The 55298-nt window shown below is 68.8% G+C and carries 56 protein-coding genes and 1 tRNA gene (1 of these 57 running past the window's edge); 39 read left to right on the top strand and 18 right to left on the bottom strand.

The features are described 5' to 3' along the window. From ACFY2X_RS43830 to ACFY2X_RS43820, 3 genes are all read right to left on the bottom strand, one after another. Window positions 1-1380, bottom strand: partial view of an FAD-binding oxidoreductase gene (locus ACFY2X_RS43830; RefSeq protein WP_389950289.1) — the 5' portion only. Its footprint begins 75 nt before the window's first position; 1380 of the gene's 1455 nt are visible here — the first part of the coding sequence; it begins with the start codon at window positions 1378-1380; the stop codon falls past the left edge of the window. Between the two features lie 129 nt (window positions 1381-1509). Next, a complete protein-coding gene (locus ACFY2X_RS43825; RefSeq protein ID WP_389950287.1) occupies window positions 1510-1767 on the bottom strand; it encodes a hypothetical protein in 258 nt (85 codons plus the stop codon). Then, the gene (locus tag ACFY2X_RS43820; protein ID WP_389950284.1) at window positions 1764-2132 is read right to left on the bottom strand and encodes a hypothetical protein; all 369 of its coding nucleotides are present in this window, start codon (window positions 2130-2132) and stop codon (window positions 1764-1766) included. The genes ACFY2X_RS43825 and ACFY2X_RS43820 overlap by 4 nt, the downstream gene beginning before the upstream one ends. Window positions 2133-2544: 412 nt before the next feature. Between ACFY2X_RS43820 and ACFY2X_RS43815 the strand changes: the two genes are divergently transcribed. From ACFY2X_RS43815 to ACFY2X_RS43805, 3 genes are all read left to right on the top strand, one after another. Then, window positions 2545-3393 (top strand): helix-turn-helix domain-containing protein, encoded by an 849-nt coding sequence (locus ACFY2X_RS43815; RefSeq protein WP_389950280.1) that lies wholly within the window; start codon window positions 2545-2547, stop codon window positions 3391-3393. 8 nt (window positions 3394-3401) lie between these two features. Then, complete coding sequence (locus tag ACFY2X_RS43810) at window positions 3402-3605, top strand: DUF397 domain-containing protein (RefSeq protein ID WP_389950277.1); 204 nt, start codon at window positions 3402-3404, stop codon at window positions 3603-3605. 117 nt (window positions 3606-3722) lie between these two features. After that, entirely contained in the window at window positions 3723-4538 is an 816-nt protein-coding gene (locus ACFY2X_RS43805; RefSeq protein WP_389950274.1) for an AMP-binding protein, read from the top strand. A 180-nt stretch (window positions 4539-4718) separates the two neighbouring features. Here ACFY2X_RS43805 and ACFY2X_RS43800 read toward each other — a convergent pair whose 3' ends face one another. The 3 genes from ACFY2X_RS43800 to ACFY2X_RS43790 form a co-directional block, all read right to left on the bottom strand. Further along, window positions 4719-6041, bottom strand: a complete 1323-nt coding sequence (locus ACFY2X_RS43800) for a TolB family protein (RefSeq protein ID WP_389950271.1) — start codon at window positions 6039-6041, stop codon at window positions 4719-4721. After that, window positions 6038-6541, bottom strand: a complete 504-nt coding sequence (locus tag ACFY2X_RS43795; protein WP_389950269.1) for a SigE family RNA polymerase sigma factor — start codon at window positions 6539-6541, stop codon at window positions 6038-6040. The genes ACFY2X_RS43800 and ACFY2X_RS43795 overlap by 4 nt, the downstream gene beginning before the upstream one ends. Window positions 6542-6617: 76 nt before the next feature. Further along, window positions 6618-7043 carry a DUF2871 domain-containing protein gene (locus ACFY2X_RS43790; protein WP_389950267.1) on the bottom strand — a complete coding sequence of 142 codons (426 nt, stop codon included), beginning with the start codon at window positions 7041-7043 and terminating at the stop codon, window positions 6618-6620. Between the two features lie 124 nt (window positions 7044-7167). On the opposite strand from ACFY2X_RS43790, the gene ACFY2X_RS43785 reads away from it, so the two are divergent. From ACFY2X_RS43785 to ACFY2X_RS43775, 3 genes are all read left to right on the top strand, one after another. Then, on the top strand, window positions 7168-7299 hold the full coding sequence (locus tag ACFY2X_RS43785; protein WP_389950265.1) for a hypothetical protein: 132 nt from the start codon (window positions 7168-7170) through the stop codon (window positions 7297-7299). Window positions 7300-7476: 177 nt separating this feature from the next. Continuing rightward, a complete protein-coding gene (locus tag ACFY2X_RS43780; RefSeq protein WP_389950262.1) occupies window positions 7477-8802 on the top strand; it encodes a glycerophosphodiester phosphodiesterase family protein in 1326 nt (441 codons plus the stop codon). 236 nt (window positions 8803-9038) lie between these two features. Further along, window positions 9039-10268, top strand: coding sequence for a PP2C family protein-serine/threonine phosphatase (locus ACFY2X_RS43775; protein ID WP_389950259.1), 1230 nt, complete (start codon window positions 9039-9041; stop codon window positions 10266-10268). Window positions 10269-10319: 51 nt separating this feature from the next. Here the strand turns inward: ACFY2X_RS43775 and ACFY2X_RS43770 are convergent, their stop codons facing one another. Next, entirely contained in the window at window positions 10320-11195 is an 876-nt protein-coding gene (locus tag ACFY2X_RS43770; protein ID WP_389950256.1) for a LysR family transcriptional regulator, read from the bottom strand. Window positions 11196-11309: 114 nt separating this feature from the next. Between ACFY2X_RS43770 and ACFY2X_RS43765 the strand changes: the two genes are divergently transcribed. Continuing rightward, a complete protein-coding gene (locus ACFY2X_RS43765; RefSeq protein WP_389950253.1) occupies window positions 11310-12332 on the top strand; it encodes an aldo/keto reductase in 1023 nt (340 codons plus the stop codon). After that, window positions 12329-13024 carry an SDR family oxidoreductase gene (locus ACFY2X_RS43760; protein WP_389950249.1) on the top strand — a complete coding sequence of 232 codons (696 nt, stop codon included), beginning with the start codon at window positions 12329-12331 and terminating at the stop codon, window positions 13022-13024. The genes ACFY2X_RS43765 and ACFY2X_RS43760 overlap by 4 nt, the downstream gene beginning before the upstream one ends. A 128-nt stretch (window positions 13025-13152) precedes the next feature. Here ACFY2X_RS43760 and ACFY2X_RS43755 read toward each other — a convergent pair whose 3' ends face one another. Continuing rightward, window positions 13153-13422 (bottom strand): DUF1876 domain-containing protein, encoded by a 270-nt coding sequence (locus ACFY2X_RS43755; RefSeq protein WP_389950246.1) that lies wholly within the window; start codon window positions 13420-13422, stop codon window positions 13153-13155. Window positions 13423-13716: 294 nt separating this feature from the next. On the opposite strand from ACFY2X_RS43755, the gene ACFY2X_RS43750 reads away from it, so the two are divergent. Next, entirely contained in the window at window positions 13717-14997 is a 1281-nt protein-coding gene (locus tag ACFY2X_RS43750) for an MFS transporter (RefSeq protein WP_389950244.1), read from the top strand. Window positions 14998-15019: 22 nt separating this feature from the next. Further along, complete coding sequence (locus ACFY2X_RS43745) at window positions 15020-15805, top strand: class I SAM-dependent methyltransferase (RefSeq protein ID WP_389950241.1); 786 nt, start codon at window positions 15020-15022, stop codon at window positions 15803-15805. A gap of 13 nt (window positions 15806-15818) precedes the next feature. Here the strand turns inward: ACFY2X_RS43745 and ACFY2X_RS43740 are convergent, their stop codons facing one another. The 4 genes from ACFY2X_RS43740 to ACFY2X_RS43725 are packed head-to-tail and all read right to left on the bottom strand — an operon-like array spanning window position 15819 to window position 19250. Continuing rightward, complete coding sequence (locus ACFY2X_RS43740; protein ID WP_389950238.1) at window positions 15819-16439, bottom strand: response regulator; 621 nt, start codon at window positions 16437-16439, stop codon at window positions 15819-15821. Further along, entirely contained in the window at window positions 16436-17626 is a 1191-nt protein-coding gene (locus tag ACFY2X_RS43735) for a sensor histidine kinase (RefSeq protein WP_389950236.1), read from the bottom strand. The genes ACFY2X_RS43740 and ACFY2X_RS43735 overlap by 4 nt, the downstream gene beginning before the upstream one ends. Further along, window positions 17623-18339, bottom strand: a complete 717-nt coding sequence (locus ACFY2X_RS43730; RefSeq protein ID WP_389950233.1) for an ABC transporter permease — start codon at window positions 18337-18339, stop codon at window positions 17623-17625. Before ACFY2X_RS43730 ends, ACFY2X_RS43735 begins: the two co-directional genes overlap by 4 nt. Further along, window positions 18336-19250, bottom strand: coding sequence for an ABC transporter ATP-binding protein (locus ACFY2X_RS43725; RefSeq protein WP_389950230.1), 915 nt, complete (start codon window positions 19248-19250; stop codon window positions 18336-18338). Before ACFY2X_RS43725 ends, ACFY2X_RS43730 begins: the two co-directional genes overlap by 4 nt. A 223-nt stretch (window positions 19251-19473) precedes the next feature. Here ACFY2X_RS43725 and ACFY2X_RS43720 point away from each other — a divergent pair, with 223 nt between their 5' ends. From ACFY2X_RS43720 to ACFY2X_RS43700, 5 genes are all read left to right on the top strand, one after another. Next, window positions 19474-20388 (top strand): hypothetical protein, encoded by a 915-nt coding sequence (locus tag ACFY2X_RS43720; protein ID WP_389950227.1) that lies wholly within the window; start codon window positions 19474-19476, stop codon window positions 20386-20388. A gap of 13 nt (window positions 20389-20401) precedes the next feature. Then, on the top strand, window positions 20402-21253 hold the full coding sequence (locus tag ACFY2X_RS43715) for a class F sortase (RefSeq protein WP_389950225.1): 852 nt from the start codon (window positions 20402-20404) through the stop codon (window positions 21251-21253). After that, window positions 21250-22716 carry a DUF2079 domain-containing protein gene (locus ACFY2X_RS43710; protein ID WP_389950222.1) on the top strand — a complete coding sequence of 489 codons (1467 nt, stop codon included), beginning with the start codon at window positions 21250-21252 and terminating at the stop codon, window positions 22714-22716. Before ACFY2X_RS43715 ends, ACFY2X_RS43710 begins: the two co-directional genes overlap by 4 nt. 192 nt (window positions 22717-22908) lie before the next feature. Next, window positions 22909-24138, top strand: coding sequence for an acyltransferase (locus tag ACFY2X_RS43705; RefSeq protein ID WP_389950219.1), 1230 nt, complete (start codon window positions 22909-22911; stop codon window positions 24136-24138). Between the two features lie 71 nt (window positions 24139-24209). Next, window positions 24210-25355 carry an acetyl-CoA C-acetyltransferase gene (locus tag ACFY2X_RS43700; RefSeq protein ID WP_389950216.1) on the top strand — a complete coding sequence of 382 codons (1146 nt, stop codon included), beginning with the start codon at window positions 24210-24212 and terminating at the stop codon, window positions 25353-25355. Between the two features lie 549 nt (window positions 25356-25904). Here the strand turns inward: ACFY2X_RS43700 and ACFY2X_RS43695 are convergent. Next, window positions 25905-26651: a carbonic anhydrase gene (locus ACFY2X_RS43695; RefSeq protein ID WP_389950213.1), complete on the bottom strand. Its 747-nt coding sequence runs from the start codon at window positions 26649-26651 to the stop codon at window positions 25905-25907. Between the two features lie 178 nt (window positions 26652-26829). Here ACFY2X_RS43695 and ACFY2X_RS43690 point away from each other — a divergent pair, with 178 nt between their 5' ends. Together ACFY2X_RS43690 and ACFY2X_RS43685 are read left to right on the top strand one after the other, a co-directional pair. Continuing rightward, complete coding sequence (locus ACFY2X_RS43690) at window positions 26830-27291, top strand: hypothetical protein (protein WP_389950209.1); 462 nt, start codon at window positions 26830-26832, stop codon at window positions 27289-27291. Window positions 27292-27309: 18 nt separating this feature from the next. Continuing rightward, window positions 27310-27831 (top strand): phosphotransferase family protein, encoded by a 522-nt coding sequence (locus tag ACFY2X_RS43685; protein ID WP_389950208.1) that lies wholly within the window; start codon window positions 27310-27312, stop codon window positions 27829-27831. A gap of 440 nt (window positions 27832-28271) precedes the next feature. Here ACFY2X_RS43685 and ACFY2X_RS43680 read toward each other — a convergent pair whose 3' ends face one another. Beyond that, on the bottom strand, window positions 28272-28757 hold the full coding sequence (locus ACFY2X_RS43680; RefSeq protein ID WP_389950206.1) for an ATP-binding protein: 486 nt from the start codon (window positions 28755-28757) through the stop codon (window positions 28272-28274). A gap of 207 nt (window positions 28758-28964) precedes the next feature. On the opposite strand from ACFY2X_RS43680, the gene ACFY2X_RS43675 reads away from it, so the two are divergent. The 3 genes from ACFY2X_RS43675 to ACFY2X_RS43665 all read left to right on the top strand — a co-directional run bounded on the left by ACFY2X_RS43675 (window position 28965) and on the right by ACFY2X_RS43665 (window position 31307). Next, window positions 28965-29798, top strand: coding sequence for a helix-turn-helix transcriptional regulator (locus tag ACFY2X_RS43675; RefSeq protein WP_389950203.1), 834 nt, complete (start codon window positions 28965-28967; stop codon window positions 29796-29798). Beyond that, on the top strand, window positions 29786-30001 hold the full coding sequence (locus tag ACFY2X_RS43670) for a DUF397 domain-containing protein (RefSeq protein ID WP_389950199.1): 216 nt from the start codon (window positions 29786-29788) through the stop codon (window positions 29999-30001). Before ACFY2X_RS43675 ends, ACFY2X_RS43670 begins: the two co-directional genes overlap by 13 nt. 442 nt (window positions 30002-30443) lie before the next feature. After that, on the top strand, window positions 30444-31307 hold the full coding sequence (locus ACFY2X_RS43665) for a slipin family protein (protein ID WP_389950196.1): 864 nt from the start codon (window positions 30444-30446) through the stop codon (window positions 31305-31307). Between the two features lie 129 nt (window positions 31308-31436). On the opposite strand, the gene ACFY2X_RS43660 is transcribed toward ACFY2X_RS43665, so the two are convergent. Beyond that, window positions 31437-33311 carry an acyl-CoA dehydrogenase family protein gene (locus tag ACFY2X_RS43660; RefSeq protein ID WP_389950193.1) on the bottom strand — a complete coding sequence of 625 codons (1875 nt, stop codon included), beginning with the start codon at window positions 33309-33311 and terminating at the stop codon, window positions 31437-31439. Between the two features lie 185 nt (window positions 33312-33496). Between ACFY2X_RS43660 and ACFY2X_RS43655 the strand changes: the two genes are divergently transcribed. Next, window positions 33497-34123, top strand: a complete 627-nt coding sequence (locus tag ACFY2X_RS43655) for a class I SAM-dependent methyltransferase (protein ID WP_389950190.1) — start codon at window positions 33497-33499, stop codon at window positions 34121-34123. A 153-nt stretch (window positions 34124-34276) separates the two neighbouring features. Here ACFY2X_RS43655 and ACFY2X_RS43650 read toward each other — a convergent pair whose 3' ends face one another. Further along, on the bottom strand, window positions 34277-35008 hold the full coding sequence (locus ACFY2X_RS43650) for a class I SAM-dependent methyltransferase (protein ID WP_389950187.1): 732 nt from the start codon (window positions 35006-35008) through the stop codon (window positions 34277-34279). Between the two features lie 133 nt (window positions 35009-35141). Here ACFY2X_RS43650 and ACFY2X_RS43645 point away from each other — a divergent pair, with 133 nt between their 5' ends. The 5 genes from ACFY2X_RS43645 (at window position 35142) to ACFY2X_RS43625 (ending at window position 42841) form a co-directional block, all read left to right on the top strand. Further along, entirely contained in the window at window positions 35142-37127 is a 1986-nt protein-coding gene (locus tag ACFY2X_RS43645; RefSeq protein WP_389950184.1) for an ATP-binding protein, read from the top strand. Between the two features lie 79 nt (window positions 37128-37206). Next, window positions 37207-39234: an ATP-binding protein gene (locus tag ACFY2X_RS43640; RefSeq protein WP_389950181.1), complete on the top strand. Its 2028-nt coding sequence runs from the start codon at window positions 37207-37209 to the stop codon at window positions 39232-39234. Window positions 39235-39360: 126 nt separating this feature from the next. After that, on the top strand, window positions 39361-41514 hold the full coding sequence (locus ACFY2X_RS43635; RefSeq protein WP_389950178.1) for an ATP-binding protein: 2154 nt from the start codon (window positions 39361-39363) through the stop codon (window positions 41512-41514). Between the two features lie 27 nt (window positions 41515-41541). Beyond that, a complete protein-coding gene (locus ACFY2X_RS43630; RefSeq protein WP_389950175.1) occupies window positions 41542-42114 on the top strand; it encodes an RNA polymerase sigma factor in 573 nt (190 codons plus the stop codon). Continuing rightward, window positions 42101-42841, top strand: coding sequence for a hypothetical protein (locus tag ACFY2X_RS43625; RefSeq protein WP_389950172.1), 741 nt, complete (start codon window positions 42101-42103; stop codon window positions 42839-42841). Before ACFY2X_RS43630 ends, ACFY2X_RS43625 begins: the two co-directional genes overlap by 14 nt. On the opposite strand, the gene ACFY2X_RS43620 is transcribed toward ACFY2X_RS43625, so the two are convergent. After that, window positions 42830-43849 carry an adenosine deaminase gene (locus tag ACFY2X_RS43620; protein ID WP_389950169.1) on the bottom strand — a complete coding sequence of 340 codons (1020 nt, stop codon included), beginning with the start codon at window positions 43847-43849 and terminating at the stop codon, window positions 42830-42832. The genes ACFY2X_RS43625 and ACFY2X_RS43620 overlap by 12 nt on opposite strands. 98 nt (window positions 43850-43947) lie before the next feature. Between ACFY2X_RS43620 and ACFY2X_RS43615 the strand changes: the two genes are divergently transcribed. Together ACFY2X_RS43615 and ACFY2X_RS43610 are read left to right on the top strand one after the other, a co-directional pair. Next, a complete protein-coding gene (locus tag ACFY2X_RS43615) occupies window positions 43948-44448 on the top strand; it encodes a SigE family RNA polymerase sigma factor (protein WP_389950166.1) in 501 nt (166 codons plus the stop codon). Then, entirely contained in the window at window positions 44445-45428 is a 984-nt protein-coding gene (locus ACFY2X_RS43610; protein ID WP_389950163.1) for a PASTA domain-containing protein, read from the top strand. The genes ACFY2X_RS43615 and ACFY2X_RS43610 overlap by 4 nt, the downstream gene beginning before the upstream one ends. A 249-nt stretch (window positions 45429-45677) precedes the next feature. On the opposite strand, the gene ACFY2X_RS43605 is transcribed toward ACFY2X_RS43610, so the two are convergent. Next, window positions 45678-46883 carry a pyridoxal phosphate-dependent aminotransferase gene (locus ACFY2X_RS43605; RefSeq protein ID WP_389950160.1) on the bottom strand — a complete coding sequence of 402 codons (1206 nt, stop codon included), beginning with the start codon at window positions 46881-46883 and terminating at the stop codon, window positions 45678-45680. A 283-nt stretch (window positions 46884-47166) separates the two neighbouring features. Here ACFY2X_RS43605 and ACFY2X_RS43600 point away from each other — a divergent pair. The 11 genes from ACFY2X_RS43600 to ACFY2X_RS43550 all read left to right on the top strand — a co-directional run bounded on the left by ACFY2X_RS43600 (window position 47167) and on the right by ACFY2X_RS43550 (window position 54773). After that, a tRNA-Trp gene (locus ACFY2X_RS43600) sits at window positions 47167-47239 on the top strand. 75 nt (window positions 47240-47314) lie between these two features. Further along, entirely contained in the window at window positions 47315-47563 is a 249-nt protein-coding gene (secE, locus tag ACFY2X_RS43595) for a preprotein translocase subunit SecE (RefSeq protein ID WP_389950158.1), read from the top strand. 66 nt (window positions 47564-47629) lie between these two features. Further along, window positions 47630-48400: a transcription termination/antitermination protein NusG gene (gene nusG, locus ACFY2X_RS43590; RefSeq protein WP_389950155.1), complete on the top strand. Its 771-nt coding sequence runs from the start codon at window positions 47630-47632 to the stop codon at window positions 48398-48400. A gap of 116 nt (window positions 48401-48516) precedes the next feature. Continuing rightward, on the top strand, window positions 48517-48948 hold the full coding sequence (rplK, locus tag ACFY2X_RS43585) for a 50S ribosomal protein L11 (RefSeq protein ID WP_389950152.1): 432 nt from the start codon (window positions 48517-48519) through the stop codon (window positions 48946-48948). A gap of 179 nt (window positions 48949-49127) precedes the next feature. Next, window positions 49128-49841 carry a 50S ribosomal protein L1 gene (gene rplA, locus ACFY2X_RS43580; protein ID WP_389950150.1) on the top strand — a complete coding sequence of 238 codons (714 nt, stop codon included), beginning with the start codon at window positions 49128-49130 and terminating at the stop codon, window positions 49839-49841. A gap of 143 nt (window positions 49842-49984) precedes the next feature. Then, a complete protein-coding gene (locus ACFY2X_RS43575; RefSeq protein WP_389950148.1) occupies window positions 49985-50815 on the top strand; it encodes a DUF1396 domain-containing protein in 831 nt (276 codons plus the stop codon). Between the two features lie 282 nt (window positions 50816-51097). Continuing rightward, window positions 51098-51622 (top strand): 50S ribosomal protein L10, encoded by a 525-nt coding sequence (gene rplJ / locus ACFY2X_RS43570; RefSeq protein WP_389950146.1) that lies wholly within the window; start codon window positions 51098-51100, stop codon window positions 51620-51622. Between the two features lie 85 nt (window positions 51623-51707). Then, entirely contained in the window at window positions 51708-52097 is a 390-nt protein-coding gene (rplL, locus tag ACFY2X_RS43565; RefSeq protein WP_389950143.1) for a 50S ribosomal protein L7/L12, read from the top strand. Between the two features lie 232 nt (window positions 52098-52329). Further along, the gene (locus tag ACFY2X_RS43560) at window positions 52330-53331 is read left to right on the top strand and encodes an ABC transporter ATP-binding protein (RefSeq protein WP_389950141.1); all 1002 of its coding nucleotides are present in this window, start codon (window positions 52330-52332) and stop codon (window positions 53329-53331) included. Between the two features lie 411 nt (window positions 53332-53742). Next, complete coding sequence (locus ACFY2X_RS43555; protein ID WP_389950138.1) at window positions 53743-54261, top strand: hypothetical protein; 519 nt, start codon at window positions 53743-53745, stop codon at window positions 54259-54261. Continuing rightward, the gene (locus ACFY2X_RS43550) at window positions 54258-54773 is read left to right on the top strand and encodes a hypothetical protein (protein WP_389950136.1); all 516 of its coding nucleotides are present in this window, start codon (window positions 54258-54260) and stop codon (window positions 54771-54773) included. Before ACFY2X_RS43555 ends, ACFY2X_RS43550 begins: the two co-directional genes overlap by 4 nt. Window positions 54774-55298: the final 525 nt, after the last annotated feature.

The following is a 55298-nucleotide window of genomic DNA, read 5'->3' as shown; positions in this document are numbered from 1 at the left end:
CTGGAGGTTCTCGCCGAAGGTCGCCGAGACGAGGTCGGGTGACTTCTCCGGCGCGTCGCTGTCGAAGTTCAGGTAACTTGCTCCGGTCGAGAGCTCTTCGGCCTCGCTGATGACATGGCGCACCCAGGCGATGTGCTCCGCCGAGTTGTGATCGACCCAGTTGCCGTCCACGCTCAGCATGCAGTGCGCGCCCCGGTCGCCGAACGCCGTGTCACCCTGTCCCACGCGGTTCACCGCTCCGCCGAGCAGCGGCACGTGGACCATGGTCTGCGGTGTGGTCCGCGCGAGCCCGTGCTTCACGATCAGGTCCGTCGCCCGGTCGCCCAGCTCGTTCATGAAGAGGGATTTCCAGTAGCTGGACAGCTCGCCCTTCACGAAGAAGAAGTCGAGGACCGACTGGAACATGCGGTACGGCATCTGGCCGCTCAGGTCGACGAGCGGGGTGGCGAACTGCCGGACCGGCTGGAGAATCCTTTCGCCCTCGTCGGGCGGCCCCGCGTACATGGCGGCGGTGAGCAGCACCTGCCGGCCCTGGACCTGCGGTGGCATGTGGGGATCCTCGGGAGCCGTCCAGAAGATGGCCCTGGTGGTGACCTCGTCGGGCACCGTTTCCGCCCAGTCGCGCCAGGCCCGGAAGACCTCGTCGGCGGAGGATTCCCCGTACATCGTCGCCGCGCACATCACGATCGGCCCGAGGGCGTGGGCGGTGAACTCGAAGGCGGTGACCACGCCGAAGTTGCCGCCGCCGCCGCGCAGTCCCCAGAAAAGGTCCTCGTTCTCGGACTCGCTCGCCCGGAGGAGCCGCCCGTCGGCGGTGACGATTTCGACCGCCCGCAGATTGTCGCAGGACAGTCCGTATTTGCGGTGAAGCCACCCGTACCCGCCGCCCAGCGTGAGCCCGGCGACACCGGTCGTGGACACGACGCCACCCGGGACGGCCAGGCCGAAAGCCTGAGCCTCGCGGTCGACGTCTCCCCAGGTCGCGCCACCTTGGACGCGGACCACGCGGGAGTCGGGATCAACCCAGACCCCTCGCATTCCGGACAGGTCGATCAGCAGCCCACGGTCGTGGACGCTGTGGCCCGCGACGCTGTGGCCGCCGCCGCGCACCGCCGTCAGCAGGCCGTGCTCGCGGGCCAGGTTGACGGCGTCGATGACGTCCGCGGTGCCCGAGCACCTCACGATGAGGGCGGGCCGGCGATCGACCATCCCGTTATAGACCACCCGCGACTCGTCGTAGCCGTCGTCCTGCTGCGAGAGCAGGGGGCCGCGGAAGGTCATTCGGAGTTCTTCGAGTTTCTCGTCGTCCAGTGTGGTGGTCCCGCCCGAGAGCGTCTCGACCTCGATCGACATCGGCTTCTCCCCCCGGCCGATGGGCATCTCCTTTCCCACCAACATTACGCGGCGGCGATTTCCCACCTCCTGGAAGCCCCGTGAGCCGGACGGGAAGCGCGGAGCGGGGCGGCTTTCCCGGAATCAGCGCCCCGCTTCACGCGGCTTTCGGTCCTTTCAGGCGGCCGGGAGCCGCCTGCCCGGATGGAGGGGCGGGTAGGGGTGCCCGCCCGGGGTCGGTTGCTGGAGTTCGATTTCGTGCATCAGGGCCAGCAGGTCCTGGGGCCGTTCGGCCTCGACGGCCTCGGGATCGGTGGTGATCCAGCAGGGGAACGCCCAGAAGCGGCGGGCCCAGCAGCGCCAGACGATGACCCATCCGGGGTGACAGGCCTCCAGGTCGCGGGCGATGTCGGCGGGGGTGCGCGGGGGCGTCACCGGCTTCGGCCCGTCGGGGTCAGGACGTGGCGGACCCGCCGGGCGACGGCGTCGGCTTCGGCGACGGGGGCGATCTTTTCGTGCCAGGACCACCAGAACCACCAGGTTCCTTCCTGCGCTGCGGCGTAGATGCTCTCGGACAGGGCGGGGGCGTCGGGGCTGACGGCGACCAGCTCCGGGGGACGGCGGTGGGCCACGCGGACCCGGGCGTGCAGGCCGTGCTCGTGGAGGCGTTCGGTGAGGTGGGTCAGGTGGGCGGTCGCCGTGGTCGCGGCCTCGGCGTCGTGGGTCATGGCCATGGGGTCGCTCCGGTAAAGGGGGTGGGCGTGCCGTACCCCACTGGTCGGGATGCGGGCATGGGGCATTGGCGTATGGCGGATCGGTGCGGATGGCCCCCGATGGTTGTGGGGAAGCGCATCGGGGGCCGGATCCGACCGGGATGACGGGGGCGGCATCCGGCCGGACGTCTGCGGTGGCTCCACCGCTTCCCCTCCAAGAAGAGGTGGAGCCACCCTTTCCCGGCTATCGCTGGTGTCTGCGCACGTCGCGTTTCCGGGGCCATGCACCCGGCTGCCGTTATTCGCCTTGTCAGCGGCGGCCAGGTAGCTATGCGGACAAACTATGTAATTACTCCGTCACTTGCTGTGACGATGGCTCCACATTGGATTCTGGTCAGCGAACTTTCAATAGCGAAATCTGATTATCCGAAATGTCCCTACCTCGAAAGGTTGCGCGATCGTATGATGCGGTCACTCGGAGTGCGCGGGAAGGGATGTCATGGGCGGAAGTCCCACCGTCAAGCGGCGGCGTCTTAGCGCCGAACTGGTCCGGCTCCGCCAACAGGCGGGGTTGACCGTGGAGGAGGTCAGCCAACGACTGGAGTGGTCCACGGGACGGCTGACCCATATGGAGACCAACAAGTGGGTCAGGCCTGATCTGGGCAATATCCGTGCATTGCTCGATGTGTACGGCGTCGCCGATAAGCAGATCCGCGATGCGATCGTCGATCTCGCCCGTCAGTCTCGGGAGAAGGGCTGGTGGGCCAAGTACAACGACGTGTTCCGAGGATCCCTGCCCGGTTTCGAGGCCGACGCCACCCAAATCCGCACCTACGAGGCGCTCTACATTCCTGGGCTGCTCCAGACCCCTGCTTACGCCGAAGCGGTATTCCGTGCTGAGCAGGTGCTGGACGACGAGACGGTGAAGCGCCGACTCGAAGGACGTCTTGTCCGGCAGGAGACCCTTTGGGGTGAGAATCCGCCAAAGTTCTGGGCCGTGATTGATGAGGCGGCGTGTCGCAAGCGCGTCGGCGATGCCGAGGTTATGAGTGAGCAACTCCGTCACCTCATTGGAGCAGCCGCCCAATCGCACATCATGATCCAGATCGTGCCGGACTCTATAGGTGCACATGCCGGAATGGCTGGGCCGTTCGTTCTGCTCGATTTCGCCTCGGAGCGGGATCCGTCCGTCGTCTACTTGGAGACCGCGGCTGATTCCCTGCATCTGGAGAAGCCAGGAGAAATTCAGGCGTATAGCCTGATTTTTAACCGGGTGGTGGCGATTGCGTTGTCTCCGGAGGAGTCTGTTGAGTACCTGGCAGCGCTGATGGATCAACTGCGGGAGTAGAGGCGAAGATGGAATCGACCCCGACCGAGCTCGTCTGGCGGATCAGCACGTTCAGTGGCGCGAATGACAACTGTGTCGAGGTCGCCGAGCTGCCCGGTGGTGGGCGGGCGGTGCGTAACAGCAAGCGTCCGGGCGGCCCCGTCGTGACCTTCACCGCAAGTGAGTGGGACGCGTTCATCAAGGGTGTGAAGGCCGACGAGTTCGACAACTGACGAACCCGAATTCGCGCATAGGCGCGACGCCCTCTGACGTCGATCCCGGGGGGCGGTGGCGGATCGTCGCGCGGGCGCCCCGTCCCTGACCCGGGCACGACCAAGCTCGACCTCACGGTGACCCTGAACTTCCCGGTCGCCGGTCCGGTGCTCTCGATCGAGTACGCCACAGAGCTGTTCGACGACGCCACCGTGCACCGGCTGCTGCGGCATCTGCTCGTCCTGCTCGAAGAAGCGCTGGACCGGCCCGGTACCGCGATCAGCGGGCTCCCGCTTCTGTCACCCGACCAGCGCCGGGAGATCCTGTCTGCGGGTACATCCGGTACGTCCGGTGCGGAGACCCGTCCGGAACCGAGCGAGGGGGGCGTGCACCTGCTGTTCGAGGAACATGCCCGGCGCACGCCGGACGCGCCCGCGGTAAGCCATCGGGGTGAGGAGTGGAGCTACGCCCGGCTGGACGAAGAAGCCCGGCGGCTGGCCGAAGGGCTGCGCGCGAACGATGTGCGGCGCGGGGACCGGGTCGGCATCTGCCTGCCGCGCGGCCCGTTGGTGTACGTCGCGGTGCTGGCCGTCTGGAAGGTCGGGGCGGCGTACGTTCCGCTGGACCCGCAGTACCCGCAGGAACGGCTCCGGTACATGTTCACCGACAGCGGCGCCCGCGCGTTGCTCACCGACGGGCAGAGCGGATTCGTGCCGCCGGACGGCACACCCGTCGTCCGGTACACCGGGGAGACGGGCGGCGACCGGTTGTCCGCCCAACCGGCCATGGTCGAGGTGACCGCCGAGGACGCGGCGTACGTGCTGTACACCTCAGGCACGACAGGCCGGCCCAAGGGGGTCACGGTGTTCACGGACCTGTTCCGGTGTGGGGCGTCGGACGGGCACGTCACATCCCGTTCGCTCACCAACTCTCCCGGCATCGGCCTCACTTAAGGCCGATGCCGATGAGTTCTCCTGATTCGAGATCGAGTCGTTCTTCCAGAGCTGTCGTTCGCGGCGGGGGATGGAAGGGACCGAGACACGTCCTGGCCTCTCCCCTCCGATGACCGGTGAGATCACCGACCGCTTGATCGTGGGATTCCCGCCGACCGGTCTTCGGTGAACATCCCTGGCCTATTCGATCGCGGCCAGGTCCACGACGTACATCTTGTCCCCGACCGGGTAGGCCATCAGCCGGTCGGGGCCGCCGTCGGGAATCCCCATGATCCCGCCGGCGTCCGGCCGTACGCCGAGATCGGCGGATCTGCCGGTGTCCGAGTCGTAGAGGGCAACGGCGCTCATCCTGTCCGGCCCGTTGAGCATGACCTTGAAGAACCGTTCGAGGCCGGGGTCGTCACCTATCTGGAAGCCACGCGGTAGCTCGCGTTCCCGCGAGCCGTCGCGGTCGCGGACGAAGCTGCGTGTGGTCTCCTCCCATGAGAAGTCGCGGCCTTTCCTGCGCACGACGTGCTTGCGTACGGCCACGCCTGAGCACCGGCTGACGCCGCACCTGACCTGCTCGCCCGCTTTGACCACAGCATCACGCCGTTCACCGGTCTCGACGTTGAGCAGGCCGCCGAAGATCGCGTTTCGCCGGTGGACGCCCACCCACGGCCACTCCAGGATGTGGTGCCGCTCGGCGCCCTTCACCGGCTGCTGCTGGCCCCCGCTCAGCGGCACCCGGTAGACCCCACCCTTCTCGTAGGCGAAGACCACGTCGGAGCCCACCACTGCCAGCCCGTTGATGTGGCCCTTCTTCATGACGTTCTCCAGGGGAACCTCGGTCACCAGCCGTGGCGTGCCACCGCCGGCCGGTACCGTCCAGATGCGGGCGACCCGCTGCTTGCCCGTCTCCTTGTAGGACGCCCACCAGACGATGTTCCCGCCTCCGGCGGCGACGCCGTCGGCATAGATCGCCGAGTCCTTCGTCGGGGGGATCTCGGCGATCTTCCTGGGCTCGCCGCTGTTCAGGTCGTAGCTCCACAGGAACTGACGTTCGCCTTCGTAGCGCCCTGTCATGCCGACGCGCCCCGTCATGACCAGCAATGTGTGGTCGTCGAGGAGCAGTTGCGGGTAGTACGCGCGGCCGTCGGGCAGCCTGGCCGGGATCTTGCGTACGGCCTGCGGCCACACCTCCTCGATGGACGGTGGGATCTTGTCCACCGGCGGCTGAGCCCTGTCCGTCTTGCGCTCGGCGGGCTTCGTCGTCTTGCCCACGGTGGGCTGCGGGGCGCTCACGGCGGGCCGCGGGACGGCCGACGTACGTATGACGTTCACCGCCGTGCCCGCTCCGCCGATCACCACGATCACGGCCGCGGCGGCGAGCAGGGCGGTGGTCCGCGCCCGCCGCCTGCGATGGCCCGCCTCTACCGCCGCGCTCAGCCCGGTCGACGCTTGCGGCGCCTGGCCCGCCGCCCCGGCGAGAACGCGGCTCAGCTTGTCTTCAAGGTCGTTCATCGCACGCTCCCGTGGGTCACCGGTGAAGAGGGGGAGAGGGAGGAGCGCAACTTGTCCAGACCCCGGGAGGCTTGACTGCGCACGGTTCCCAGGGAGATGCCGAGCACCTCGGCGATCTCGGCGTCGGTGAGCTGCTCGTAGTAGCGCAGCACCAGCACGGTGCGCTGCTTTCGGGGCAGCGCGGTCAACTCCTGCCAGAGGCCTTGTTCCTCGTCGGAGGGAAAGAACGTATAGCCGGCCCGCTCCGGCAGCTCACCGGCGAGATGTTCACGCCTGCGCCGCCGCCAGACGCTGATGTGCAGCCGCGTCATCGTGGTCCGCGCGTAGCTGTGCGGATTGTCCTTGCGCCGCACCCGCGGCCAGGCGCCGCGCAGCCGTACCAGGGCTTCTTGGACCAGATCGGCGGCGTCGTGAGGGTTTCCGGTCAGGACGTATCCGTAGCGGAGCAGCGCGTCCGCCTGCTTGGCCACGAAGTCGTCGAAGCCGGGTTCGTCGTCCAATGGGTCGTCCCTTCTTGCTTGTCACGACCCAGACGACTCAAGGGGCGAAAGTGTTGCATCGCGCCGCGGAATATTTTCAGTCGCCGTCCGGCTGGGTCCTGGCCGCCGGAAGGCACTTGCCCAGGGTGACGAACAGCAGGATCAGGCCCACGGTCAGCAGGACGTGGCCCAGCCCGGCGACGATCGCGATGGCCTCGCCGCTGGGCTTCCCCAGCACCGTGAGGGTCCCGTGGAGGGTCATCATGGCCACGCTCAGCACCAGACCGGCGTTGTAGATCCAGAAGAACCAGCCGAACAGCCGGTTGGAGGTCAACGCGAACTGCTTCTCCAACACCAGGACGATGAGGAACACCAGCATGCCGAGCGCGAGCGCGTGGGTGTGGACGACACCGAGCTGGGTGTCGCCGGTGAAGTCGTTCAGCTTGGTCAGCTCGCGGTAGTACAAGCCGCTGACCAGCCCGACAATCATATAGAGGTGGGCGGTGTTAAGGATCTTCCGCACGTGTGATGCCCTTCGAAATGTGCCAGGTGCCTGTGCTCTTCAGCCTCGTGGACCGCCCGATCTTCCATCAATAACGGATCTGATAACGTCTCATAACCTGTGGCTTAATGGTCCTGGAGCCGTTGTGGAGCTGCGTGACATCGAGATCTTCTTGACGCTCGCCGAGGAACTGCACTTCAGCCGCACCGCCGCGGAGAACCCGTTGATCCACGCTTTCGTCCGGGCGGCCACCGACATCGGCCGCGGCAACGGGTAGAGAAGCCGCAGGGCCGGCTCGGTCGCGGTCGCCGTCCGCGCGCTCACCGTCCGTGCCCCGAAACTGATCAGGGGCGATGGGCGGCGTCCGGTTCTGGTCGTTAATCGCCTGGTCAGTCCGGGTACGGGTGTTTATGCCAGTGTCCCCCCGCGAGACGAGAGCGAGGGGTGTACGCAGGTGAGCAGGGTGGGGGCCGGTGCGCTGGCCGTACTCGTAGGAGTGGCGGCGATCGGCGCCCTCCAACACACGTATTTGACGTCCAAACGATCCGCCGGTGCGGCGAACAACCGGTTGGTGAGTTCGACCGCCAAGCGGTCCGCGGACGCGGCGGCCAAAAGGTCCGGAGATGCGGTGGTCAAGCGGCCCGCGGGCTCGGCGGCCAAGCGGCCCGCGGGCTCGGCGGCCAAACGATCCGCGGACGCGGCCTCCAAACGGTCCGCGGGTTCGGCGGCCAAACGATCCCTGAACCACCCGCTCAGGCGGTTCGGGCGCCGCGACGGTGCTCCGATCGTCATCGCGCATCGTGGCGCCAGCGCGTTCCGGCCCGAGCACACGCTCATCTCCTACGAGACCGCCATCCGGATGGGAGCCGACTACATCGAGCTGGATCTGGTCTCCACCAAGGACCACGTGCTGGTCGCCCGGCACGAGAACGAACTCTCGGCCACCACCGACGTCAGGGACCATCCCGAGTTCGCCGACCGCTGGACGACCAAGACCATCAACGGCTTCCGGAGGACCGGCTGGTTCACCGAGGACTTCACGCTGAAGGAGTTACGCACGCTCCGCGTCAAGGAGCGCTTCCCCAAATGGCGGCGGGGCAACACGGCGTACAACGGGCGGGTGCCCATCCCGACGCTGGACGAAGTCGTCCGGCTCGCGAAGGAGCGCGACGTGGGCGTCTACGCCGAGACCAAGTTCCCCAGCTATTTCGCGTCGATCGGGTTGCCGCTGGAGGGACCGCTGCTGGAGACCTTCAAGCGATACGGCTGGGACGACGAGCGGGACCCGGTGTTCATCCAGTCCCTTGAGACGAAGAACCTCAAGGAACTGCGCGCTGCCACGCGTCTGCGCCTCATCCAGTTCATCGGCAAGGCCAAGAGCCCGTACGACCTGGTGGCAGCCGGTGAACCGCGTTCCTACGACGACCTCGTCACCCCGGAAGGCCTGGGGCAGATCGCCCGGTACGCCAACGGCATCGGTGTGGGCACGATGTGGATCCTGCCTGCCGACTCCGGCAAGAGGCTGAAGGCGCCCACCTCGCTCGTCCGGGACGCCCACGAGGCGGGCCTGAAGGTTCACGTGGCGACGGTTCGCCGCGAGAACGCGCGGCTTCCGGTCGACTACCGGCTGGGCGCCCCCGGCAGCCGCGCCTACCGGCGCACCACGGGTGACGTGACGGGCTGGCTGAAGCGGCTGTACGGCCTCGGCGTGGACGGGGTGTTCACCGACGACCCCGGGAGCGCGCGTGCCGTACGGGATCGCCTGTTCCCCGGAATCTGACCACTCGGCGGGCGGGTGAACGTCACCCCGTGGCCCGCCCCGCCGCCGCACGCTGGAGATGTCTTTGCCCCACATTGTCGCTACGGGAAGGTGAAGCCGGGTAAGGGGGCACGTTGAGGTGTTCCGGCTTCTCGCTTCCGCCGACCGCGGACGAGAGGCGTGTTCATGGCAGTCGCGTTCTCCGCGGGGGAGGCGATCGGCGGATGCGGGAGTCGATTACGGGTGGGAACAGCGCGATGAGCTCTCCACGCGGCATCGAGCGGATGATGATCGGACTGGCCGACGGCAGCCATCTGACCGCCATGGAGCAGCTGCCGGCGCTGGTCGCGGAGAACGCCGCGCACGCGGGACTGCAAGGGGTGCTGATCTACCTGGCCGACCTGCAACAGAACGCGCTCCGCCTGCTGACCGGTCCCGGCGGCGACCTCGATGAGAGCGTCGAGGAGAGGCCGGCCGAGCTGCGGATCGACGGAACGCTGGCCGGGCGGGCCTTCCAGGAGGTGCGGATGCTGCCCAAGACCGGTGCCGACGGCGGCGTGGACTGGTGGTGGGTTCCGCTGCTGGACGGCACCGAGCGCCTGGGCGTGCTGCGCATCAGTACCCCGGACGCCGACGAGACGACCGAGAGCAAAATGCGCCATCTGGCCTCGATGACGGCCCTGCTGGTGGTCAGCAAACGCTCCTACAGCGACTCCTACGCCCGGCTGGTGCGCACCCGGTCGATGACCGTGGCCGCGGAGATGCAGTGGAACCTGATGCCGCCACTGACCTTCGCCAACGACCAGGTGGTGATCAGCGCGGTCCTGGAGCCGGCGTATGAGATCGGCGGGGACGCCTTCGACTACGCCCTCGGCGATGACAACGTGCACCTGGGGATCTTCGACGCGATGGGCCATGACGCCGCTGCGGGACTGACCGCCAACCTGGCGATGGCGGCCTGCCGCAACCACCGCCGCGAGGGCGTCGACCTGCTCCATGTCAGCGAGGCGATAGAAGGCGTGCTGATCGAGGAGTTCGGCCGGGGCACCCGCTTCGTCACCGCGATCCTGGCCAGCCTGAATTTCGATACCGGCCTGCTCAAATGGGTCAACCGCGGTCACCACCCGCCGGTGGTGATCCGGGGCGGACACTGGGCCACCACCCTTCAGTGCCCGCCCTCCCACCCCCTCGGTCTCGACCTCGGCCTGCCCGTCACCCTGTGCCATGAACAGCTCGAACCCGGAGACCGCGTGCTGTTCTACACCGACGGCATCACCGAGGTCCGCAACCGCGAGGGGCAGGAGTTCGGGCTTGAACGTTTCGTCGACTTCGTCATCCGCCAGCACGCCGACGGCCTGCCGGTGCCCGAGACCCTGCGCCGCCTGATCCGCAGCGTGCTGAACTATCACGACGGCCTGCTCCAGGACGACGCCACCGTCCTGCTGGCCGAATGGCGCGGCCCGAGCCACAGGCGGCTGCGCCTGTGAACGCCGGTGGCGATGACCGGTGGACGACGGGTGGGCGACCGGCGGGAGGGCTCAGGCCAGGGCGTCGGCGAAGTCCCGGATCACGGTGCGGTGGTCCTTGCTGTGCCAGGCGAGGGCGAGTTCGCTGGGCGAGAGCCCGAGGACGGGGATGGCGCTGATGCCCGGCCGTCGGTAGATCACGGCGTTGCCCGAGGCGAGCAGGACGATGCCGCTTCCCTCTTCGAGGGCGGCGAAGGTCTCCTCGGCGTTGGAGACGGTCGCGCCGATCCGCGCCGGGTGACCGTCGCGGTCGGCGATGGCGAGCCAGTAGTCCCGCAGCGGGCCCGCGGTGTCGGGAAGCGCGAGAAAAGGCTCGTCGAGGAGTTCGGCGAAGGCCACCTCCCGGCGCCCGGCCAGCCAATGATCATCCCGAAAGGCGACCCAGCGGGGTTCGGTGACCAGCACCCGGACGGTGAAGGAGCTCTGGTCGGGAATGGGAAGCCAGACCAGCGCGACGTCGACCTCGCCACCGGCCAGGCCGGCGGTCGCGTCCTCCCAGTTGATCTGGCGGACCTGGATGCGCCAGCTCGGGCGCCGTTCCTGGAAATACGCCCCGGCTCGTTGCAGGATTCCGCGCGCCACGCTGGTGGAGAGCCCCACGGTGAGGACCGCGGCCTCCGCGGCTGCCGCGTCGCTGACGGCCCGCTGCGCCTCATCCCAGCAGCCCATCAGCTCCCGCGCGACGGGAAACAGCGCCCGGCCCGCCGCGGTGAGCGTGATGGAGCGCCGGTCGCGGTCGAAGAGGCGGACCCGCAGCCCTTCTTCCAGCTGGCGTATCTGCTTGCTGAGAGCGGGCTGGGAGACGAAGAGGCGTTCGGCCGCGCGGGTGAAGCTGAGTTCTTCGGCGACGGCCACGAAGTACCGCAGATCTCGGAGATGAGGGTCCATAACGGATGGCTATCACAGGACGCATTGGACGGGCGAAGGTCGTTCGGCGGATGATCGGCTCAGTACCGGACACCCACGACCTACGACGATTTGAGAATCACGAGAGGGGCGCGGATGCGTTACCGACTGTTCGGCACCACAGGACTGCGTGTCTCAGAGCTGTTCCTGGGAGCGATGACCTTCGGGGAGCAGGGCGGGGTCGGCGCGCCGATCGAGGAGTGCCGCCGAATCCTGGACACCTACGCCGACGCGGGCGGAAACATGATCGACACGGCGATCAACTACCGCAACGGAGCCAGCGAGGAGTTCGTCGGCGAGCTGCTGGAGGGCCGCCGGGACCGGTTCGTGCTGGCCACCAAATACACCGTGTCGCGTGACGGCAACGACCCCAACGCCGCCGGCAACCACCGCAAGAACCTCACCCTGTCGCTGGAGACGAGCCTGCGACGGCTGCGCACCGACTATCTCGACGTCTACTGGGTGCACCTGTGGGACCGGCACACCCCGGTCGAGGAGACGATGCGCGCGCTGGACGACGCCGTACGCTCCGGCAAGATCCTCTACGTGGGGATCTCCGACGCCCCCGCCTGGGTCGTCTCGCGGGCCAACACGCTCGCCGAGTGGCGCGGCTGGACTTCTTTCGCCGGGCTGCAGGTGCCGTACAACCTGCTCAACCGCGACATCGAACGAGAACTGCTGCCCATGGCCGAGGCCTACGGGATGAGCGTGGCCACCTGGGGCCCGCTCGCCAGCGGGGTGCTGTCCGGGAAGTTCACCCGGCCCGGCGAGGTGACGTCCGGCACCCGCGTCTCACCCGACTCGATCAGCGAGCACGATCACGCCGTGGCCCGCGCCGTGCAGAAGGTCGCCGACGATCTCGGCGTCACCGCCTCCCAGGTGGCGATCGCCTGGACCATGGCCCGATCCCGGGCCGTGCACCCGATCATCGGCGTCCGCACCGTCGAGCAGCTCAAGGACAACCTCGGCGCGCTCGACGTCGAGCTGCCCGATGAGGCCGTCCAGGAGCTGGAGGCCGCCACCGGGTTCACCGCAGGTTTCCCGGCCGACTTCATCGCCCAGGTCGAAGGGTGGGTGTTCGGTCAGGCGGTCTCCCAGCGCGTCGACGGCCGCCGATGAGCACCGTCTCGCTGGTCACCGGCGCCAACCGCGGTCTCGGACGTGAGGTCTGCCGCCAGCTCGGCGAGCTCGGGCACGCGGTCATCCTGACCGGCAGGTCGCTGAACGCCGCCCGGTCGGCGGCCGAGGAGATGGCCTCGGCCGGATTGGACGTCGAGCCGCTCGCCCTCGACGTCGCCGACCCCGACAGCGTCGCCGAGGCCGCTCGGGCCGTCAAGGAGCGGTACGGCAGGCTGGACGTCCTGATCAACAACGCCGCGATCACCTATGACACCTGGCAGCGGGCCAGCTCCGCCGATCTGGACGTGGTCATGGAGGCGGCGCAGACCAACCTCTACGGGCCCTGGCGTGCGGTGCTGGCGTTCCTCCCGCTCCTGCGGGTCAGCAGCCATCCCCGGATCGTCAACGTCTCAAGCGAAGCCGCCTCCCTCACCAACATGGGGGGCGGGATCCCCGCCTACACCGCGTCCAAGGCCGCGCTCAACGCCCTCACCCGCATGCTCGCCGCCGAGCTGCGCTGCGACCGGATCCTGGTCAACGCGGTCTGCCCCGGCTGGGTCGCCACGGACATGGGCGGCCCAGGCGGCCGGCCCGTCGCCGAGGGCGCCGAGAGCATCGTCTGGGCGGCCCTGCTCCCCGACAACGGACCCACCGGTGGTTTCTTCCGCGACGGCCGGCCGCTTCCCTGGTGATCCGGCGGTTTTCTCCGCGATGGCCGGCGGTTTCGCGGTGATCCAGCGGTTTTCTCCGCATCTCGCCCCGGGCCCACGTACGGCTGGGCCCTCAGCGGATCCGATGAGGGCCCGGGGCGAGCGGGGGCTCACCGTGCCCGCGGCACCGATCCCGCCATGTGGGCGACATCTTCGGCGCCGGCCTCGATCAGCTTGGCGGCCAGGTCGGACAGGGCACGTCCCGCCGCCAGCTCATCGCCGATCTCCGGAACAGGCCGGTCACTCGGGTTGCGCCGGGCATACGCGACGCTTTCATACCTTCTGCCGTCGGATGTGAGCAGCACGGCTGTGGCCGTGGTGACATCGTCATTGTCATCTTCGCTGATGAAGAGCTGCACGTCCCATTGCTTTGCTTGCATCACAGAACACCTCCCATTCAAGCGTCCCCCTCTGTCGGCATCGCCGGAAGAGCCTGCAGACCTGGCATGAACAGGGCTTTACCTTTTGCCGCATCGAGGACGACGCTTAACGGAAGGTCGGGCCGCACGCCGGCGGAAAAAAGGCTGGGCCGGGCAGCGCGGCGGGAGTAAGGTCGGCGCATGACCTGGCGACATTGATCCATCACCAGAGGTCGGAGCGGGGCGCGCCGCCGCGGGCCGCCGGAGATGCCGAGCATCCCGAGTCCGCACGGTTCCCGCCAGAAAGACCTCAAGATGATCTCTCCTTCGCGTGCGTCTGACGCACGCGCGAAGCGCCTGGCCGCGACGCTCTACACCTACATGTTCCTGGATGATCTCATCCTGCTCTACCCGGTCTACGCGCTGTTGTTCGCCGGCACGGGCCTGTCGACCGCTGAGATCTCCTCGCTCCTGGTGATCTGGTCGGTCACCTCCTTCGTGATGGAAGTCCCCTCCGGGGTGTGGGCCGACGCCGTTTCGCGGAGGCTGCTGCTCGCCGTGGCGCCGATCCTGTCCGGGGCGGGCTACGCCCTGTGGATCATCGCCCCTTCCTACGGGGCGTTCGCCGCCGGTTTCGTGCTCTGGGGCATCTCGGGGGCGCTGCAGTCGGGTGCCACGGAGGCGCTGGTCTACAGCGAGCTTGAGCATCTGGGCGCCGCCGGCCGCTACGCCACGATCATGGGCCGTGCCCGGGCGCTCAGCACCTGCGCCGTCATGGTGGCCACGGCCGCGGCCGCCCCGTTGATGGTCGTCGGCGGTTATCCGCTGCTCGGTACGGCCAGCATCCTGGCCTGCGTGCTCTGCTCGGCCGCCGCGACGACCTTTCCCGAGCACCGTGTGGAGAGCCAGGGGGGAACATCGCCGCGTGCCTACGTGGAAGTCCTGCGGGACGGCGTGGCCGAGGCGCGCTCCAGCCGGTCGGTACGGCGGGCGCTGCTGCTCGTGGCCGTGGTGTCGGCCATATGGGGCTCGCTGGAGGAATATGTCGCTCTGCTCGCGGCCGACACCGGCGTCGCCACGCACGTCGTGCCGCTCCTGGTGCTCCTCGTCTCCGCGGGGATCGCGCTCGGCGGCGTGCTCGCGGCGACCGGGCGGCGCCTGACGAACCGGGCGCTCGCCGGATGCCTCGTCTTCGGGGCGCTGGCACTCGGCGCGGGTGCGATCAGCGGGGCCGCGGCGGGGTTCGTCGCGATCACGGCGGCTTTCTGCGTCTTCCAGATGGCGACCGTGCTGGCCGACGCGCGGCTCCAGGAGAGCATCGCGGGCCCGGCCCGGGCCACCGTGACCTCGCTGGCCGGGCTGGGGACGGAGGTGGCGGGCGTCGTCGTGTACGGCGGTTACGCGGCGGCCTCGACGGTGGCCGGACACAGTGTGATATTTGCTGTTTTTGCCGTGCCGTACCTCGTCATCGCCCTCGCTCTCGCTCGTCCATCAGGGCCCGTCCATCAAGACCCGTCCATCAAGACCCGTCCATCAAGACCCGTCCGTCAGGGCCCGTCTGTCAGGGGGAGAAAGGGTGATCATCGAACGCCGTGACGCGCGGAGTTATCGTGAGCGCGTGGACAGCTCACCCGCATTCGAGGACGTCGACCCCGAGACCCACGCGCTGAGGGCGTCGTCGTTCGGCAACCAGGCGGCCGCGTATGCCAGGGAGCGGCCTGACTACCCCGATGCCGCCGTGCTCTGGGCACTCGAACCCGTTGCGGGCCGCGCGCCGTTGCGGGTTCTCGACCTGGGGGCCGGGACCGGGAAACTGACCGAGGTGCTGCTGCGGCACGTCGCCGACGTGGTCGCCGTGGAGCCCGACCCGGCCATGCTCGCCGAGCTCCGTCACCGGCTGCCCGGTGCCCGTGCCCTGGCCGGAGCGGCGGAGGAGATCCCGCTCCCGGACGAGTCGGTCGACGCGATCCTGGTCGGGCAGGCACTGCACTGGTTCGACCTCGACCGGGCCGTACCCGAGATGGCCCGCGTCCTGAAGAGGGGCGGGGTGCTGGCGGGGCTCTGGAACCTCGACGACGACCGGGTTCCGTGGGTGAGCGGCCTGAAGAAGGTGGCCGGCAGCACGGTGTCGTTCAAGCAGTGGCGGCCCACCCTGATCCCCCTGGAGGGGCGCTGCTTCCGCGTCGTCGAACAGACCGATTTCCCGCACGCCCAGCGCCGGACCGCGGAGTCGATGGCGGCGACCATCGCCACCCACTCCCACGTGCTGATCCTCCCCGAGGCCGAGCGCGCCGCGCTGATGGCCCGGATCGCCGGCTATCTGCGATCCGTCCCCGAGACCGCGCACGGTGAGTTCGATCTTCCGATCACCACCGCGGTGATCCGCGCGCTGCTCGATCGCTGACGCCGGGGCCGGGTCAGCCGAGGAGACCGCGGCGGTAGGCCTCGGCGACGGCGGAGGCGCGGTCACGGGCGTCGAGCTTGGCGTAGATGTGGATCAGGTGGGTCTTGACGCTGGCCTCGCTGATGAACAGCCGGGCCGCGGCCTCGCGGTTGGTGGTGCCGTCGGCGACGAGCCTGAGCACCTGCAGCTCTCGGTCGGTCAGCGTGCCACGGGTCGGTTTGCGGACCTGGCCGATCAGCAGTCCGGCCACCGAGGGGGCGAGGACGCTCTCGCCCCTGTGGGACGCCCGTACGGCGTGCAGCAGCTCGGCGGCGGGGGCGTCCTTGAGCAGGTAGCCGGTGGCGCCCGCCTCCACCGCGCGCAGCACGTCGTCGTCGCTGTCGAAGGTGGTCAGCACCAGCACCCGGGTCTCGGGCGCGATCTCCAGGAGCCGCCTGGTGGCCCGCACGCCGTCCATCTCCGGCATCCGCAGGTCCATGAGGACCACGTCGACGGGCTCGCGCGAGACGATCGCGACGGCCTCGGCGCCGTTGCCCGCCTCGCCGACCACCTCGATGTCGTCCTCGGGCAGGAAGGCGGCGCGCAGCCCGTCACGCACGATCGGGTGGTCGTCGACTATCAGCAGCCTGATCACCTTGCCTCCTGTTCCGCCGGGATGGCCGGTACGGCCGCCGCCACCGCCGTGCCCTGTCCAGGGACGCTCTCGATCTCCAGGGTGCCGCCCACGCCGCGCACCCGCTGCCGCATGCTGTCCAGGCCGAACCCGCCCTCACCGGGCTCGGCGAACCCGGCGCCGTCGTCGCGGACGTCCAGAAGAACCATGTCGTCCAGATAGGACAGGGTGATCCCGACCCTGGAGGCGCCCGCGTGCCTGGCGATGTTGGCCAGCGCCTCCTGGGCGACGCGGAAGAGGGTCACCTCGATGCCGGTGGCCAGGGGTCTGGCCGTACCGGTGACTTCGAGGTCCGGCTGGACCGAGGAGGTCTCCGCCCAGCGCTCGGCCAGGTGGGCGAGGGCGCCGGGCAGGTGGGAGCCTTCCAGCGGCTGAGGCCGGAGCGCGGCGACGGAACGCCTGGCCTCGGTGAGGCTCCGCCCGGCCAGTTCGTCGATCTGGTCCATGTGCCGCCGCCAGCGCGCCGGATCGTCGCGGGCGCCGTCGGCCGCCCGGAGCTGGGTGATGATCGCGATCAGGCTCTGCGCGATGGTGTCGTGGATCTCCCTGGCCATGCGCTGCCGCTCGTCGAGGACTCCCGCCTCCCGGGCCTGGGTCAGGAGCTGCGCGTGCAGCCCGGCGTTCTCCTCCAGCGTGGCGGTCAGGTCGGCGATGAGCTTCCTGCGGCTCTCGCTCTCGGTGGCCAGGGCCCATCCGGCGAACAGCAGTGGTACGGCGATGCCGAGCGTGGCCGGGATCCCGGCCACGCCTTCCTGCGCGACCAGCGTGATGACGGCGGTCGCCGTGACCGCGCCCACGCTCCACCACAGCGACGTGAACAGGACGAAGGCGAGGGGGTAACCCAGCGAGGCGAAGAGGGCGAAGGCGTCGCTCCGCGTCAGCAGCGCGGTGGCCACGGCCAGCAGTCCCGCGTACCAGGCGAGCGTCAGCCATCTGCGCCTGCCGGGGTAGACCAGGATCAGTCCGGGCAGCCACAGCGCGGCCAGCCCCGCCAGGGGAAGGGGGAGCCGGTCGAGCGCCGCCGCCCAGGCGGCGGGGACCGCCAGCAGGCCGTACCCCAGCGCGAGATAGATCCACCGGCCCCGGCGTCCGCCCGGGTCGGCGCTCTCGCTGGGGCGCAGCCGCATCACCGCCTCACTCCCACTCATTCCCACCGGAACATTCTGACGGCCAGTGCCCCGAAAACGGCGGTCACACCGGCCAGGACGGCCAGGTGGAGCGCCTGCGGCCAGGTCCCGCTCCAGCCGGCCCGAAGGGCCTGCATGAACGCGCCGAGCGGGGTGTAGTCGCCGATGGCGACGAGGAATCCCGGCAGCGTCTCCGCGGGCATGAACACCCCGCCGAAGGCCAGGCTCACGAAGAACAGCCCGACCCCGATCCCGGTGGCGGCCCGCGCGCTGGGCGCGACGGCCGCGACGAACAGGCCGACGGCGAGCAGCGCCGGCGTGCCGAGCAGGAACGCGGCGGCGAACCCCGCCGGATGCCGGGGCGGGTCGAACCCGAAAACGATCGTGGCGACCAGTACCACCAGCACCAGCGCCGTGACCGACAGCAGCGCGCTCACCGCGAGCTGGGCGCCGAGCAGCCTGCGCGGGTGCACCGGAGTGGTCGACATACGGCGCAGTATGCCCTTCTCCCGGTATCCGGCCAGAGTGGTGGGCATCAGGTTCAGCGCGAGCTGGGCCAGGCCCAGTGACAGGGCCATCGCCGGGAAGTAGGTCTCGATCGGATCGCCGCCCTTCGCCGGGTGCGTGATCACCCCGAACAGGGCGACCAGCGCGGCCGGCAGCGCCAGCACGATCAGTGAGGTGGCCGGATCCCGCAGGAACAGCCGGAGTTCGGTGAGCGTGATCTTGGTCATGGCTTCCCTCCGTGGGCTTCCCGGGTGAGCGCGAGGTAGGCGTCGTCGAGGCTGGCCCGTTCGATTCGCAGGTCCCGGGCCACGATCTGGTGGCGGGCCAGCACCGAGGTCACCGCGTACGGCAGGTTGCCCGTGCCGGTCACGGTCACCTGCCCACCCCGGCGGGTGACCGCCGACACCTCGGGCAGTACGGCGAGCAGCGCGTCGTCCAGCGGCACCGAAGGCCGGAAGCTCACGATCTGCTCGGGGGCGATCCTGGAGACCAGCCCGTCGGGGCTGTCCACGGCCACCACCCGGCCCGCGTCGATCAACGCGACGCGGTCGCAGAGCCGCTCGGCCTCCTCCATGAAGTGCGTGACGAGGACGACCGTCACGCCCTTGTCCCTGATCCGCTCGACGAGCTTCCAGGTGTCCCTGCGCGCCGCGGGGTCGAGCCCGGTGGTCAGCTCGTCGAGCACGACCACCCGTGGCCGGCCGATCAGGGCCAGCGCGATGAACAGCCGCTGTTTCTGCCCGCCGGACAGCTTGCCGAAGGCGGCGTCCCGCTTGTGCGCGAGTCCCCACTCCTCCAGCAGTGACTCCCAGGGGGCGGGGTCGGGGTAGAAGGACGCGTAGAGATCGAGTGCCTCCCCGACCCTGAGCAGTTCGGGGAGTTGCCCCTCCTGTAACTGGACGCCGACGGCTCCGCGCAATTCGTCACGGTCCCTGGCCGGGTCGAGGCCGAACACGCTGACGGTGCCGCCGTCGGGTTCGCGCAACCCCACGAGGCATTCGACCGTGGTGGTCTTTCCGGCGCCGTTGGGGCCGAGGATGCCGAAGATCTCACCGTGCTCCACGGTGAAGGACACATCGTGCAGCACCGCCTGCTCGCCGTACTGTTTGCGCAGGCCGCTCACTTCTATGATCGCCATGCTCCGAGCATCCGCCGGGATCGTGCCCCTCCGGATCGCCTGATCGGTCAACCGATCGGTTGATCCTGATTCACGCGATGAGTCAAGATATTTTTTGACCGTTTCGTTGACTTACGCGCATCTCACGGTCTCTGTTCATAGGATCTATGCCTGACTGTGACCATTGCCTGGAATCGTTGGCAACCGCCTAAAGCGGTCAGCTGTGCCGGAGTGGAGAGAAACTGTGCTGAAGTCCAAGACGCGGCGTCGCGTCGCGGTCAGGACCGCCATTGGAGTAGCGAGCGCAGGCATCCTCTTCGGCGGCGTTCCGGCGATCGCCTCCATGGCGGCTTCGGCGGCTTCCGGGACGGTCACCTACACCTGCACGGGTTCGGGCACGGGCACGGGGTCGGGCACATACCGGCTCCAGGTGGACCTCACGGGCCCGCTGTCGCCGACGCCGAACTCCGCCGTCGTGGCGACCTGGGCGATCCGGCAGCCCGTCGCCTCGCCGTTCCTCACGGCCCCCTCGGCCATCCCCGCGACCGAGCGCCTCGCGGTCGACGCGGACGCGCTCATCACCAGCAGCCCCTCGATCGTCCCCTCGGGGCTCCGCACGGTCGGGGCCACCGGCGCCGCCGCCTCGGCGTCGGCCGGCCAGCAGTTGCAGCCGCCTCCCATGCTGATCACGATGACCCCCAACGCGACCGGTGTCATCGCGGTCCAGCCGGGCCCGTTCACCCTCTACCTGGCCTCAAGCGGCGGCAGCGGCAGCGGCTTCCTGTATGACTGCGAGGTCGCGACCACGGCCTCGGCGGAGGCGAGCGCCGCGGCGCTGCTGATCACGGTGAGGCCGTCGGGCACCACGACGGGCACGGGCACCCCCACCCCGACCACGACGGGCACGGGCACCCCGACCCCGACTCCGACGACCACCACGCCGACGCCGGAGCCGACGATCACCGTTACGACGACCAAAACGGCGAAGCCCAAAAAGACCCGGCAGATCGAAAGGACCCCCGGTGGGGGGGCCTCCACGGGCGGCGGCGGGGACGCCGGGCCGGACGCGCGGATGATCATGCTTGGCGGTGCCCTGATGGTGGCGGCCGCCGCGATCGGCGGGCTGGTACTGCGACGGCGCACGGCGACCAGAGGCTGATCGGGGTGACAGGATGACCACGCCGCCGCCGGACGGCTGGCCACCCAGACAGCCCCGTGGACCGGTGCCGCCGTACCGGCACGGGCCGGTCCAGCAGCCTTACGGGCACCCCGGATACCCGCACTACGGCCAGCCGTACGAGCAGTGGCCCGAGGAAAGGGCCGACGGCGGCCGGGTGCTGCGGTCGGTGCTCATCCTGGCGGGGATCGCCGGGGTGGTCACGGTGCTGGTCGGCCTGCTGCTGATGCTGGCCAAGCCCGAGGAGTACGGTCTGGCCGACCAGCGCACCGTGCTGCCGCCCCGCACCCAGACGAACACCCCCGGACCGGCGAACCCCTACTTCCAGGCGCCCCCCACCGTGCCGCCGCCCCTGCCGAGCATTCCGGCGGCTCCCGCCATGCAACCCTCGACCCCGGTGCGCCTGGTCGTCCCCCGGCTCGGGATCAACGCGCCGATCAGGTCCATCGGGCTCGACAGGAACGGCGCGATCGAGGTGCCGCCGGTCGGCAATCCGAACCTGGTCGGCTGGTACCGCTCGGGGCCCACGCCGGGCGAGGCCGGACCGGCGATCATGCTGGGGCACAAGGACACACGTTCGGGAAGCGCGGTCTTCAGCCGTCTCGATGAGATCCGCAACGGCGACCTCATCGAGGTGCATCGAAAGGACGGCATCATCGCGGTGTTCACCGTGGGAGGGCTCGAACAGGCGGGGAAAGAGGTCTTTCCGACGCAGCGGGTGTACGGCGAGTCGCCCAATCCCCAGCTCCACCTGATCACGTGCGGCGGCGCCTACGACCGCACGACCGGTCACTACACCGACAACGTCATCGCCTACGCGACGATGACGAGCACGCGCAGGGCATGAGCGCCCCCACCCTGCCCGCGGTCGAGGCTCTGAGGAACTTCGACGTCGCGGCGTTCGTGAACAGGCGGCGGCACGGGCTGGTGCTGTCCGCGCTCGTGATGCTGGCCTCGACGGCCTACTCGGTGCTCGGCCTGGTCAAACTGGCGACCTTCCGGGCCAGCATCTTCGATCTGGTCATCTTCGACCAGGCGCTGCGGGGCTATGCGGGCTTCGGGGCGCCCACCGCGCCCTCGGTCGGCATGCAGTATGCCGGCCGGATGGACTTCGTCCAGCTCGCCGACCACTTCTCGCCGATCCTGGCCCTGCTGACCCCGCTGTACTGGCTTGGCGGCGGACCGCGGACGCTGATCGTCGCCCAGGGGGTGCTGCTCGCGCTGGCCGCGATCCCGATCTGGCGCTACACCGAGCGCCGTCTCGGCGTGGTGCCGGCCCATCTGGTCGCGGTGGCCTACGCGGTCTCGTGGCCGGTCGCGCAGGCCGCCGGGTTCGACTTCCACGAGGTGGCCTTCGTCCCGCTGCTGAGCGCGATCATGATCGAGCGGTTCGACGCCGACCGGATGGCCGCGGGGGTGGTGGCGGCGATCGGCCTGCTCCTGGTCAAAGAGGACATGGGCCTGCTGGTCGCCGGTTTCGGGATGTATCTGTTCGTCACCCGGCGGCGGTTCGAAGGAGCCGCGTTCATCCTGTTCGCGCTGGGCGCGCTCGTGGTGATCCGCAGCGGGCTGATGCCGATGGCGGGTGCGAGCACCGCGGGGTTCCACTGGGCCTACGGCAACCTGGGCGCGAGCCTGGGCGAGGTGGCGCTGTCGCTCGCGCGGGATCCGCTGGGCGCGCTGTGGCAGATGGTCAGCCCGGAGGCCAAGGTGGACACCCTGGCCTTCCTCCTGTGGCCGGTGCTGCTGACCGCCCTGCTGTCGCCCCTGACTCTGGCGGCGATCCCGCTCGTCGCCGAGCGGTTTCTGGCCGACCGGCCGCAGTGGTGGGGGACGGAATACCACTACAACGCCTTCATCGTCGTCATCCTCCTCTGCGCGGCGGTGGACGGCACCGCCCGGCTCGCGGAACGCTTCCGGGGACGGAACCTGGCGACCCACTGGGCGGTCGCGGTCTGCGTGATCGGTCTCACCCTCGTCCCGAGGTTCGCCCTGGGCAACCTCCTGGAGCCGGCCTTCTACGAGGGCGAGCCGTACGTGGCGGCGGCGCGCGAGGCGGTGGCCAATGTCCCGGACGGGGTCGTCGTCGAGGCCGCCAACGCCGTCGGTCCCGCCCTCACCTCGCGGACGACAGTGCTGCTGTGGGGCCCGAAGGCCTATGACGCGCCCTGGATCGTGGCCGACGTGGCGCGGTGGACCTTTCCGTTCGGCGAGTTCGCCATGCAGCGGCGGCGCGTCGACGAGGCCCTGGCGAAGGGCTACCGCAAGGTCTTCGAGCGTGACGGCTACATCGTGCTGAACCGGCCGTGACCGGGCACGGCGGTTGACCCGGCTCAGGCGGGCGGATCCCCCGGGCGGGGGATGAGGCGTCAGCCGGCGCCGTAGCCGCCGGCAAGTTCGGGCGCCATGGTCGGCGGACGGATCTGGCGCCCGGCGACGGCAGGACCGAGACTGGTTCTGCTCCGTACGGTGGCGGAGACGGGCGGACTCGGTGGAGACGGGATGACGACGGAGCGCATCGAACCACCTCGGGAGGCGCGGCCGGAGCGGCGGCCGGAGCTGGACGCGATCCGCACCCTGGTGGTGGTCGGGCTGGTGTTCTTCCATTCGGCGCTGGTGTTCGACACGCGCGACGACTTCTATGTGAAGAACGCCGAGACCACCGACGCGACCACGATCGTCGCCGGTCTCGGCGTGGTGTGGGCGATGCCGATGCTCTTCCTCGTCGCCGGCCTCGGCTCGTGGCATTCGCTGCGGCGGCGCGGCCCCGCCGGGTTCGCCGTGGAGCGGCTGCTCAGGCTCGGCGTGCCACTGGTGTTCGCGACACTCACGATCCTCCCGGTGCCGCAGTGGCTGCGGTTGCGGGCCGACCCTCAGTACCACGAGTCGTACCTGCGGTTCCTGCCCCGGTTCTACGACGTGAGCCTGGAACCGGCCGAGTTCCCCTTCATCCTGCAGGGCGAGCACTTCGAGACCGGGCACCTGTGGTTCGTCGTGTTGCTCCTCGCGTTCTCGCTCATGCTGGCGCCCCTGGTCGGCTGGCTTCCCCGCGACCGCGGCCGCCGGATCCGTGACCGGCTGGCCGTGGCGGTACGGCGGCGCGGCGCGGTGCTGCTGCCCGCCGTACCGGTCGCGGTGATCAGCGCGCTGATGGGCCTGGAGGAGGGGTATGCCGCGTGGAGCCGCTGGGCGTACCTGCTGTTCTTCCTGTACGGGTTCGTGCTCGCCTCGGACGAGCGCTTCCGGGAGGCGATGCGCCGCGACGCGGTGCCGGCCGCGGCGGCCGGGCTGGTCCTGTTCCTGGTCGGCATGCCGGGGTTCCTGATCGCGGCCGAGGCTCCCGGCGGCGACCCCTTCACGGACATGACCGCGCTCGCGATCGGCGCTCGCACGCTGTACGGCGCGGCGGGGTGGTGCTGGCTGGTCGCGATCCTGGGATTCCTCGACCGCCGTCGGCGTCCGGCACCGGCCGCCGCGCGGGAGCCACGGGACGGCCGGGGGCGGCGGCTGTACGGCTATCTGGCCACCGCCGCGCTGCCGCTGTACGTCCTGCACCAGCCGATCGTCGTCGGGGTCGCGTACGGCGTCGTCGGCTGGGGCGCGCCGATCGCGGTCAAATACCTCGTGATCGTGGCGGCCTCCCTTGTCCTGACCGTGGCCGCGTACGACCTGCTGGTGCGGCGCACGCGGGTGACCCGGTTCCTGTTCGGGATGCGGGGGCCCTCCGGGTAAGGCACGGACAAAGGTTCTGTTGTAACCTCCTACTAACCGAACAATGCTCGGTTTCATAAGCAGGAGGCACTGTGGCAGAGGCGTACATCGTCGGGGCGGTCCGCACCCCGGTCGGTAAGAAGAAGGGCGGTCTGTCCACCGTCCACCCCACCGACCTGGCCGCGCACACCCTCAAGGCGCTCATCGACCGCACGGGCGTCGACCCGTCCGCGGTGGAAGACGTGATCATGGGCTGCGTCATGCAGTTCGGTCCCCAGAGCATGGACATCGCGCGCAACGCCTGGCTGTCGGCGGGCCTGCCCGAGAGCGTCGCCGGTGTGACCATCGACCGTCAGTGTGGCTCCTCCCAGCAGTCGATCCACTTCGCGGCCCAGGGAGTGATGTCCGGCACCCAGGACCTCGTGGTGGCCGCCGGAGTGGAGTCCATGAGCATCGTGCCGATGGGCTCCTCGATCACCGCCGCGCTGGAGAAGGGCATGCCCTTCCCCTTCGGTGACAAGTGGGTCGAGCGGTACGGCAAGCAGGAGATCTCCCAGTTCCGCGGCGCCGAGCTGATGTGCGAGAAGTGGGGCTTCACGCGCGAGGAACTGGAGAAGTACGCCTACGAGAGCCACCAGCGGGCGGCCAAGGCCGTGGCGAACGGCTACTTCAAGGAGCAGATCGCCCCGATCAGCGGTGTCGAGGACGACGAGGGCCCGCGCCCGGACACGACGCTGGAGAAGATGGCGGCGCTGAAGACCCTGCGGGACGGGGGCCGGATCACGGCCGCGACCTCCTCGCAGGTCTCCGACGGCTCGGGCGCGATCCTGATCGCCTCCGAGCAGGCGGTCCGCGACCACGGCCTGACCCCTCGCGCGCGCATCGTCACCCTGACGCTCACCGGCGACGACCCGGTCTACATGCTGACCGCGCCGATCCCGGCGACCCAGAAGGCGCTGAAGAAGTCCGGCCTGTCCATCGACGACATCGACGTCACGGAGATCAACGAGGCGTTCGCCCCGGTCCCGATGGCATGGCTCAAGGAGATCGGCGCCGACCCGGCCAAGGTCAACCCGAACGGCGGCGCGATCGCCCTGGGCCACCCGCTGGGCGGGACCGGCGCGATCCTGATGACCAAGCTGCTCCACGAGCTGGAGCGCACCGGCGGCAGATACGGCCTGCAGACGATGTGCGAGGGCGGCGGCCAGGCCAACGTCACGATCATCGAGCGCCTCTAGGTCCTGCACGGCATAGCCCACACGGAGCATGGCGAACGCCCCGATCCCGAGCCTCATGGGCTCCAGGGGTCGGGGCGTTCGCTCTCTCAGCGGCCGCCCTTGCCGGGAATCCGGCGCGGCTGCTGGGTGGGCCTCAACGGCATGCGCGGCATCGGCATCTGCCGGGGCGCCGCCGGAGGCAGGTTCCGCTCGGGAACAGGGGCGTGGGTCGGGGTGGTCTTTTTCCCACCGCGCTTTTGACCAGAACGAATTCGCATATGGACTCCTAGAAGACAGTGACGACGCGGCCGAATGACGAAATGTCGAATGCCGTGCCAGAAACTCAGCTGCCGCGTCAGACGAACGGGGCCAGAGAACTGAGTGCGAGCGGATCAGGCCAGAGCTGATCGACGCCGGTGCTTAGGAGTTAATCCACATGCGATGACCGTACGGTGGCCACGCCGGGCGGCGCAAGCCATTTATTTCCGGATCGGTCGTTCACCCCGGTGCGACCTGGGCGGATAGTTCCCAAGAGACCGCGAAACCACCGGTCCCGAAAGGTTTCGGTGCTCAGGCGGCGGGGGCGCCGTTCAGGATTTCGACCCGGCCTGTGTCCAGCGAGTAGTACGCGCTGACCACTGCCAGGCTTCCTTTGCTCACCAACGGTGCGAGGTCTCGATTGCCGCGCAGGGCATCCGCGGTCAGCTTCACCTGGGCTTTGGCCATCGTCTCGACGGGGTCGGTGCCGCTCTTCTCTCGGGCGGCCTGTTCGTATGCCGGACGCAGGGCCCGCACGATCGCCTGCAGGTTGCCCGGCAGCGGCTTACCCTCCCGCAGCGCCTTGTACGCGGCGGCGACCGCTCCACACCGCTGGTGACCGAGTACGACGATCAGCGGGGTTCCGCTGGTCATCGGCCCGTACTCGACGGATCCGATGACCACCGGTCCCACGGCCTGCCCGCCGGTACGCATCACGAACAGGTCACCCAGCCCGGTGTCGAAGACAAGCTCGGGTGGGACCCGGGAGTCGATGCATGACAACACCACTCCATAGGGCTGCTGCTTGGCGGCCAGGAGCTCCCGGCGTGTGGGGTCGCGATCAGGATGCTGAAGCGCGCCGCTCACCCAGCGCTTATTGCCCTCTATCAGCCGTTCGTAGGCGGCCTTCGGCGAGTCCGGAGACGGTCCTGTGGTGGGCGTGGGCGCCGCCTTGTTCACCGCCTCGGCCGATGAATAACCGGCAAGATAGGCCCCTGCAAGGGACACGGCACCTGCCAGCAGCGTTCGCCGCCCTGAACCGTCAACCGGAATGCTCATGCCCTGAATCCTTCCCGCCACGGGCAAGATCCCGGCAATGGAAACGTATGGCGAGAACTTAAGAAATGTCCGTCTATCGGATATTCCGAAACCTCCGGCGAGCGCGAGCTTGGGGCACGAGGGAGGTCACTGGTGGGGCGGTGACTTTTGGTCTTCACCGGCTCACTAGCCTCACGGCATGACTACGGAAGATCGGCTGGCCATCGTCGACGATCTGCTCGTCCTTCCCTTTCCTGCGATGGACACGCGGGAGAGTCCGAGGAAGGACACGTGGCAGGGGTACCGTTCCAGCGGGCCGGGCTACCACGTGTACGTCCTGCAGGCCAGCCAGGACTTTTGGGACGACCGCGGAGAGGAGATCGTCGAGGCGGCCGAGCAAGAGATCGATGCCACTCTCCAGGTGCTGGTGACCGCTCTGACGACGCGCTGGGGTGCGCCCGAGACGATCGATCTGTGGCCTTATCTGGAGAGCGAGGGCCCAGCTCCGGAGCCGATGATCACACTCTGCCAGCTCAGCGGCGAGATGCTCGTCTGGCGGAGGCCGGAAGCCGGCCGATGGGTCGCGCTCGCCGTCGGCCAAGCCGATCGGGAGTTCCCGATCGTGCTGCTCGCAGCGGTCGGCGAGACGCCGATCCCCTGAACTCGCCAGGCTGGTCCGGTGAGGATCGGCGAGCTTCTCCAGGCTTTGCGGGAGCTTCCCGTCACTCCGGAGCTGAGAGCGGTGCTCGGCGTGCCGAGCACGTACACGGACGGCCATCACTGGTCCGACATCCTGGCCGAAGAGGTCATCCCGCGCCTCCCCGGCAAGTGGGGCGACGAAGGCCGGCGGCGACTGGAGGAGGCGCTTGCCCTGGAACCGGTCCCGGACTCCCTCGTCCATGGCGATCTCGGCGGCGAGAACATCCACTGGAGCGAGGACGGCAAGCTGGTCGGTGTCCTGGACTGGGACCGGGCCCATCTGTTCGACCCGGCGGTCGACGCCGCCACCATGGGATGGCTGCACGGCTGGGACAACCTCCGTGAAGCCGTCGACGGCGCCACCTACCGGCGCGCCCAGGTTTGGGACCGGACGTTCGGCGTCACTCATCTTGTCGCGGCGCTCGACGGCAGGCCCCTGGCGCACGTTGACAGCTATGTCCGGCACATCGTCGCGTGGCTGGAACAGAACGCCGACCGGTAGCGCACAGCCGGTGCGGGGATCGAGCGGCAGGGAGGACGGTGTCGCGGTCCTGCCGTGATGGGCACGGCAGGAGCGCTTCCGGCTCCGCTTGCGGGAGACCGATGGTTCGGGTGATCTCGCGCGCGCCCCCTCCGGCGGGCGACGGAACCGGGTCCTCCGGCAGGGCGCGCTGTCCTGTCGGAGGGGTTTTGGGTCCCCGGCAGGGGCTCTCTCCCGGACGAGAGACGAAACCGCGTGAATGGATGACGTGGGAAGTTCACACGGTTCCCTGCCGGGGACGGTTGTGGGGCGTCCAGTGGGCGGACGGCGTTCGCCGGGGGCGGTCCGTTCCCCTGGTCGGCCGGTGGCCGTGGCACGGAAGGGGATCGGCGGCGCCGAGACGGCCGGAGAAGTGGCGCCGAGGTGGCCGGAGAAAACGCCGGAAGCGGCCCGTTTTCTGGTCAGCCAGTGGTGGTGAGAACCGAGGGCGGGCCGGGGGTGCCGAGACGGTCGAGGGGTGGTTCGGCGGGGAGTTCGCACCACACGGTCCGGCCGCAGCCCCGGCCGTGGTCGCAGCTTCCCCAGTTGCCCTGGGAGAGTTCGTCGACGATCCACAGGCCCCGCCCGAACTCGGCCCTGGCGTTCTCGGCCACCGTCCGGGGAGCCTCCCGGCGGGGCGCGTCGAACGTGGCGCCCCGGTCGGTGACCTCGATCCGGTAGACCGTCCCTCGGCGATATAACGCGAACCGGATCAGATCGGCGCCCACCCGATGGCGATCGGCGTGTTTGAACGCGTTGGTCATCAGCTCGGAAACGACCAGCCTCACGGCCTCGTAGGCGTAGTGATCGGCGCCGAGCAGTTCCTTCACTACACCACGAGCACAGGAAACCGATTCGGCTGCACGCGGCAGGAAGACTTCCCCGAGTTTCTTAGACGGCAACTGCATGATTGATGGCCTTTCGCCCCAGCGTTTTCGCTGACATGGCGATCCCTGGTTGGCTTGTTGACCGGGAATCACCATGCGTCTGACCGATGCACCGACCATCCCAAATAATGACTACCACCGGTAGTCAATCTGTCGCACATTTGATGCACGGACGCCTTGCCGTACTGCACACGCGCTGTGTACTTCCTGTGCAACGGCGGGAGGATCATGGTCACGAAACCCACCGGTCGAGAGCCCGTAATGGTGCCTAATGCGCAATTCGGCGTATTACTCCGTGAACACCGCATTGCTTCTGGAATGCGACAGAAAGATCTGGCGGTCAAGCTGGGGTGGTCGGTTTCCCGGATCAGCATGATCGAACGTGGCGAACGGCAGGCCAAGGAGGAGTTCGCGAGCAGGGTGGACAACGCCCTCAACACCGGCGGCACCCTTCTCACTGCCTGGCATAAGGCGAACGAGCAGGCCACCCGCCTGCCGACGTGGTTTCGGCGGTGGGTGGAGATCGAACAAGGGGCGAATGCGTTACTGACCTGGCAGCCGCTGATCATCCCCGGGCTTCTTCAAACGGTGGACTACGCGCGAGCGATCCTCAGCGGCAAACCGGGTGTCACCCAAGACCGGGTGGAAACAGCTCTGGCCGCGCGAATAGACAGGCAGCACATCCTCGACCGCGACGATCCGCCCATGCTGTGGGTGGTCGTGGACGAAGGCGTGCTCACCCGTCCCATCGGCAGCGAGGCGGTGATGGCCGGACAACTCGATCACCTTCTCGCGATGGCGGAGCGCCCACGCGTCACCATTCAGGTACTTCCCCGAGACTCGTGGAGCACCACGGGCCTCCTGGGGGCGTTCTTCATCGCCCGAACCCGCAACGTGCAGGACATGGCCTATGTCGAGTCCTCAGCGCGCGGACAGATCATCGGTGACCCTGACGACGTAATGGAGATCACGGCAAAATACGAGATGATCCATGGTGAGGCCCAGACACAGCGGGTGTCGCTCGACCTGATCAGGAGGACGAGAAAACAATGGACGACCTGACAATCCGGGAACTCGGCGTGGTCGTGTGGCGTAAGTCTTCGCTGTCCGGCGACAACGGCGGTGAATGTGTCGAGGTCGCGGAACTGTCCGGTGGGCGCCGGGCCGTCCGCGACTCCAAGAACCCCACCGGCCCCGCACTGGTCTTCAGCCCGTCCGAGTGGGCTGCCTTCATCGGCGGCGTAAAGGGCGGAGAGTTCGACTAGCCGGTTTCAGGCATTGCCGATCGCTTGCCGCGTATGTCCACAACGCAATGAAACCTCGGTAGCACCGGCTATCGGGGTTTCTGCTCGATCGCTCAGAAGGCCGGTGGGCCGTACTGCTCGACCACCGCGCGGGCGACCAGAACGCCGCACGCCGCCTCACCTGGGAAAACCCTCCGCTCACCCTCATTCGTACAGGTCAATGGGCATCACACCCGCGCCTACGGTCTCGATCAGCATCGTGGACGTGGACGACTGGTGGGGTGGGCATCGGTCGCTTCACCGAAGCACTCGCCTCACGGGTGGGCTGGAAGCGGCCCACCCGGCGCAGCTCGCCATCGGCGTCGAGCCGGTCAGTCACCGCGATGCCGTACCAGGGAGACGGCCCGGAAAATCTTGACGCGTTCTCTACGCGCGCGGCTGGATGTATGGATCTAGCTTCGAGGTGGAAGGGATCGACATGTTCATCTACGCCTTGCTCGGGTTACTCGCGCTTCCCGTGTTATGGGCCATGTTCGGCGGTGTCAGGATCATCAACCAGGTCGAACGCGGCGTCGTTTTCCGCTTCGGCAAGGCCAGGGCGCAAGTACGCGAGCCGGGACTGACCGTCATGCTGCCCCTGGTCGACCGGCTGACCAAGGTCAACGTCCAGGTCATCACCATGCCGGTGCCCACCCAGGAGGGCATCACCCGTGACAACGTCTCGGTGCAGGTCGACGCCGTGGTCTACTTCCGGGTCAGCGACCCGTTGAAGGCGACCATCGAGGTGCAGGACTACCTCTTCGCCGTCGGCCAGGTCGCCCAGTCCTCGCTGCGCTCGATCATCGGCAAGAGCGAACTGGACGACCTGCTGTCCAACCGCGAGGAACTGCACAAGGGCCTGGAGCTGATGATCGACAGCCCGGCGCTCGGCTGGGGCATCCACATCGACCGTGTCGAGATCAAGGATGTGCAGCTCCCCGAGTCGATGAAGCGGTCGATGTCGCGCCAGGCCGAGGCCGAGCGAGAACGGCGGGCCCGGGTGATCACAGCCGACGGTGAGTTCCAGGCCGCGCAGAAGCTCTCCGACGCCTCGGCCATCATGTCCGAGACGCCTGGCGCGTTGCAGTTGCGAATGTTGCAGACCGTGGTGGAGGTGGCCGCGGAGAAGAACTCCACCCTGGTCATGCCGTTCCCGGTGGAGCTGCTGCGCTTTTTCGACCAGGCCGCCCAAGGCGGCTCCCCCTCCGGCCGGACCGAGGTTTCCCAGGACGCGATCGCGCCGCCGAGCCTTGGAGAGGCGATCGCCCGGCCGAGCCTTGGAGAGTAAGACACGGTTCTCGCCGTGTTGCTCAGCCCTCGGCCCGGACACAAGCCGGGCACGGGCACGGGCGCGGGGCGGGTACGGCGAGCGGGACTGACGCGGGTACGGCACGCGGGCGCGCCGTACCCGCGTGTCTCAGGGGATCGGCCGGTGCGCGTTTTTGACCGTCGAGTCGCCTGTGGCGGGAGCGGCGATCCACGGACCCTCGATCGAGGCGTCGAGGATGCCCTCCTCAAGGAACGTGTAGCGGCCCTCCAGAAGGTGGTGCGCCAGGCGTGCGTCCCGGGAGTCGTTGTTGTCCCACAGCCGGTCGAACAGCGCGTCGGCGCGCAGCCGGGCCTGGTGGCAGAAGGTGTCGGCGAGCTCGGTGGGCTTGCGCCCCAGGTCGTCGGTCTCCCCGAAGGCTCGCACGCACGTCGCGGTGATCGCGAAAAGCTCGGCGCCGATGTCCACGATCCGGCTGAGGAACCCCTGCTTGTGCTCCAGCCGTCCCTGCCAGCGGGACATGCCGTAGAAGGTGGAGCGGGCGAGCTTGCGGCTGGTCCTCTCCACGTAGCGCAGGTGCGGGGCCAGCGCGCCGAACTCCGCGTAGGAGCCGGGCCGGTTGCCCGAGCCCGCCACCAGCGTCGGCAGCCAGCGTGCGTAGAACCCGCCCGCCTTCATCGCGGCGCGCGCCTTGGCCCTGCCGTCCAGCGACGGGTCGATGAGCCCGCCGGCCACCGACAGGTGCGCGTCCACCGCCTCGCGGGCGATCAGCAGGTGCATGATCTCGGTGGACCCCTCGAAGATCCGGTTGATCCGTACGTCCCGCAGCACCTGCTCGGCGGGTACTCCTCGCTCGCCGCGGGCGGCCAGTGAGTCGGCCGTCTCGTAGCCGCGCCCGCCGCGGATCTGGACCAGTTCGTCGGCCACCTTCCAGGCCATCTCCGAGGCGTACAGCTTGGCGAGCGCCGCCTCGATCCTGATGTCGTTGCTCTCGTCGTCGGCCAGGCGGCAGGACAGGTCCATCACCGCTTCGAGGGCGTAGGCCGTACCGGCGATGAAGGCGATCTTCTGTGCCACCGCCTCGTGCTCGCCGAGCCTGTGCCCCCACTGCACCCGCTCGTTGCTCCACTCCCTGGCGATCTTCACCGCCCACTTGGCGTTCCCGGCGCAGACGGCCGGGAGCGAGAGCCGGCCGGTGTTGAGCGTGGTCAGCGCGATCTTCAGGCCCTGGCCCTCGCGGCCGATCAGGTTGGCGGCCGGGACGCGAACCTGATGGAACCTGGTCAGGCCGTTCTCGATGCCGCGCAGGCCCATGAACGCGTTACGCCGCTCGACCGTGATCCCCGGGGTGTCCGCCTCGACGACGAACGCGGAGATCCCCTTGCCGGTGCGGGCCATCACCACCAGGAGGTTCGCGATGACCCCGTTGGTCGTCCACAGCTTCACCCCGTCGAGCACGTAGTCGTCGCCGTCGCGCACCGCCGTGGTGGCGAGCCTCGCGGGGTCGGAGCCGACGTCGGGCTCGGTCAGGAGGAAGGCCGACACCTCGCCTTTCGCGCAGCGGGGCAGGAACCTGCGCTTCTGCTCCTCGGTGCCGAACAGTTTCAGCGGCTGCGGCACCCCGATCGACTGGTGCGCCGACAGCAGCGTGCTCAGCGCCGGAGAGTAGGACCCGACGAGCATCAGCGCCCGGCCGTAGTCGAGATGGCTGAGTCCCAGCCCGCCGTACTCCTCCTCGGTCGTGATCCCGAACGCGCCCAGTTCCCTGAGCTCCTTGACCACTTCGTCCGGTATCTGGGCGGTCCGCTCGATCAGCGCCGGATCCACCCGCGTCTCCAGGAACCGTCGCAGAGCCCGCAGGAACTCCTCACCCTTCTTCGTCTCGGGCTCCGACAGAGCCGGTGCCGGATGCACCAGGTCGAGGCGGAAGTCCCCCAGGAAGAGCTGCCTGCCGAAGCTGGGGCGGGCCCATTCCTTCTCCCTGGCCTGCTCGGCCACCTCGCGTGCCTTGGCGTAATCGGTCATCGTGACCTCCTCGGGCGCGGATGTCTTAGACGTTACTCCCGAGTATCGGGCCCGAGAAGGCATCCGCCCCGGCGCGCCGGGTCATGGGAACACCGCAGCGTGTTCACCACATGTTCGGTCGAGGGAACGCCACCGTTCCGCGTCTTTCGCGAAGTCCGGTACGGCAGGCCCGCTATAGTCCACCGATGAATCATGCAACCTCCGCGTCCCTCTTTGATGGGATCGCAGCGGGCTACGACGACGACCTGTTCCACCAACTTGTGGCCGAGAAGCTGGTCGGCGGTGTGACCCCCGGTTCACCCCCGAACACGGTGCTCGACGTCGCCAGCGGGACGGGAGCCGCGGCGTTCGCGGCCCTGCGGCACCTGCGAGCCGAGCATGTCATCGCGGTCGATCTGTCAGCAGGCATGATCGATCGGGCGATCGCGAAGGCCGCGATTCAGGACCCCGAGGGAAGGATCGCCTGGCGAGTCGCTCCCGCCGTTCCGGCGCCCGTCGGCTCCTCCAGCGTTGATGTCGTTCTTTGCGCCTCGTCGCTGCACTTCCTCGGGGCGGAGGCCTTTCAGGACTGGCTGCGCGTTCTCCGTCCGGGCGGGCAACTGGCGTTCACCCTTCCCTTCGCGGAGACCTTCACCCCGTCGGGGGCCATGGCCGAACTCGTCGCCGCGGACCTCAGGCTTCCTGTGGACGAGGACCAGGCCGCCGCGCTGGCGACCGACGCGGGGTTCGAACATGCTGTCGCTCAACGGTTCGAAACATCGGATGAGCGGTTGCGAGTGGTGTTTCTTGTCCATGCGACCTCGCCGGGCTGAGGATCCCGTCCGGAAAGCCCGCCGGGCCGGTAGGCGTGGCAGGCCGTACACGACTCAGCCCCGTGCCGCGGATGGCACGGGGCTGATCGGTGCGGGGCTGACGGTGCGGGGCCACGGCGGGGCGCCGTGGTCACGGCGACATCTCGCCCGCGGTCACTTCGGGACGCGTGCGACGCAGAAGACGGTCTGGCCGAAGGGGGGACGGATGAAGCGCTCGATGAAGCGGGTGGTGGGCACCACGGTGCGGTCGTAGATCTTCACCAGGCGAGGGTCGGGGTAGCCGACGCCGCCGCGGCGGACGGCGGCCCACCAGGCGATGCCGCCGAGGAAGTTGATCGGCTTCAGCACGTCGATGTCCAGGCCGGCCTTGGAGACCGTGCTGCGCAGGGTGGCGGGGGTGTAGCGGGTGACGTGGCCGACCTTGCGGTCGAAGTCTCCGTACAGCTGCATGTAACCCGGAACCCAGATGATGATCCGGCCGCCGGGAAGGGTGACCTTGGCGAGGGAACGCAGGGCCTCGACGTCTTCCTCGATGTGCTCCAGGACGTTCATCATCACGACGGTGTCGACCTTCTCGCCGATCGGGATGTCGGTCGGCAGGCCGAACTGCAGCACGTCGATGTCGTCACGGTCGGCGAAGCGCGTGTTGAGCTGCTCCACGCAGTACGGGTCGAAGTCGCTGACCACCAGCCGGTCCAGGCGGGGCAGGAACTGCTCGGCGAAGTGGCCCAGGCCGGAGCCGATCTCCAGCATGGATCGACCCACGTGCGGGGCGACCATGTCGAACTCGTACTGCCGGTAGTTCTTGGCCTCGTCCCCACCCAGGTGGTTCTCCAGGGCCTCGTCACCGGCCGCGGGTTGCACTACGCGGTCATACCCAGACATGCGGTTCCGTCCAGCTCGTTCACAGAAAGCCATGACTTCACGGTCACGGCTACGGGCAGGCAAGAGAGTCTAATGGCCGTTCCCGGAGAGCGGCCCCCCAAACGACATACCGCGGCCTAGCATGGGCACTTCCATGAAAACTACCTTCGTCGGCCGGAGCGCGGAGATCGCGCAGGTGGTTCGCCTGGTCCGGGAGTCTCGCCTGGTCACGCTCACCGGGCTGGGCGGCGTCGGGAAGACGCGTCTGGCGCTCCGGGTGGCCGAGGAGGTCGCGCGAGGGTTTCCCGACGGCCTCTGGCTCGTCGAGCTGGCCTGCCTGACCGACCCGTACCTGTTGCCGGAGACCGTGGCCGGCAGCATGGGCGTGGCCGACCAGTCCGCCCGGCCGCAGGAGGAGGTCCTGGCCGAGTGGCTGAGCACGCGCAGGTCGCTGCTCCTGCTGGACACCTGCGAGCACCTGGTCGACGCGGTGGCCGCGCTGGCGGACACCCTGCTGCGCGGAGCGCCCGGACTCCAGGTGCTGACCACCAGCCGCCAGCCGCTGGGCGTTTCCGGCGAGCACATCTACCTCGTCCCGCCGCTTCCGGTCGAAGACGCGGTGGCCCTGCTGCGCGACCGTGCGGGCCTCGCCGAGAGCGCGGGCGGCATGGCCGAGCTCTGCGCGGGGCTCGACTGCATCCCTCTGGCGATCGAGATGGCGGCCGTACAGTTGCGAACCACGTCGGTGGAGCGGCTCACCCGGCAACTGGACGACCGCTACCACCTGCTGACCGGGGGCGGCGGACCGGTGCGGCACGAGTCGCTGCGTGCGGCGATGGGCTGGAGCCACGAGTTGTGCACCCCGGCGGAGCGGCTGCTATGGGCGCGGCTGTCGGTGTTCGCCTCCGGATTCGACCTGGAGGCCGCCGAGCGGGTCTGCGCGGGCGGGCCGCTCCCGGCCGCGCTGGTGCTCGAAACGCTGACCGGGCTGGTCGACAAGTCGCTCGTGCAGCGGGAGGAGCACTCCACCGGGGTACGGCTGCGCATGCTGGACACCGTCAGGGAGTTCGGCGCCGAATGGCTGTCGCGACTGGGCGAGGTCGACGCCGTCCGGGGCCGTCACCGTGATCACTATCTCCGGCTGGTCAAACGGTGTGCCGTCGAATGGCCCGGCCGGCAGGTGGAATGGTACGGGCGGATGCGTGCCGAGCAGCGCAACTTCCGCAAGGCGTTCGAGCTGTGCCTGGCCGATCCCGAATGGTCCCGGGCCGGTCTGGACCTGGCCGGTTCCCTGTGGTTCCTCTGGATCTGCTGCGGCATGCTGCGCGAGGGCCGCCACTATCTGGAGGCGGCGCTGCGGACGAACACCGAGCCCGGCCCGGAACGGATCAGGGCGCTGTGGGTCTGCGCCTGGGTGGCGGGGCTCCAGGGGGATCTCGACGTCGCGCGGGAACGGCTCGCCCGGTGCCGGGCCGAGGACCCCGAGGAAAGCGCGGCCGGTTACATCCTCCAGATGGAGGGCCTGCTCGCCCTGATGCGGTGGGACTTCCCGCGGGCGGTCGAGTCGCTGGAGGAGGCCATGGCCTGGCACACGGCCAGGGGCAACGTGCTTTCCGGGCTGCTGCCCTGCCACACGCTGGCGGCACTGAGCCTGCTGGCGGCGGGCAGGCCGGAGGAGACCATGGAGACGCTCTCGGAGGGGCAGGCCCTCTGCGAGGTCCACGGGGAGGAATGGAGCCGTGCCCAGATGGAGTACGTCTTCGCCTGGGCCGAGCACGTCAAGGGCCGGGCGCCCGGGGCGCTCCGTCATGCCAGGGCGGCGCTCGCCGGAGCGCGGCTCTTCAAGGACATGCTCCTGACGGTCGTCTGCGTCGAGATGATCGCCTGGGCGGAGGCGGCGGGGGAGACGAAGGGGGCGGCGGGCAGGGCGGCCCGGCTCCTGGGCGCGGCTCAGGCCGTCTGGGACTCCTCGGGATTCTCACAGTTCGGCTGGCCGATCTTCGCCCCCATCCGGCGACGTGCCGTGGCCCAGGCCGCGAAGGCTCTCGGCGGTGGAGAATTCGATACCCGATTCGCCGAAGGACAGCGGCTTGACCTGCGTATCGCTGTGAAATATGCGCTGGGGGAGAAGATCTCATAACCGGTGCCGCCGCACCCCGCCGGGTCCGTTACCCCTCCCGTGGTTGGCTTGCCACCACACGCGGAGGGGCGAGGAATCGGTGGCGGAGACGCGGACACGTCGGGGAAACGTCCCGGCGGAGACGAGCAGTCTCGTCGGACGGCGGGCTGAACTCGATGAGATCGCCGCGCTGATCGACCAGTCGCCGCTGGTCACCCTCACCGGGGTCGCCGGTGTGGGCAAGACCAGATTGGCCATCAGGACCGCTGACCGGCTCCGTGACTCCTTCGCCGACGGGGTGTGGGTCATCGAACTCTCGGCCGAGCAGAACGGCGACCTGATCGGTCACGGCATCGCCGCGGTTCTCGGTCTGCGGGAGCAGTCGGTGCGCCCCCAGGCCGAGGTGCTGGCCGACTTCCTCGCGGACAAGCGGATGCTGCTGGTCCTGGACACCTGCGACCATCTGATCGACGCCTGCGCGGCGCTGCTGCGCCGAATCCTGTCCGAGGCCCCGCACGCGCGGGTGCTCGCCACCAGCCGCCAGCCGCTCGGCCTGCCCGAGGAGCGGCTCCTGCCGATCGAGCCGCTCGCGGTCCCCGGGCCCGGGGCCACCGGGTCGGAGGCGGTGCGGCTGTTCACCGAGCGGGCCCACGCGCTGGTGCCGGACCTCACCCTCGACCCGGCTGCCGTGGCCCAGGTCTGCCGCCTGCTGGACGGCATCCCGCTCGCCATCGAGCTGGCCGCCCGGCGGCTGCGGGCGCTGTCGGTCCAGCAGATCGCCGAACGGCTGGACGACCGCTTCGCGCTGCTCGTCGGCGGGAGCCGTACACCGTTGAGACGTCACCAGACCATGCGCACGGCGGTCGGCTGGAGCCACGAGCTGTGCACCGCCGAGGAGCGGCTGCTCTGGGCCCGGCTGTCGGTCTTCGCCGGGTGGTTCGACGCCGACGACGCGTGGGCGGTGTGCGCCGACGAGCGGCTCGCGGAGCTTCCGCTGTGCAGGCTCGTGGACAAGTCGATCCTGATCGCCGAAGGGCCGCGCTACCGGATGCTCGGCACGATCCGCGACTACGGCAGGGAGTGGCTGCGCCGGCTGGGCGAGGAAAGAACCTTCATCCGCCGCCATCACGACCACTACCTGGCGCAGGCCCGCAGGGCGGAGGCCGAGTGGTACGGCCCGCACCAGCTGCGATGGGCCGACTGGGTTCGCCACGCGTTGCCGGACCTGAAGGCGGCCCTCGACCATGACGACGGGTTCGACCTGGTCACCGCGCTCTGGTTCGCCTGGTGCTGTCTCGGTCAGGCGAGACAGGGGCGCTACTACCTGGATCGGGTTCTCCGGTGGCATGAGCGGCCGAGCCCGGCGCGGACCAAGGCCCTGTGGGCGTGCGCGTGGGTCGCGCTCTGCGCGGGCGACACGGACGCGGCTCACCGCCGGGCGATCGAGGCTTACGAGGCCGCGACGGCCGAAGACGACTTCGCAGCCGCCGGATGCGCCCGGCAGAGCGCCGCGGCGACCGCTCTCGCTCGAGGCGAGCTCGACGAGGCCGAACGTCTCGCGATCGAGTCGGCGGAGCTGCTGGCGCGGGCGGCTTGCGCCCATGTCGGGCTTGCCGTCGCCGAGGCGACGCTGGCGATGGTGCTCTGCGTCAAAGGCGAGTTCGACCGGGCGGTGGAGGTGCTGATGCGGCAGTGGGCACGCTGCGCTGAGCGTGGCGAGCTGTGGGCGCGATCCCACGGCGACCACGCGCGGTCGCTCGCCGAGCTGGGCAGGGGCGAGTTCGACGCCGCCGAGGTCTACGCGCGGGCGGCGCTGGAAGTGAAGTGGCGCCTGGGTGACGCGGCGGGCAGCGCCATGGCGATGGACCAGCTGGCCGCCGTCGCCGTGGCGCGCGGCGACGGGCGGCGGGCCGCCTGCCTGCTCGGTGCCGCCCAGCGGATGTGGGCGACCTTCGGACTGCCCCCCTCGGGTTCGCGAGGGTTCGTGGCTCCTCGTGAGCGCACCGAGAGCGAGGCCAGGGCGCTGGTCGGCGACGCCGTCTACGAGGGTGCCTTCGCCCAAGGGATGATCATGGATCCGGACGCGGCCGTGACGCGAGTCCGAGATACCGGATTCGATCATCCCTAGGGTGACCGCGGTGGACGGATAGATCCACAAAACAGGCCCGGGGTCAACGCGCACGCTCTGAGAAGGCGATTCGGCTCGTGATCCTGACGGCGTGCGATTTCTCCTGAGTGGAAGGAGCACGAACCGGTGGAGCACAACCCATGGTGGCGCGGGAACCTCCCCGCGGAGACGAGTGATTTCGTCGGCCGTGAGGCCGAGATCCGGGAGTTGCTGAAGCTTCTGGCCGAAACACCGCTGGTCACGGTCACCGGCGCCGCGGGCGTCGGGAAATCGCGGATCGCCGTCAGAGCGGCGGAAGAGTGTCACGACTCCTATCCGGACGGCGCCTGGCTGGTGGAGCTGTCCGGCGAGCACAACGGCGACCTGCTCGTTCACATCGTCGCCTCCGCTCTGGGGCTGCGCGAGCAGTCGGCCAGGCCCCCGGCGAACGTCCTCGTCGAGTTCCTCGCGGACAAGAACCTCCTGCTGCTCCTGGACACCTGCGAGCACCTCCTGACCGCCTGCCGCGACCTCGTCACGGAGATCCTGGAGAGGGCGCGTGGCGTGAGGATCATCGCGACCTCGCGGCAGGCGCTCGGGCTGCCGCGAGAGGCGCTGCTGTTCGTCGAGCCGTTCCAGGCGCCCATCCCTGAGATCGCCGGGCTGACGCTGAACGACGCGCTCCGGCTCTTCCTCGGCAGGGCCGAGGTCACGGCGCCCGGTCTGGAGATCGGCGAGACGGACCTGACGGTCGCGGCCGGGATCTGCCGGCTGCTGGACGGTATCCCGCTCGCCGTCGAGCTGGCCGCCGGGCGGCTCGGGGCACCGTCGGTGGAGCGGCCGGTGGAGCAGCCGGCGGAGCGGTCGGCCGGGTGTCTGGAGGGCCGGTTCGGGACGGTGGAGCGGCTGGCCGGGTCCTTGGAGGGCCGGTTCGGGACGGTGGAGCGGTCGGCCGGGTGTCTGGAAGACCGGTTCGAGACGCCGCCCACCGGCCGGTCGCCGATCTCCGTCCACCGGACCCTGCGCATCGTGGTCGACTGGAGCCACGAGCTGTGCACCGCCGAGGAGCGCCTGCTCTGGGCCCGGCTGTCGGTCTTCGCCGGATGCTTCGAGGAGGAGGCGGCCCTGTGGGTGTGCGGTGACGATCACCTGGTCAACGTGCCGGACCTGCTGGCCGGCCTGGCGGACAGATCGCTGCTCGTCCGGGTCCCCGGCGGTTACCGGCAGCCCGGCACGATCAGGGAATACGGCAGGGAGCGGCTCGCCCGGTCCGGCGAGGAGGCTCGGCTGGCCAGGCGGCACCGCTACTACTACCTCGACCTGGCACGCCAGGCCGACGCCGACTGGTACGGCCCTCGGCAGGAGGAATGGGCGGCCCGGCTGAACTTCTCGATCACCGACCTCCGCCGAGCCCTCGGCTCCGGCTCTCCGTCCGCATCCCCGGCCGTCGAACTCGCCGGGACGCTCTGGATCCTCTGGTTCTGCCTGGGCCGGATGCACGAGGGCCGCCACCACATGGGGCGGGCGATCGACGCCGCGCCCGTCACCGATCCCGGGCTGCCTCGGCTCCTGTGGGCCGACGGCTGCGTGGCCATCGCCCAGGGAGATCTGGAAGGTGGCCGCCGCAGAGCGGAGGCGGCGCTGTCGGCCGCCCTCGACTGGGATGACTACGCGGCGGCGGGGCAGGCACAGCTCCGCCTGGCCGGCCACTCACTGTTCGTCGGCGCCCTCCACGAGGTGGAACCCGGCGTCGAACGCGCACGAGAGTATTTCCGCAGGGCCGGGGCCACGACCGTCGGCGAGCCGCTCGCCCTGGTGACCATGGCCATGGCCGTCACCTGCCGTGGTGAGTTCGCCGAAGCGATCTCCATCCTGGAGGAGGTGCGGCGGCTCTGCGACGCCCGCGGCGAGCGCTGGGCTCGCGCCCACGGCGACTACGTGCTCTCCATAGCCCAGCTCGGCCTCGGCCGCACGGCCGAGGCGGCGACGGCGGCCAGGCAGTCGCTCGACGTCAAGTGGCGCTTCCGCGACGCCACCGGCGTGACGCTGGCCGTGGACCAGCTCGCCGTGATCGCCGCGGTCCAGGGAGACGGTTACCGTACGGCCCGCCTCCAGGGCCTGGTGGTCCGGTTGTGGACCATGTTCGGACTGCGCGGTTTCGGCTCGCGGGGCATGTCGGAGCCGAGGACGGTCGCCGAGCGCACGGCCAGGCAACTGCTCGGCGACGACGTCTACGACAAGGTCTTCGCCGAGGGGTACGACGACGATCCCGACTCCGCCGTCGCTTACGCCCTGGGCTGAGGGCTTCCGCTCGGGTGCTTCCGTGCGATGGAATCTCTGACAAGATCCGCAAAGGAGCCCCCGACGGACGACGACGAGGCGATCGCCCGCTCGCTGGACGGTGACCTGGCCGCCTACGAGGTGCTGGTCACCCGCTACAGCGCGCTCGCACACCGCACCGCGGCGATGCTCGGCGCCGGAGACGAGACCGAGGACGCGGTCCAGGAGGCCTTCGTCAAGGCCTACCGCCACCTGGCCACCTTCCGCCGCGGCGAGCCGTTCCGCCCCTGGCTGCTGCGGATCGTGGCCAACGAGACCCACAACCTGACCCGCTCGCGGGGCCGCCGGGCCGAACTGACGGTGAAGCTGACCGAACTGGATCCCCCGGAGACCGAGGGGCCCGAGGACGCGGCCGTCGCCGTCGACCGGCGCACCCGGCTTCTCGACATGGTGCGTACGCTTCCCGAGCGGGAACGTCAGGCCGTCGTCTGCCGGTACTTTCTGCAGCTGTCGGAGGCCGAGACCGCCCAGGTGCTCGATCTGCCGGTCGGCACCGTCAAGTCGCGGACCTCCCGCGGCCTGAACCGTCTGCGTGAGGAGGTGGGCCGTGACCTCGCCTGACGACCTCGAAGCCCGGCTTCTCGCCCTCGGCGAGTCCCTGGACGTCTCCGCCCCGCCCCCCGCCGAGGTGGCGCGGGCCGTACGGGCACGCCTCGAAGCCCTCTCCGCCGAAGACCGCCCCCTCGCAGCGGCCCCCCGGCCGATCGCCCGCCGATGGCGGCGGGCGATCGCCTCCGCCGTCGCGATCACCGTCGCCCTGTTCTTGGGGGCGACCCCGGTGGGACGGGCCGCGGTCGTGGAGATCCTGCGGTTCGCGGGGGTCGAGCTGAAGATCGGCGGTCCCGGGCCGCTGCCGTCCGGGGCACCCGAACCGCTGCCGGGAGAGCGGCGGGTCACCCTGGAGCAGGCCCGGGAGCAGGTGGCGTTCCCCGTCTCGGTTCCCGCAGAGCTGGGAGACCCCCAGGACGTCAGGGTGAGCGACGGCGGCCGGGTGGTGTCGCTGCTGTGGCCGGGGGTGAGGCTCGACGAATACGACGGCAGGCTGGAGGTCGTCTTCCGCAAGGACCTGGGCCCGCCCTGGCCGGTGGAGGTCAGCCTGGGCACCTCGCAGGCATGGTGGATCCCCGCCGCACACGGTCTGACCTACCTGCCCCGCGGCGGCAGGGCCCCGATTCCCCTCCGCCTGGCCGGCCCCACCCTCATCTGGCAGCGAGGACAGACCGGCCTGCGTCTGGAGGGCGTCGGCGACCTCCGGCGGGGCCTGGAGGTCGCCCGCTCACTCCGCTGACGCCAGCCAGTCGTCGACCCCCCTGAGCATCTCCTTGAGCACCGACTCCGGGGCCGCCGACGCCCGGATCGACTGCCGGGCCAGCTCGGCCAGCTCCGCGTCGCTGAAGCCGTACACCTCCCTGGCCAGCTCGTACTGCGGCAGCAACCGCGCGCCGAACAGCAGCGGGTCGTCGGCGCCCAGCGCGATCGGCACCCCGGCGTCGAACAGCCGTCGCAGCGGCACGTCCTCGGCCCGCTCGGCCACCCCGAGGCCGACGTTGGAGGTCGGGCAGACCTCGCACACGATCTGCCGGTCGGCCAGACGCTCCATCAGCCGCGGCGACTCGGCCGCCCGCACGCCGTGTCCCACCCGGTCCGCGCCCAGCATGTCCACGCACTCGGCCACGCTGTCGGCCCCCAGAAGCTCCCCGCCGTGCGGTACGGCCAGCAGCCCGGCCCGCTTGGCGAGCCGGAACGCCCCGTCGAAGTCGCGGGCCCGGCCACGGCGCTCGTCGTTGGACAGCCCGAACCCGACCACGCCCTGGTCCATGTAGTGCGTGGCGAGGCGGGCGAGTGTCTTGGCGTCCAGGGGATGCCGGGTCCGGTTGGCGGCCACCACGACCGCGACCCCTATCCCCGCGTGGTCGGCCGCTTTGCGCGCGGCGTCGAGCATCAGCTCCATGGTCGAGGTGAGCCCCCCGAACCGATGGGCGTATCCGGACGGGTCCACCTGGATTTCCAGCCAGCGCGACCCCTCGGCCGCCTCATCCTCGGCGGCCTCCCGCACCAGCCGGTAGACGTCGTCTTTCCGCTGGAGGACCGTCCGGGCGATGTCGTACAGCCGCTGGAACCGGAACCAGCCTCGCTCATCGGTCGCCCGCAGTTTGGGAGGCCAGTTCTGCTCCAGCGCGTCCGGCAGGTGCAGGCCCCGCTCGTGGGCCAGCTCCACCAGGGTCGAGTGCCGCATCGAGCCGGTGAAGTGGAGATGGAGATGGGCTTTGGGCAGTTCGTTGAGGGGACGTGGCATTTCCATATGGTGCCGTATCCCTGGCACGCCGGGACCATTCTTGGTCTCAACCTGACGGTCGGCTCGTGCGTTGGGGAGGGCGAAAGGGGACCTCGCTGATGACAGAAGAAGACGAGGCGGCCTTCGACGAGTTCCTGGCCGCACGGAGCACGGCACTGCTGCGCACCGCGATCCTGGTCTGCGGCGCGTCACCGCACGACGCCGAAGACCTGGTGCAGAACGCGTTGGAGAAGGTCTACCGGCACTGGAGCCGGATCCGCCATGACAATCCCGAGTCCTACGCCCGCAGGGTCGTGGTCAACGCCGCGATCAGCCTCTCCCGCCGCCGCAAGGTGATTCAGGAGATCACCTTCGCCCGGCCCCCGGAGACGCTGGTCGACTCTCCGGACGTGGAACTGCGGGACACGCTGCTGGCGGAGCTGCGCAGGCTGCCCGCGCGGATGCGCGCGGTGCTGGTGCTGCGCTACTGGGAGGACCTGTCGGAGACCGAGACGGCCGCGCTCATGGGCTGCTCGGCGGGGACCGTGAAAAGCCAGGCCGCACGGGGGCTGGCTCGGATTCGCGAGCGTATGGGCACGCTGGAAGGGGCATTCGGATGAGGCTTGAGGAAGAACTGGCGGAGGCGATGCAGGCGCACGTCGTGAACGTGCACGCCACACCGATGATGGGCAAGACCATCCGTCGCCGCCACCGCACCCACAAGATCTGGTTCCGTACGGCGGGCGCCGCCCTGGTGACCGCCGCCGTCGCCGGCGCGGTCCCCACCTACCTGGCGCTGAACGCGGGCCCCGCCCCGGTGACCCCGGCCGCCCAGGGGGCACAGCCGACGGGCGACGCGGTGGCCACCGTGGTTCAGGAGGTGGTCGTGCCGGATGTGACCGGCCTGAAAGTGGGGGAGGCCACGGAGAAGCTCCAGAGCGCGGGGCTGCGCGTCGCGCTGGAGGGGCCCACGATTGAGCCGGACTGGGTGACGCGGGAGCAGAGTCCCGCCGGAGGGGCGAAAGCCCTGGAGGGAAGCACCGTCACGCTGACCGCTGCCGAGGCGCCCGACCCGGCGCGGAGCGCCACGCCGGACGGCGACGGGAACGCCGACGCGGAGGTCTCCCAGCCGCAGGACCTCGGCGACCTGGGCGACGGCCGCGAGTTCGGCGGGATCCGCATCGGCTACCTGCCCGAGGGTCTGGTGTGGGGGAAGTGGTCGGTCAAGGACACCTTCGGCAAGTCCAGCTACTCCACGTCCTGGAGGAAACCGGACCTCGCCCCCGGGCTGTACAGCGTCCAGGCGATCGTCTACAAGGGCGGAGCCGCGGCTGAGATGGTCAAGCGGCTCACGGGTTACCGGAAGGAAGGGGTCAAGCCCGTCGAGTTCGGCGACACCAAGGGTTATCTGGTCCGCATGGGTGAGGCCGGGAGGCTCGACGACAATGACGAGCTCGGGACGCCCACGATCGTCTGGATGGAGCGCCCTGGCCTCGCGGTCGAGCTCATGATGAGCCCCGCCTACCTGGAGGAGCTGGGCAAGGACAAGACCGAGGACGAGCTCAAGAAGGTCGCCGCGAGCGTCGAATCCACCAAGTGACCCGTGTACGGCTCGCATCCCCCGGCGCGAGCCGTACACGGGCCCGGGAAAGCCGTAGAGGTCGCGCGCAGGGGCCGCGACGCTCATGGCCACGGCACGCTTCGGATCATGATCGCCGTACGCGACGGGCCCGTACATGATCCCATGCATGGCAAAGAGGCCCGGAGTACATGACAAAGAGGCCCGGACCGTCGCGGTCCGGGCCTCTTTGTCACTGCCGTCAGCGGCACGCGCCGTAACGCGATACGGCTAGCGGGCCTGGGTCAGGAACTTGGCCACCCGGCTGACGCCCTCGACGAGGTCCTCGTCGCCCAGCGCGTAGGACAGGCGGAAGTAGCCCGGGGTGCCGAAGGCCTCGCCGGGCACGAGGGCGACCTCGGCCTCTTCGAGGATCATCTCGGCGAGCTCGGCGGACGTCTGCGGGCGCTTGCCGCCGAAGTCCTTGCCCAGCAGCTCCTTGACCGAGGGGTAGGTGTAGAACGCGCCCTTCGGCTCGGGGCACAGCACGCCGGGGATCTCGTTGAGCATCCGGACCATGGTCTGGCGGCGGCGGTCGAAGGCCTCACGCATCTTCGCCACGGCCGACAGGTCGCCGGTGACGGCGGCCAGGGCGGCGATCTGGGACACGTTGGCGACGTTGGAGGTGGCGTGCGACTGCAGGTTGGTCGCGGCCTTGACGACGTCCTTCGGGCCGATCAGCCAGCCCACCCGCCAGCCGGTCATGGCGTAGGTCTTGGCGACGCCGTTCAGGACGACCACCTTGTCACCCAGCTCGGGAACGACGGTGGCGATGCTGGCGAAGGTCGCGTCGCCGTAGGTGAGGTGCTCGTAGATCTCGTCCGTGACGACCCACAGGTCGTGCTCGACGGCCCAGCGGCCGATCGCCTCGACCTGCTCGGGGGTGTAGACCGCGCCGGTCGGGTTGGACGGGGAGACGAACAGCAGGGCCTTGGTGCGCTCGGTGCGGGCCGCGTCGAGCTGCTCCACACTGGCGAGGTAGCCCGTGGTCTCGTCGGTCACGACGTCGACCTGGACGCCACCGGCCAGCTTGATGGCCTCGGGATAGGTCGTCCAGTAGGGAGCGACGACCAGAACCTCGTCACCCGGGTCGAGCAGCGTGGCGAAGGCCTCGTAGACGGCCTGCTTGCCGCCGTTGGTCACCAGCACCTGGGCCGCGTCGACCTGGTAGCCGGAGTCGCGGAGCGTCTTGTCGGCGATGGCCTGCTTCAGCTCCGGGAGGCCACCGGCCGGCGTGTATTTGTGGAACTTGGGGTTCCGGCACGCCTCGATGGCCGCCTCGACGATGTAGTCGGGAGTCGCGAAGTCCGGTTCGCCCGCGCCGAAGCCGATGACCGGGCGGCCCGCCGCCTTCATCGCCTTGGCCTTGGCGTCCACGGCGAGCGTGGCTGACTCGGAGATCGCGGAGATGCGCGCTGAGATGCGAGGACGGGTCATGCCTCCATGGTTACAGACCGGTGGCGTTGTTTCCGCCGCCTATCCATGATGTGGACGGGATGTGGAGGACCCGTGGCCGAACCTCGCGGGTGGGGAGAGACGGGCAAGCCGTGGCAGCGGGAGACAACAGCCCATGACCTGGAGGATTGGGCGCCGGTTCGACGTAGCGGCCATTCCCCCGTAGACTCCGAGAGGGTCTTACCGCCGTATGCGTGAATCGGCGGTTGAGACCGTGAGCCACGGACAAACATCGGTCCAACCGATGTATGGTGGTTCATGTCTTAGGGCACTGGCGCAATTGGCAGCGCACCGGTCTCCAAAACCGGGGGTTGGGGGTTCGAGTCCCTCGTGCCCTGCGAAGAGCGGTCCGCGCATCAAGGCGTCCAGCGCGCCGCAGGTATGCGTTGGATACGACGGATCAGGTGAGGACTGTGGCGATCGACACGCGCGGCGAAACCGCAGGCAAGCCGAGCGGTGAGAAGAAGGCCAAGCGCACTTCTCCTGCCCTTTTCTACCGACAGGTTGTCGCCGAACTCCGCAAGGTCATCTGGCCTACGCGCAAGGAGCTCATCTCCTACACCGTCATCGTTCTGGTCTTCGTCCTGATCATGGTTGCGATCGTGTCCGGCTTTGACGCCCTGTTGACCGAGGGTGTGCTGCGGATCTTCGGCGGAGCTTAAGCCGATATCCGGCGTGCTTCCCGCGGTAAGTCCATCAGCCCATCGACGGAAAGAGAACGAACTACCGTGTCCGAGTCTTCACAGCCGGCCGGCGAGTCCCGCGAAGAGCGGGCGGGCGAGCCGGAAGAGGCCGTCGACGTCACGGAGGACTCGCTCGACGAGTCCGCCGAGGTTGACATCGACGCCGAAAGCGAGGCCGAAGAGGCCCCGGCCGGCAGCGTCGACGAGGACGGCGACGTCCTTCCCGACGTCGACCCGGTCGAGGAGTTCAAGCGCCAGCTGCGGGGCCAGTACGGCGAGTGGTACGTCATCCACTCCTACGCGGGTTACGAGAACCGCGTGAAGTCGAACATCGAGACCCGTACCCAGTCCCTCAACATGGAGGATTACATCTTCCAGGTCGAGGTGCCCACCCACCACGTGACCGAGGTGAAGAGCGGCAAGCGCCAGCTCGTCAAGGAGCGGGTGCTGCCCGGCTACGTGCTGGTCCGGATGGAGCTCACCGACGAGTCGTGGTCCGCGGTGCGTAACACGCCCGGTGTGACCGGCTTCGTCGGCCTGTCGAACAAGCCGAGCCCGCTGAGCATCGACGAGGTCGCCAAGCTGCTCGCGCCCGAGCCGACCGAGGAAGTCAAGAAGTCGACCGCCAAGGTCTCCGCCGCCACCGTCGACTTCGAGGTCGGCGAGTCCGTCACGGTCATGGACGGCCCGTTCGCCACGCTGCCCGCCACGGTCAGCGAGATCAGCGCCGAGTCGCAGAAGCTCAAGGTGCTCGTGTCGATCTTCGGTCGTGAGACCCCGGTTGAGCTCTCGTTCAACCAGGTCTCGAAGATCTGATTCGGTCGCATAAACTAAGTCGTTCGGCGGCCGTGCCTCGCGAAGCGCGGCTTGCCGACTTGCTCCCCCGTGTCTGCGTGGGAGCCGCATCACCCGATTAGGACCCGGAGAGAACCATGCCTCCTAAGAAGAAGATCGCGGCACTGGTCAAGGTCCAGCTTCCCGCTGGCCAGGCCACGCCCGCCCCGCCGGTCGGTACCGCCCTCGGTCCGCACGGCGTCAACATCATGGACTTCGTCAAGCAGTACAACGCTGCCACCGAGGCCCAGCGCGGCAACATCATCCCCGTTGAGATCACCATCTTCGAGGACCGCACCTTCACCTTCATCACGAAGACGCCCCCGGCGCCTGAGCTGATCAAGAAGGCCGCCGGTGTGGCCAAGGGTTCGGCCGTCCCGCAGAAGGACAAGGTCGGCAAGCTGACCAAGGAGCAGCTGCGCCAGATCGCCGAGACCAAGATGCAGGACCTCAACGCCAACGACATCGAGGCGGCCGAGAAGATCATCGCCGGCACCGCCCGCTCGATGGGCATCACGATCGCCGAATAGTCACGGCGGCGAGCCGGGCCCGGCAGCCGAGACGCGGATGCGGAACGGCATCCGCCGAACCGGCCGGGGCCCGACGGCGGACGCACCCGTGAGGGTGTTCGCCATCACAACGATGAAACAGGTGGAAGGGCCAGGCGCTGGCCCGTACCACAGACACTCGGATTCACAGGAGTGAGCAAGTGAAGCGCAGCAAGGGATACCGCAACGCGGCGGACCAGATCGACCGCGAGGCCCTCTACAGCCCCCTCCAGGCCGCCAAGCTGGCCAAGGAGACCAGCGTCGCCAAGTTCGACGCCACTGTCGAGGTCGCCCTGCGTCTCGGCGTCGACCCCCGCAAGGCGGACCAGATGGTCCGTGGCACCGTCAACCTCCCGCACGGCACCGGTAAGACCGCCCGGGTCCTGGTCTTCGCGACCGGTGACCGTGCCGAGGAGGCCCGCGCCGCGGGTGCCGACATCGTCGGTGCCGACGAGCTGATCGACGAGGTCGCCAAGGGCCGCCTCGACTTCGACGCCGTCGTCGCCACCCCCGACCTCATGGGCAAGGTCGGCCGCCTTGGCCGCGTGCTCGGCCCGCGTGGTCTGATGCCGAACCCCAAGACCGGCACCGTGACCCCGGCCGTGGGCAAGGCCGTCACCGACATCAAGGGCGGAAAGATCGAGTTCCGTGTCGACCGGCACGCGAACCTGCACTTCATCATCGGCAAGGTGTCGTTCGGCGAGCGTCAGCTGGTCGAGAACTACGCCGCCGCCCTCGACGAGGTGCTGCGTCTCAAGCCGTCCGCGGCCAAGGGGCGCTACCTGAAGAAGGCCACCTTCACCACGTCGATGGGCCCCAGCATCCCGGTCGACCCGAACGTGACGCGGGCGATGACCGCCGAGCTCGACGCCTGATACCAGACGTTTTCCTGGAAAGGCCTCAACCGAATGGCCATTCGGTTGAGGCCTTTCTTCGTTCTCTCGGAGGAAGCGCTCCGTTTTTCCGCCGCGTAGTGTCATAGACAAATACGTCGGGGGACACGAAGGGGTGAAGACGGATGCGCCGATTGGCTCCCGCACTGGCACTGGGAGCGGCCGCGCTGGTCGCGGTCACGGGATGTGGTGCGCAGAGCACCGGTTCCCTCGGGAACATCAAGCTCGCCGCCGCCGAGGCGGTGCAGCAGAGCGCGCAGAGAGCCGGGGAGGTGACCTCCTACACCACGGACCTGGTGCTTGACGCCACCGATGGGGAGAAGGGCGCGAGCAAGGTCCAGGGCAGCGTGCTCTACCAGAGCAAGCCCCAGCTGGCGACCGACATCAAGCTGGACACGATCACCTTCGGCGGGCAGAACGTGCCGGGCGGGGCTCGGGCGATCCTGACCGGCGACACGGTCTACGTGAAGTCGGAGCTGATCAACAAGTTCGCGGGCGCGGCCAAGCCGTGGATCAAGGCTTCTCTCGGTGAGCTGGACGCTCAGGAGCAGGAGCAGATCAAGGGCTTCATGGCTCAGGTCCAGCAGTTCGACCTGGCCGGAACCGTCAAGTTGCTGACCGCGTCGAAGGACGTCAAGGCCGTCGGCACCGAGACGGTCGGGGGGGTGGAGACCACCCACTACAGCGGCACCTTCCCGGTGGCCGAGGCCGCGCAGGTGATCGACCCGGCCAGGCGTGAGCGGCTCCAGGAGGAGCTCTCGCACGTCAAGGACGTGAAGTTCGACCTGTGGTCCGACGCCGAGAACCTGCCCCGCAAGGTCACGCTGAGCGGCTCCGAGCAGGGGGACACGTTCAACCTGACGGCGCTTTTCCGGGGCTTCAACGAGCCCGTCGAGATCGTCGCTCCGCCCGCCGACCAGGTGGGCGACCTGCCGAAGAACCTCGGCGAAAACTGATCTCCGTTCGCGGCCCGCGCCGCCGGCCAGACGGCCGGGGCGCGGGCCGTTCCGCTTGATTTGGCATGCGTCCTGGCAGAGCGTATGCTGTCAACGCCAAAGACCGCCGGTCGTCGCTATGCCGCATGGCTTAGCGACCCAAGGATCCACGTAAGTGGACGGCCCGCGTAGGTGTGATGTGAGTTTTCATTTGGATGTTTTCCTTATGTGAGCCCCGTGCGCCTGCGCCGGGGCTTGTTCGCGTATATGGGTCTTTCCGGCGGCACATCTGGAAGGAGGCCCATGGCGAAGGCGGAAAAGGCAACGGCCGTAGCGGAGCTCAAGAACAGCTTCGAAGGCTCTAACGCTGCCGTTCTGACCGAGTACCGCGGTCTCACCGTCGCTCAGCTCAAGCAGCTGCGCGTTTCTCTCGGTGGGAATGCGAAGTTCGCCGTGGTGAAGAACACGCTGACCAAGATCGCGGCCAATGAGGCCGGGATCACTGAGCTCGACGACCTGCTCGCGGGTCCGTCGGCGATCGCGTTCGTCAACGGCGACGTGGTCGAGGCTGCCAAGAGTCTGCGTGACTTCGCCAAGGCCAATCCCCTCCTGGTCATCAAGGGCGGTGTCGTCGACGGCAAGTCGATGGGCCCGGCCGAGATCAGCAAGCTTGCCGACCTTGAGTCGCGTGAGGTTCTCCTCGCGAAGCTGGCCGGTGCTCTGAAGGCGAAGCAGGGCCACGCGGCCGCCGTCTTCAACGCGCTGCCCACCAACATGGCTCAGCTGGCCGAGGCTCTGCGCGCGAAGCGCGCGGAGGCCGGCGAGTAGGTCCGCGCAAGCGGTCCCAGGGGATTAGCGCATACATACCGCGGTCCCAATTCTTAGTTTGTTTGATTCATACGGAGGAACCACTATGGCGAAGCTCAGCACCGACGAGCTGCTCGACGCTTTCAAGGAGATGACCCTCCTTGAGCTGTCCGACTTCGTGAAGCTCTTCGAGGACACCTTCGACGTCAAGGCTGCCGCTCCGGTCGCCGTCGCCGCCGCCCCGGTTGCCGGTGCCGCCGCCGCCGAGGAGGCCGAGGAGCAGGACGAGTTCGACGTCATCCTCGAGGCCGCCGGCGACAAGAAGATCCAGGTCATCAAGGAGATCCGCGCTCTGACGAGCCTGGGCCTCAAGGAGGCCAAGGACCTCGTGGACGGCGCTCCCAAGCCCGTCTTCGACGGCAAGGTCAACAAGGAGCAGGCGGAGAAGGCCAAGGCTGCCCTCGAGGGCGCCGGCGCGACGGTCACCGTCAAGTAATCAGCTTCACCAGGAAGAGCGGGTCCACCAGGTGCCGGTGGCCCGCTCTTTTTGCGTTCCCGCCCGCATGCCATTGTTGGACGCTAAGTCTTATAACCGTGCCGTAACGATCCCCGGATCTTGCCGGACCCTCTTCCAATCCGGGCGATCGTGGCTACGGTTGTCTCATCCGGGGGTATCTCCGCCAGGCCACTGGTTGGTGTCGGTCCGCAGTCTTCCTGGAGGGCGGCAGGTGGGCGTCGAAGTCGTGGTCGAAGGTCTGACCAAGTCGTTTGGCAAGCAGGTCATCTGGGAGGACGTCACGCTGACCCTCCCCGCCGGAGAGATCTCCGTGCTGCTCGGCCCGTCGGGGACGGGCAAGTCCGTTTTCCTGAAGACCCTCGTCGGCCTCCTGCGGCCCGAACGCGGGCACATCTGGATCGACGGCCATGATCTGGCCAACTGCAGCGAGAACAAGCTCTACGAGCTCCGGAGGCTGTTCGGCGTCCTCTTCCAGGACGGTGCCCTGTTCGGCTCGCTCAACCTCTACGACAACATCGCCTTCCCGCTGCGGGAGCACACCAGGAAGAACGAGACCGAGATCCGTCGCATCGTGATGGAGAAGATGGATCTCGTCGGCCTGATCGGTGCCGAGGCCAAGCTCCCCGGGGAGATCTCCGGCGGCATGCGCAAGCGAGCGGGTCTGGCCAGGGCCCTGGTTCTCGACCCGGAGATCATCCTGTTCGACGAGCCCGACTCCGGACTGGACCCGGTCCGCACGGCCTATCTGAACCAGCTCATCGTGGATCTCAACGCGGAGATCGAGGCGACGTTCCTCATCGTCACCCACGACATCAACACCGCCCGTACGGTGCCCGACGACATAGGCCTGCTCTTCCGGCGCGAGCTGGTCATGTTCGGGCCGCGCGAGATGCTGCTCTCCAGCGACGAGCCGGTGGTCCGGCAGTTCCTCAACGCCCGCCGGCATGGCCCGATCGGCATGTCGGAGGAGAAAGACGTCTCCGAGCTGGAGGCCGAGGCGCAGATGGGACACGACCCGGGCGGCCTGCCGCCGATCCCGCCACAGCTCATGCCGAGTGCGAACCGGATCCGCCGGACGCAGCGCCCGCCGGGGTCCTGGCTGGCCGCCAACGGCGTCATCCCCCCTCCGAACTCGTTCGTGGACGAGCGGGGCCGCAACTGGCTGGAGGAGTATCCCCGTCTCGTGACGGCCCATCTCAACGGCGTGAGGTGATTCCGCTCACGCGGGCGAGCGTCTTTTCGGTCTTCCCCGCGGCGGTTCCGTGCCGTCGCCGTGTGATGCCGGAGAGGGGCGTGAACAGGCTCCGCCGACCGGCCGCCGGGTGGAAGGGGCCTGGGACAGGCCGGGAGAGATCCCTGTGACGACCTGTGCGGCGGGTTATGATCCGGCGGCCGGGAGCTTACCGCCTGGAGGTCTGATGCCACGTGATCATCGACTCGCGTTCCGGAGATCGTGCCGCCTGCGTCTCGACTCCATGCCCCTGGGTGGCCAGGCACATCGGCACTCGGTCTTTGCTATCGGTCGAGCTCAACCTAGCGAAAGGCACCGACAGATTTTAATGAGCGTTTCGGCGAGCGCCACTCCTCCCCGGTTCGGGAACCGAAGCATCCTGACGAGACCCCGGTGAACGCTGCCCGGTCGAACGCCGGCCGGCCCCTCCGCCCGCTGAGGATCGTCGGGCCGGTGATGGGTGTGCTGATCGCGGTGCTGCTGGCCGCGGCCTTCTGGGTGGGCAGGGACCTGCGTGACGCCCAGGCGACGGCCGACGACCGCGAGGCGGCGGTCTGGGCGGCGCGGACACACGTGCTCAGCCTGCTCTCGGTCAGCCATCAGAGCGTCGACGCGGACATCAAGCACATCCTGGACACCTCCACCGGAGTGGCCAAGGCAGAGTACGCCAAGAACGCCACGGCGCTCAAGGAGGAAACGATCAAGAACAAGGTTCTCCAAGTGGGAGCTCTGCGTGCCGCCGGGCTCGTCTCGCTGAAGGGGGACACCGCTCAGGTGATGGTGGTGGGCGACGGGCTGATCCGGTGGGACGGGAGCAAGAAGGCGCCGCAGGAGCGGTTCTACCGCTGGAACATGGAAGTGACCAAGGTCACGGGGGTCTGGCTCGTGTCGAGGGCGGAGCAGGTCCTGTGACGCGCGTCTCCCTGCTGGTGACCGCGATGCTGACCGCCGTCGCGTTCATGCTCGCGGGCGCGGTCTGGATCATGTTCACCGACCTGAACCGGCTGCGTGGGGACGAGGCCGCCGGCCGGGAGGCGCTCGCGGCGGCGCGCCTGGTCGCCTCGGACATGTTGTCTTATGACTACCGTACGATCGAACAGGATTTCGCAAGAGCCGGGGGATACACCACCGGTGGCCTCACCGAGCACTACAGGAGGCTTGCCGCGGCCCTGGTGCCGCTGGCCAGGCAGCAGCGCACGGTGCAGCAGGTGACGGTGGCCGGGGCGGCGGTGGAGTCGGCGGAGGCCGGCCGCGTCGAGGTGTTGTTGTTCATGAACACGGGCACAGTGAAGATCCCGGCCGGGGAGAAGGAGCCCCGGCGGCAGGTCAGCCAGAACCGTGCCCGCCTGGTCATGGTCAAAAAGGATTCGCGCTGGCTGGTGGCGGAGCTGTCCACGCTGCTCGGAAGCCCTCCGCCGGGCTAGCTGGCGTGGCGCTTTATTCAATTGTTAGTAAAATCCACGTTTAGATTTGGTTTGCCGAGGGGTAGATAAGCCACGGCAGTCTCGATCGTCAGCCGGACATCGGCTAGCGTTCGAACCGCCGTGTGACTGAGCGTTAGCCACACCAGGTCGCGGGTATCGTCTTGGATCCGGTGGTGTGCGCAGGTCATCCGGTGGGAAAACTCCCAGCGTCTCGGCTGTTCGTTGGCCGAAATGTCGGCTCCCGGGCTTGACGTTTCGGCTCTGACGGGCGATGCTGCGACCAACGTGGAGCGTGCAGCGAAAGTGGAGTGGACAGGTGTATGCCGTTCGGCTACACTGCCCCTTTGCGCTGCCCTTTGACGACCCGCTTCTTTTGGTGCTCCGATGCATGGTCGTCTGGCGTGCGTGTAGTCAGTCCGCCGCGAGCCCTCGGAAGGACATCTGTTGGCAGCCTCGCGCAACGCCTCCGCCGTACCCGCTGGTCCCCGTCGTGTGTCTTTCGCACGAATTCAGGAGCCACTCGAA

Origin of the sequence: Streptosporangium sp. NPDC000396, from assembly GCF_042898655.1 — a bacterium.
Taxonomy (GTDB): domain Bacteria; phylum Actinomycetota; class Actinomycetes; order Streptosporangiales; family Streptosporangiaceae; genus Streptosporangium.
The sequence above is the reverse complement of the archived record's forward strand: the minus strand, read 5'-3'. Positions and strand labels throughout refer to the sequence as shown.

Coding starts and splice junctions, on each gene's coding strand:
- ACFY2X_RS43820 (WP_389950284.1), bottom strand. CDS start 2,132: ATGCCCCATGCCCGCATCCCGACCAGTGGGGTACGGCACGCCCACCCC.
- ACFY2X_RS43815 (WP_389950280.1), top strand. CDS start 2,545: ATGGGCGGAAGTCCCACCGTCAAGCGGCGGCGTCTTAGCGCCGAACTG.
- ACFY2X_RS43810 (WP_389950277.1), top strand. CDS start 3,402: ATGGAATCGACCCCGACCGAGCTCGTCTGGCGGATCAGCACGTTCAGT.
- ACFY2X_RS43800 (WP_389950271.1), bottom strand. CDS start 6,041: ATGAACGACCTTGAAGACAAGCTGAGCCGCGTTCTCGCCGGGGCGGCG.
- ACFY2X_RS43775 (WP_389950259.1), top strand. CDS start 9,039: ATGAGCTCTCCACGCGGCATCGAGCGGATGATGATCGGACTGGCCGAC.
- ACFY2X_RS43770 (WP_389950256.1), bottom strand. CDS start 11,195: ATGGACCCTCATCTCCGAGATCTGCGGTACTTCGTGGCCGTCGCCGAA.
- ACFY2X_RS43765 (WP_389950253.1), top strand. CDS start 11,310: ATGCGTTACCGACTGTTCGGCACCACAGGACTGCGTGTCTCAGAGCTG.
- ACFY2X_RS43760 (WP_389950249.1), top strand. CDS start 12,329: ATGAGCACCGTCTCGCTGGTCACCGGCGCCAACCGCGGTCTCGGACGT.
- ACFY2X_RS43755 (WP_389950246.1), bottom strand. CDS start 13,422: ATGCAAGCAAAGCAATGGGACGTGCAGCTCTTCATCAGCGAAGATGAC.
- ACFY2X_RS43750 (WP_389950244.1), top strand. CDS start 13,717: ATGATCTCTCCTTCGCGTGCGTCTGACGCACGCGCGAAGCGCCTGGCC.
- ACFY2X_RS43735 (WP_389950236.1), bottom strand. CDS start 17,626: ATGAGTGGGAGTGAGGCGGTGATGCGGCTGCGCCCCAGCGAGAGCGCC.
- ACFY2X_RS43730 (WP_389950233.1), bottom strand. CDS start 18,339: ATGACCAAGATCACGCTCACCGAACTCCGGCTGTTCCTGCGGGATCCG.
- ACFY2X_RS43725 (WP_389950230.1), bottom strand. CDS start 19,250: ATGGCGATCATAGAAGTGAGCGGCCTGCGCAAACAGTACGGCGAGCAG.
- ACFY2X_RS43715 (WP_389950225.1), top strand. CDS start 20,402: ATGACCACGCCGCCGCCGGACGGCTGGCCACCCAGACAGCCCCGTGGA.
- ACFY2X_RS43710 (WP_389950222.1), top strand. CDS start 21,250: ATGAGCGCCCCCACCCTGCCCGCGGTCGAGGCTCTGAGGAACTTCGAC.
- ACFY2X_RS43705 (WP_389950219.1), top strand. CDS start 22,909: ATGACGACGGAGCGCATCGAACCACCTCGGGAGGCGCGGCCGGAGCGG.
- ACFY2X_RS43695 (WP_389950213.1), bottom strand. CDS start 26,651: ATGAGCATTCCGGTTGACGGTTCAGGGCGGCGAACGCTGCTGGCAGGT.
- ACFY2X_RS43690 (WP_389950209.1), top strand. CDS start 26,830: ATGACTACGGAAGATCGGCTGGCCATCGTCGACGATCTGCTCGTCCTT.
- ACFY2X_RS43680 (WP_389950206.1), bottom strand. CDS start 28,757: ATGCAGTTGCCGTCTAAGAAACTCGGGGAAGTCTTCCTGCCGCGTGCA.
- ACFY2X_RS43675 (WP_389950203.1), top strand. CDS start 28,965: ATGGTCACGAAACCCACCGGTCGAGAGCCCGTAATGGTGCCTAATGCG.
- ACFY2X_RS43670 (WP_389950199.1), top strand. CDS start 29,786: ATGGACGACCTGACAATCCGGGAACTCGGCGTGGTCGTGTGGCGTAAG.
- ACFY2X_RS43660 (WP_389950193.1), bottom strand. CDS start 33,311: ATGACCGATTACGCCAAGGCACGCGAGGTGGCCGAGCAGGCCAGGGAG.
- ACFY2X_RS43655 (WP_389950190.1), top strand. CDS start 33,497: ATGAATCATGCAACCTCCGCGTCCCTCTTTGATGGGATCGCAGCGGGC.
- ACFY2X_RS43650 (WP_389950187.1), bottom strand. CDS start 35,008: ATGTCTGGGTATGACCGCGTAGTGCAACCCGCGGCCGGTGACGAGGCC.
- ACFY2X_RS43645 (WP_389950184.1), top strand. CDS start 35,142: ATGAAAACTACCTTCGTCGGCCGGAGCGCGGAGATCGCGCAGGTGGTT.
- ACFY2X_RS43630 (WP_389950175.1), top strand. CDS start 41,542: ATGGAATCTCTGACAAGATCCGCAAAGGAGCCCCCGACGGACGACGAC.
- ACFY2X_RS43620 (WP_389950169.1), bottom strand. CDS start 43,849: ATGCCACGTCCCCTCAACGAACTGCCCAAAGCCCATCTCCATCTCCAC.
- ACFY2X_RS43615 (WP_389950166.1), top strand. CDS start 43,948: ATGACAGAAGAAGACGAGGCGGCCTTCGACGAGTTCCTGGCCGCACGG.
- ACFY2X_RS43610 (WP_389950163.1), top strand. CDS start 44,445: ATGAGGCTTGAGGAAGAACTGGCGGAGGCGATGCAGGCGCACGTCGTG.
- ACFY2X_RS43605 (WP_389950160.1), bottom strand. CDS start 46,883: ATGACCCGTCCTCGCATCTCAGCGCGCATCTCCGCGATCTCCGAGTCA.
- rplK (WP_389950152.1), top strand. CDS start 48,517: ATGCCTCCTAAGAAGAAGATCGCGGCACTGGTCAAGGTCCAGCTTCCC.
- ACFY2X_RS43575 (WP_389950148.1), top strand. CDS start 49,985: ATGCGCCGATTGGCTCCCGCACTGGCACTGGGAGCGGCCGCGCTGGTC.
- rplJ (WP_389950146.1), top strand. CDS start 51,098: ATGGCGAAGGCGGAAAAGGCAACGGCCGTAGCGGAGCTCAAGAACAGC.
- rplL (WP_389950143.1), top strand. CDS start 51,708: ATGGCGAAGCTCAGCACCGACGAGCTGCTCGACGCTTTCAAGGAGATG.